We start from the raw sequence: 56518 nt of genomic DNA, 5'->3' as shown, positions 1-56518 counted from the left end.
AGTTAACTCGTTTGGTCGCCGACATCGACACCTTGGCGCAGGCTCAAGCCGGCGGCATGAGTTACCAACGTCGAAGCCTTGCCATTCGCGCGTGGCTTGAGCAGCAGATCGCACAATTCCAACCGCTTGCGCAGCAACAGCAACTCGAACTGCGTTTCACTGCCACAGCTGCGGCTGAGATCACTGTGTTTGCAGACTCGGCACGCTTGCAACAAGCACTGCAGAATTTGCTCCAAAATAGCCTACGTTATACCCAAGCGCCTGGCGTGATTCAGGTGACCCTGACAACAAGTGGCACTGCGGTGCTTATTGAGGTTGAAGACAGCGCCCCAGGTGTTGCTACCGAACATCTTGAACATCTTTTTGAACGCTTCTATCGGACTGAGTCGCATCGCCAACGCAGCACAGGCGGCAGTGGCTTGGGCTTAGCGATTAGCCGTCAAATTTTGCAAGCGCACCAAGGCGACATTCGCGCGGAACCAAGTGCGCTCGGCGGCCTCAAAGTGACCATATCACTGCCACGGGAACGGTCATGAGTAGAATATTAATCGCCGAAGATGAACAGGATATTCGCCAACTGTTGGTTGATTATTTGCAGCAAAGCGGTTTCACCACAGTCGCTGTCGACAATGGCAATGATGCGTTGAGCCAAGCGCGTACAGAACAGCCTGACCTAGTGCTGCTGGATGTCATGATGCCAGGTTTGGACGGTTTAGAAGTCTGCCGGCAATTGCGCGAAGTGTCGCATGTACCCGTGATATTTATTACCGCTCGGCATGACGAAGTGGATCGGATTGTGGGCTTGCGCATGGGCGCTGACGATTACATCGTCAAACCGTTTAGCCCACGTGAGGTGGTTGCCCGGGTTGAGGCTTTGTTGCGACGTGCACGCTGGCGCGCCGAAGCAGAGGTTGTGCAGACGGGTTTGCAGTTGAATACCGAGACTTACGTCGCCCGCTGGCAAGGGCAGGTTTTAGACTTAACACCCGTTGAATTTCGTTTGCTGCACACCCTGAGTAAGCACCCACAGCGCGTTTTTCGCCGCGACGAGCTGATTGGCGCAGCGTACGATGACCACCGGATCGTCAGTGATCGGACAGTCGACAGTCACATCAAGAATTTGCGCCAGAAGCTACAAGCGGTTGGCGCTGCTGACGTGATTCAGGCGGTGTACGGGGTTGGTTACCGTTATACCGAATAAATTTTTCTCCACAATTTCTCCATAATTTCAGCATATTCTCTCCATGGTCAGGGGTTAAAGTCAGTACCGTGTGAAGTGAACTCTCCCAAAGTTTGACTTAAATGTATCTCGTAATGAGAGGAAGTGATGATGAAAAAGATGACTAAACTTGCCAGCCTGATGGCGCTTGTACTCCCAGCACTCGCAGTGACCGGCGCGACGGTTGCAGCTGACGAGCCACAAGAGAAGCGCGAGCGAATTCGTGTGATTACGGTACAGGGTGACGAAGTCACTGTGAATATGGACGAGGCGCGTCGAGCACGTGGTGACATGCGCGGCCAACGAATGATGTGGACCCAGCATTTAACTGACAGTGACGGCGAGCCATTGAGCCGAGAAGAAATTCGTGGTCGCGTGATGATTCATCGTGAAGCTGCTCTCGAAAAGCAGTTCGAGAACTTTGACTTAAACCGTGATGGTTACATTACTCAAGACGAAGTGACTGAGTACATGGTCAAGCAAGCACAAGAAAATGCCGAGCGCATGTTCCAGCGCCTTGACCAAGCGGGCACTGGTCGCATTGACCAAGAAACCTTTGTCGAACGTTTTCAGGCAATGGGTCAAGAACGTCGCGTGGAACAGGGTTCGCGTGTGATTCATATGCGTGACCTGAGTGAAGAAGATCGTGAGCGTATTCGTGAAGCTCGCGAGAAAGCCCGCGAAGCCCGTGAATTAGCCGGTGAAAAAGTGCGAGAAATTCGCATTGAACGTCGCCGAGCACAGCAAGAAAATAACGACTAAGCGTGACAATTGATGACAAAAATAGCGGCTCCGGCCGCTATTTTTTTTACCCGATCGGCACTAATCTGTGTCAATCGAGTCGAACGTTTAAACAATAACAACAAGGAATTCGCATGCGGCACTGGATTTTAGCAGTATTAATTGGCCTCGCGACCGCCTTTGGCGGCACTGCCATGGCACAGCAGAGTATCAACTTCGAACAGTTTGACCCAATTTATCAGCCGCTAGAGGAAGCGTTTCGCAATGGCGACCACAAGGCTGCGCAACGGGTGCTGAAGGGCATGGAGCGACAGCATGGTAAAACCGCCGACTTTGAGTTTCTCAGCGGTATCGTCACGCTCTTGCAAATGAATGACGCGGGCTCACTGCGCTTGCCTTTTCTAGCGCGACGGATGCGCAATCATTGGCTACAAGCCGTAGAGTATGATCCGAATCATGAGTTGGCACATTTTAGCTTGGTGCAATATCTCGCCAACGCACCGGGAATCGTCGGCGGTAGTTTGGACGATGCACTCAAACATCGAGACCGTCTGCACGAGCTCGACAGCGAGCACCGCTTTATGGCGGATATCGTCATTGCCATGGTGCAAGAAGATGAAGCTGCCGAGTTAGCAGCGTGGGACGCGCTGTTTGCATCGCAACCGGAGAATGCCCAAATTCGTGTCAACTATGCGGCACAAAAAATCAATCAAGAGCAGTATGAACGTGCGCTCGAACAGCTACAGGCTGCGCTAACACTGGTTGCTGCAAGTGACGACGAAGCGGATACTCTCGTGTTGACGCAGTTACAGTATCAATGGGGTAAGTTAGCCGCAGTATCGGGGCATGAGCTTGACCAAGGCGCCGATTTTCTCGCTGACTTGCTTGCGGAAGACCGCTTACCCGAAGGCATGAGCCAAGGCTGGGTGCAATTTCGCTTGGCTCAGGTCGAGCAGCATCGGCAAAATAACGATCGTGCGCAGCAGCTTTTCAGTGCTGCTGAACAGTTTGCTAGTGACGATGAGAATTTGCGCCAGGCATTAACCGAACAAGGCCGCTGCCAACGCACTTGCTAACGCTTAGGCCGACTCTGTGATTACAGGTTGGCCCGAAAAAATGCGATCACATCGGTGATAAAATCGTCTTGATAAGGCGCCAGTTGATGGTTGGCATGGGAGTATATTGTCAATTCGTGCTGGCGCCCAGCAGCTTCAAGTGCAGCTGCAAATTGTTCGGACTGAGCACGATCCACTTCCCAATCGCGGCCGCCATGAATAAGTAAAATGGGTAGATTGGCCGGAAGTTCATCGGCCCATTGCAGGGCACTACGGGCACGCATTTGTGCCTCACCATCGGTGGCAAAATTAGGAATATAACGACTGGCCGGATGGTGCTCAGCACCCCAATCGTCGACCCACGCATTCAAGTCGCTAATCGTCACTGCAGAAGCAATGGCTTTGAAGGTGTTCGGTTGTGCTTTGGCGGCGAGGAAACTCATCATTGAGCCACGTACGCGGCCGAGCAGGCCAATACGCTGCTCGTCAATGTCGGCAATTTGGGCGGCAACACTCGGCAAAGCTAAAACGTCTAACACGTCAGCGCCACCATATTCGTCGGTGCCATTGGGCATTTGCGGGAACACGCCACCACCGCCACGATACTGACTACCAATGACCATAAAACCGGCTTCGGCCAGCGGCCGCAGTTCGTTCACGAGCTGATCAAAATTCACGGCGCCCGTCGGTCCGTGACCTGCACGATTATAAATAATGACTGGCAGAGGGCCTTCAATGTTGCGTGGAATGAGGGCAAAGCCACCAACATAAACGCCGTCATGCTGATAAACAATCCAGCGACAATTAATGTCGCGCCGCATAGCATTGAACGTCTCTTCGCTTAAACGCTGCTGAAATTGCTCTGCGGTTCGCCCTGGATTGCGTTGCAAGAACTGGGCTTGCATGGCGGCATAGCTGTCATTCGGTGCTGTATAACAGGTTGCATTGTACTCGACGGAAGCTGCCTGAGCATGAGCATTGGCAAACACAGCAATTATGGCGCAAAGCGCATAAATAGTTCGCAACATGGGCGTCCTGTAACAGATTATGAGATACAAAAAGATTTAGGGCTGCGCCCAAAGGAGCAGCTTAACATGCTCAGGCAGTCGCTGCGACATACGGTTTTGTGCGAGTGCAGCGACTTACAAGAAATTTGCTTACTGACTACCGTTGTTAGACTCGGCAGGGATATTCCGCTCGACCTCTTTCATCGGCGGATTGACCCAAATCACACGGTTACTGCCGGCGGCAGCTGACCGCTCAACTTGGTTGACCTTGTCCCAATCAATTTCGGACTTTGCTGCGGTTTGATAACCTCCGGTGCTAGTGCATCCTGCGAGCATCAGAAGCGCGAAACCTCCAATTACACATGCTTTCATAAACACCTCCGCATCAATTTTACGATGCACCAATAACTATAGATCAAAATGGCGCTGTTTGCTTTGTAGGCAAATTCATGGTTGCGGACGGTAGGGGATTGGGTTATAACAATTATCATGTACAAAAAATGACTCATTTAGAAAGTCATTATATTTCAGAGGGATATTGAGAAAGTGCTGATGTGCAGGGCAGTGGAAATGCACGTTCGGCAAATGTCCCGCCAGCAAACAAGGAGTTGTTTTAATGCTTAACTACCTAAGTCGAACGTTGCTAATTTCAACGCTTGCCCTCACGTCATTTTCGCTCGCGGCTAATGAAGTTCCCCCATGGCAGCCTGCCAGCCCTCAAGATTACAACGTCGCCGAGCAGTTTTTCCTGCAGCATGACTGTAGGCTCATTTTTCCAGCGGTTTACTTTTACGACCCGCAAAATGAAACTTGGCTAAGTTCAACCGCTGCCACTGAAAAATTCCCTGACGCTGCGCCGCTTATTCGAGAAAATAACTGCCAAGAGAATATCCCTCGTACGACTGTTGCCGAAACCTTCCAAATCACCATCGATGACAACGCTGAGTTTATTGTCCTTTTCGTTGGACCGCTTGAAGGGATGCTCGGGGTGATGTATCCACCGGGCTCGCCGCAACGCACAGAATTAGATCAGCAATTAGAGTCCCTCGACAGTTATGCACATTACCCGCGCTTTTGGGTCACGCCCCCGATGACAGGTGTCCGTCCCCAATAAACTGAAGAGAAGTCGCAGTGATGCTAGAGATTCCAAGAAAATCGAGTACCTTACAACGGTTACTTTGGCCGACCCTGATTGGTTTAGGTGTGTTTCTCGCCCTCTTTTTTATGTTGAGAGCGTGGCAAGCATTGACCGGAGGGGCGCCACAAAGTGTGGCGACTGCACAGGTCGAAATGGGCGATGTGACTGCGGCCGTGGCGGGACGGGGTATTTTGCTGCCGCGGCAAAGTTATAGTGTGATGGCGGAAGTTGATGGTGTGATTCAGCAACTCGAGTTGTATCCGGGAACGCGTGTGCAGTCGAGCGATATTATTCTGACGATGCGTAACCCGCTCCTCGAGCGCGAACGTGAGCGTGCGGAACTCGCTGTTCTGGAAGCGACCGCAGCCATGCAGTCAGGGCAGGCACGGCTCGATCGAGAGAGTATTTCACTGGAAAACGAGATTGCGCTTTTGGAAGCAGATATCCGTTTTGCCAAGCAAGAACTTGAAACCCTACAAACCCTGCTGGAACAGCAAATCCTTGCGCGTTTAGACTATTTGCAGGCACAAATTAATTTAGAAAAATCACAGCTGAGATTCGAACTTGCGCGGCGTAACATGGAGGCGTACGAGCAATCACGGCGTGCCGACGCAAGGGCATATGAATACCGTCTCGAGGAAGCGCAAAAACACTTAGCGATGATCGAGCAAGATATTCGTTACCTGCAAGTGCGCGCCGAAAGCGAAGGGATTTTGAATGAGCTGAGTGAACAAATCGAAGTCGGTAAACCGATTCGGCGGGGCGATATTATTGCTCAGATTACTAATCCCGATAGCTTATACGCGGACGTATTGATTGCGGCTAGTGCAGCAAATCGTGTTGTCCCAGGCCATAAGGTTGAAGTGCAAGTTCGTCAACAACAGGTGATCGGCGAAGTCATTCGCGTCCATCCGAGTATTCAACATGGTCAGGTGCGGGTTGAAGTACTCTTACCTGAACAATTACCGGCTGAAGCACGTGCGAATCTCGATGTTCAAGCGCGTATTATCACAGCTGAGTCGCACCATACGATGCGCGTAAATACACCGCTTGGACTTACCGAACAAAGCTACAGTGGTCACGTGTTTGTCGAACAAAACAATGGCTTTGTCCGTCGCGACGTCCAATTTGGGGTAATAGGTAGTGACTTTACCGAAATTCTTGAAGGGCTGCGGGTGGGTGAGCGTATTTTACTCGATGTACCAAGCCGTTTGCGTCACCAGGAGTTCATTGAATGGAAGGAGCTAACGCGTGACTGAGTTGATTCGCTTAGAGAAATTGCAGCGCACATTTGCGCAAGGTGAAACGGAGCTACCGGTACTCAAAGACTTGTCGCTAACCATTCAAGATGGTGAGAGCTTGGCCATTGTTGGCCCATCGGGCAGCGGTAAATCCACCTTGCTGTCTATCCTCGGCTTGCTTGATGACGCCACGGGCGGACACTACTGGCTGCGTGGTGAAGACGTGAATCAGCTTACCCGTCAGCAAAAAAGCTTTGTGCGTAATCGGCATTTGGGTTGGATCTTCCAGAACTTTAACTTAATTGGCGATATGACGGCACTGGAGAATGTTGTGCTACCGATGCGTTATAACAGCGATATTCCGAGCAGTGACTATCAGTCGCGTGCCGAAGCGCTGCTACAACGTGTCGGCTTAGGTCATAAATTGAACGCATTACCTTCTGAATTATCCGGCGGCCAACAACAACGCGTGGCCATCGCTCGCGCCCTAGTCAATAAACCGAGTTTATTGCTTGCCGATGAACCGACAGGTAACTTGGACTCTGGCAGTGGTCAAAGTATCGTTGATTTGTTGCTGGAACTATCCACAGAAGGTGCAACGGTCATCCTCGTCACACACAACCCAGACGTGGCTCAACAGTGTCAGCGAACAATTCATTTGGTCGATGGTGTGATTACTAATGCGAGCCAATAACCCACAATTTTTTCTGACCATGGAGTGGCGGACTTGGCTGGGACAACGCGGCAAGCTGCTGTTTTTACTCGTTGGTTTCGCCCTCATGTGCGCATTGCTAGCACTGTTGCTAAGGCTGGGTGACAAACTCTTCCATGAGCCGCCGGCTTGGGCGAATCCGGGGAGTCATGTCTACACATTCGCACGCGAGCATGCGGATGGTCGTCTGTCGCCAATTCCGAAAATTGCACTTGAACGCATACAAGAAGCCCCCGGTATTCGTGGCCAAACATCCTTTGTGCAGCGAACCATGACGGTTAACTTTCTGGGCCTGCCGGAGGAAGAATTACAAACCCTATTCATTGCCGATAATTTCGCTGCGTTGCTCGGTATCGAAGCGCTGGGCCAGCACCAGCAGGAAGGGGCATGGGTAAGCGCACGTTATTTTCAGGACGTACTGCAAGGTGACGAACAGCGCTTGAACAGCTCGCTGCAACATCGTCGTATCCCGCGCCAAATTCCAATTTTAGGGGTGTTACCCGCAGAGCTTAATCGCATAGGTGGTATTCAACCAGACATTTGGCTCAGTCAACATTACCTTAGCTACCTGACACCTTTCGTCGCCGAATCCACGACGGCCGTTGAACGTTTTCTGCTCGCAGCGCCAGATCATTACGGTCTACTTGTCGCCGATCAGCCGATGTCTGTGGTTGGCTTGAATGAGTACATTGGCCAGCAAGATCTCTCGGTACCGGGAATGAACATGGCCAGTGACGGCTCACAGTTTGTGATTTACCGTGGAATTAATCTCGATCCACCAGCCAAACAGCGTTTGTTGCAGCAATGGCAACTGCTGCTCGTTGTTATTGTGGCGTTTGTCGTGGTTTTAGCATTGAATACCTTTAGTATGTTTACCAGCCGACTCATTCAACAAGCCAATAGTTATCGGATTCAGCGTGTGCTCGGTGCCAATGTTCCGCACCTGATTGTCGGGCCGCTGCTCGCCAGTGCGATTATGATCTTGGTCGTTGCGTTGCTTTCTTTATTGTTCCTTGCCGGCCTAAATAGTTTCGTGTCAGTGCAAAGCGCTTATTTAGAAAGTGTTGGTAATACGCGCTTAGCTATTCATTTTGGCCAGTGGTTGGCAGCACTTGGCTTGGTTGCATTGTTGCTGATTGGTTGCGCTTGTTTGCCCGTATTGCGCTTTAGCCGCCAACCACTATTTGGGCGTCAGACCGGCGAGAGCCGCAGCAAAGGTCAAAAGTGGCTGGCGCAAACGAATCTTGCCAGTCAACTGGTCATCGCACTCATCGCTATTTCGTTTTTAAGTACCTTGGGATATCAACAGTGGCGACTGTTCCAAAGTTATGAATTAAACAGTTCCATCCAAACCTTTTCGGTACGCCAACTGAGTACAGGGTTTGATTTGACGGCAATATCCACGGGTAACCTTGCGCAGTTGGTGGCAGACGACGTGGCTTTCGAGCTGAGTGAGTTTACCAGTCATTTCACCAATGAGCTGAATGACGACCGCCTAGCAGAGGCCGTTGCTGTGCAGCAGCGTATTGTTAGTGGTAATTATTTCAATAAGCTTGGTGTGCCTTTAATCGAGGGTGAAACGGACTGGCAGCAAGGGTTGGTGATTAACCAAACTTTGGCACGCCTGCTGCGCTACAACACATCGACGCCTTTAATTGGTAGTTCATTAAATTTGGGGATGCTCGGTTCTATACCGATTGTTGGGATCGTCGCTGATCTGCCGCATCAAGGGTTTAGCCAGACGTCTACTCCGGCGTTTTACCTGCATTTCACTTCTGCAGGGTTATTCACGCAAAGTGCAAGACAACTTGAGCTTTATTATCATGCAGCCGATGCGGCACGGATCCGGCCAGCTTTGCAGGTCTGGTTCGAGGACACGACTATGCAGCCGCATTTTTCAACCGAGCGGCATCTTGCCAGTGTCGTGGCCGAACGTGACCGCACAAGTCGAGCGCTCTTGCTGTTTTGCGCAGTGATGATTGCCTTAGTGGTAAGCCTCGTGTTTACCAGCTTGCGTTACCAGATTCGCAATCGTATGGTATTAGAACGTCAAGAGTATGGCGTTATGATGGCTCTCGGCGCTCCAGATTGGCGACTATTCCTCAGAGCAGCCGCACAAGCTTTATTCGCGTTAGCCGTAGCAATCCCATTTGGTTTAATATTGCTCAGTTGGCTTCTTCAGGATACGGGCTGGTTGTCTGCGTTTGAACTAACCTTCTCAGCACCATTGTTTATGTTTGGCCTAATGTTGTTGTGCTTACTCACGTTCGTCGCCGCACAACTACCGGTGTGGCAACTCACACGACAACCGATATTTTCATTGCTGCGGACGTATTAAATCGTAGTCTTAAAGTTATCCAGCTAAGGAATTTTTTTGAAAAAATCAGGACTAGTATTCATCATTATTTTGAGTTTGGTGGTCGGCGTTTATGTTTTGTCTAACGTGGATGAAGACGAGCGATCCTCGCCTGTACCATTGAATAACTCGATTCAAACGAATGGCTCAATGAATGAAGGCGATTCACAAGGGTTAAATACGGGTTCAATGGCAAATAACGAAACAATTGGTCGTGATCAGCAGTTGATTACAGCACCAGATAGCGACCTTATCCAATCGTTCTCTCGAAACAATGAGGCTTTTAAAGCAGAAAAATATGACTCGCTTATACATTCAGCGGATTTTATGTCTAAAGCATACGAGTTTATGAGCGCTGATACGACAAGCGAAAGCGTTAATAACCAAATGTACCTATATAACAGCTTTCGTGAATCGATCGCGACGACTCCAGAATTCTCAAGTTTGTCTCTGGAAATGGCAGAGTGTGATGTTGATCTGTGTTTGGTCTCTGTATCAGGCGTAGAGCAACTATCAGACGATGACAGAATGCAGTTACAACGTGAAATGCTTTTTAATAGACAAGGACTGTCGAAAGTCGCGGCACAGGGTGTCGGCGGAACGTTTGGAGTATTTGAAGACGATGATGGACGGACCTACTTTCGAATAATATACGTGACCAATTCTAGATTCTCAGGAGTTAATTAAAAGAACTCCTTCGAACGAGCGCTGGATGACTACTGCAATCCACTAAAATAGCCTCTCTACTAGCCCTGTCAGCGATCGCTGAAATCGATGGTCGATAGGCGTGCTTTGTCGCCGACTCAGGTAGACTACATTTTTTTGCGACATCGGCGGGTGTGCAGTGAATAAGTCGCAAATCATCATCCACATCATTGGAGGTTTACTAATTGTAAACTTATGTCGGCCCTGATATAGTTTACCTATAGTAAACGGAGTTAAGGATGCACGTTATTTCACGAAAGCCATTTGCTGATGCAATTAAAAAATTTCCGAACCATGCAGTAGCAATCGAGTGTACATACAATGTTCTAAGGCGCGGTCATTTTAAAAGTCCGACGGAACTCAAATCTGTATTTAGTTCGTTGGATAACTTTAAGTACAAGGATAAGTGGTGGATTATTGACATAGGTGGCAATAATTTGAGGTTACTTGCCTTTATCGAATTTAGACACAACCGGATTTACGTAAAACATATCCTTACCCACAGTGAGTACGATGCGCTTTGTAAAAAGTATCGAAAATAGGAGGCTTAAATGTTAGTTGTCGCCGAAGTATCCAAGCTGGCCAAGACAATTATGGCGAATGTGCCGCTACTGGCTGGAATTAGCAACGATAAAGAGTATGAGGAGGCGCTTGAGCTAGTCGAGGATCTCTTGGATAACTATGATGCTAACCTTGTCGTGATTGAAGCGCTAAGCAATGTTATTGAGCGCTATGAGGACGAGTCTCTCAGATTTGAGACATTTAACCTCCGGCAGGCAGGGCTAGACCCAGCTGTCGAAACGCTGAAAGTCTTAATGGACCAAAATGGTCTGAACACCACTGATTTTGAAAACGAAATCGGTAAAAAGAGCATGGTTTCACAAGTGTTAACGGGTAAGAAGAATCTGACCAGAGCTCACATCACCAAGCTGGCTGAGCGCTTTGGCGTAGCACCGGCAATATTTTTCTAAATTGAAATAATAATACGCTACTTCCGTCCTCGAAAATCTACGTTTCTTGCAGGACAACACGATGCCCCGGTTACTAACTCTGTCAGCGATCGCTGAAATCCATGGTCGATAGGCGTGCTTTGTCGCCGACTCAGGTAGACTGTTTGTTTTGCAGGATGCAGAGAGGTTGCGATGGGATTAGCAGTGGTGCGGACGCGAGCGCAGTTAGGGATGGAAGCGCCGGCGGTGCGGGTTGAAGTAAATGTGGGTAAACGCGGCGTGCCAACCTTTCAGATTATTGGCATGCCAGAGACGACGGTACGCGAAGCGCGTGATCGGGTAAAAACTGCGATTCTCAACAGTGAATTTGACTTTCCGATCGCCAAAATTGTAGTTAATTTATCGCCCGCCGAGTTGCCGAAGCAGGGTGCACGATTTGATTTAGCAATCGCTCTTGGCATTTTGGTTGCCAGCGAGCAACTCGATGACCAACAGTTGGACGAACTAGAAGTCTATGGCGAACTTGCGCTCGATGGGGCGGTACGCAATATGAGCGGTGCGTTACCGTCTTTGCTTGCCTGTCAACAAGCAGGACGACGCGCACTGATTCCCAAGGGTAATGAGTCTGAAGCGGGTTTGCTTCGCCAACCGGTCGCTTACACCGTGCCTTCTTTAAAGGTTGCTGCCGAGCACTTAGGTGGACAACGTCGGTTGGATGTTGTCCAGCCCACCAAGCTAGCGGTCGCCCCAGTGTTAACGGGTGATATTGCCGACGTGCATGGTCAAGAGCAAGCGAAGCGGGCACTGCTACTTGCCGCGGCGGGCGGGCATCATGTTTTGTTTGTTGGACCACCGGGGACGGGCAAAACGATGTTGGCACAGCGTTTACTCGGTTTGATGCCGCCGCTTGAGGAGGCTGCGGCACTTGAAGTTGCGGCTATCGAGTCATTGGCGGGTATTCCTTTTTCCCCCGAACGTTGGCGTCAGCGCCCCTTCCGTGCTCCTCATCATTCTTGTTCTGCTGCAGCATTGGTGGGTGGTGGTTCGATCCCAAAACCTGGTGAAGTGACGCGCGCGAACCATGGGATTCTATTTTTAGACGAATTAACCGAAACACCTCGACATGTGCTAGATACTTTACGTGAGCCGCTTGAGTCAGGCACAGTTTGTATCAGCCGTGCGCAACAGCAAACCACTTTCCCCGCACGCTTTCAGCTTATTTGTGCATTGAATCCATCACCTTGCGGCACCTTCAATGGCGATATTCGCAGCTCGCGATCGACGCCGGATCAAATCTTAAAGTATTTAAGTAAAGTGTCAGGCCCATTTCTTGACCGCATTGATCTGCAAGTCGATGTGCCACGGCAGCCGGATGCGCTGCGCGATGCACACCAGCAAACTAAATCAGCAAAAATGGCTTCCCAATCACTACAGGAAAAGGTTGTGGCTGCACAACAACGGCAACTCGAGCGGCAAGGATGTTTAAATCGGAATTTGTCCGTTCGCCTCCTGACCGAGGTCGCGGTTCTCAGTGACGAGGACCATGAGTTTTTGGTCTCGGCGATGGAGCGCTTGCAGCTTTCGCATCGCGCTTTTCACCGCACTCTGCGCCTGGCACGCACCATCGCAGACCTCAGCGGCGAAGAAAGGTTACGGCGGGAACATTTGCTTGAAGCCCTCAGCTACCGAGCACTTGATAATCTACTGACACAGCTGCGGGATTTGTGATCTCATTAGAGCCGAACTTTGACCTTCTGCTGCCAATAAAGCAAGATAAGCGGCAAGAGGGCCAACTTCATGGCCATTTCATGCAGCAACATGAATGAAATTCATTTTGTGGAAGACTTACATGAGGGAGATTCATGTCAAAACAGCAGCGCATTTTGTGGGTGAGCATTTCGATTCTATTGCTCACGATTCCGGTTTGGTTTGACGCCGTAACGTTACCCGGTGATTTTGTCTATGTTTGGCGCTGGACCGACAGCCAGATCATCTATGAAAGCTTGATCACGGTGATGTTTCTTGTGGCTGCGATTGTCGCTTACGGACTCTTGCGCAAAGCGGTAGGCGAATTTGCCCAATGGAAGATCTTGCGTATTGGCGTGGCGATCTGGATCGGCATGATCGCGATTCTGGTGCTGTTTAGCTTGGCAATGTATTACGCAGGTAATCAGTCGACCTTGGCAGACTACGACGGTGAAGGCTATAACGTCGTTGCCATGGGCTCGGGCATTGCTGAAGATACCGAAGAAGGTCAAGCAGCCAGCGGGCAAATCTTTGTGGTCATGAGTTGTGACTATCGTGGCCTGTATAAACGTGTCATTCACATCGACCGTTTTGTCGGTGCCGATGATGTCTCATTGCGCCGCGATGGTGAGTACTTACTCGCAAGTTACACTCTACATGGCCGCGAGCTGCGTGAGCAGAGTTATGACCTTGAGGCACTGTATCAACAGTGCCTCACCGGTGAATCACCACGACCTTTCGAGTAAGTTCGACTTATTCGTCGATGTCATGGGCCAGGAAACCGCCTGATTGGCGCTGCCAGAGTTTGGCATACAGACCATTGAGGGCGATGAGCTCGTCGTGGCTGCCTTGTTCAATTACCTGACCTTGGTCCATGACGATCAAACGATCCATTTCGGCAATCGTCGATAAACGATGAGCTATCGCAATCACGGTTTTACCTTCCATCAAGTTATATAAGTTTTCTTGAATGGCGGTTTCAACTTCACTGTCGAGTGCTGACGTTGCTTCGTCGAGGATGAGGATCGGTGCGTCTTTTAACATGACCCGGGCAATTGCGATGCGTTGACGCTGGCCACCGGAAAGTTTGACGCCCCGTTCACCAACATGGGCGTCATAGCCGGTGCGGCCTTGATGGTCGTTTAAATCGCCTATAAAGTCAGCGGCATGGGCGCGTTCTGCGGCACGCTTTAATTCGGCTTCGGTTGCTTGCGGGCGACCGTAGAGAATGTTGTCACGCACCGAACGGTGCAGCAGCGAGGTGTCTTGGGTGACCATGCCGATATGCGCGCGCAAACTATCTTGCTGCACGGCAGCGATGTTTTGGCCGTCGATGCGAATTTCACCTTCCTGAATGTCATAGAAGCGGAGTAACAAATTGACTAATGTCGATTTGCCGGCTCCTGAACGACCGACAATTCCTACTTTCTCACCCGCACCAATGGTCAAATTGAGGTTTTCAATCACGCGCGCTGGGCGGAAACTAGCGCCCTGCGGTTTTTCTTCTGCGCTAGAGTCGTTTGCTTCGTCTCGTTCACCAGCGACGGCACCGTAATAAAAACTGACATTACGGAACTCTATTTCGCCGCGCTTCACTTCAAGGGCAGGTGCATTCGGCTGATCTTCCACGGTTCGCGACACCGCGATGGAATTAATGCCGTCTTGCACGGTACCGATGGCTTCAAACAATTGGGTTAACTGCCACATGACCATTTGGGACATGCCGAATAAACGCAACACCAAGCCAATCACCACGGCGATCGCGCCTAATGATACCGCATCATTGATCCATAGGCTGATGGCCAATGCTGCTGAGGCAAAAAGCAACAAACAGTTAATAATATAAAGAAAGCCGTAGAGCAGCGTTACCAAGCGCATTTGCTTGTGTACGGTCACCAAAAAATCGTCCATGCCGTCGCGGGCAAATTTAATTTCTCTATCGCCATGAGAAAATAGCTTCACGGTTTGGATATTGGTGTAGCTGTCGACAATGCGGCCGGTCATAATCGAACGCGCGTCGGCTTGCGCTTGCGATATGCGACCTAAACGCGGCACGAAGTAATACAGTAACGCGGCATAGGCAATGACCCAACCTGCGAGCGGCAGCACGAGTCGAATATCGGCACTGCCGATAATAAAGAACATGGCAATAAAATAGACGCCAATGTAATTGACGACTTCAATGAAACTAATTACCACTTGGCGCACCGACAGAGCGGTTTGCATCAGTTTCGTTGCGACACGGCCGGGGAATTCGTCTTGGTAATAGCTCATCGACTGCTTCAGTAAGTAGCGATGCACTAACCAACGAATTCGCATGGGGTAATTGCCTAGCAAGGTTTGGTGCAGTATCAACGACTGGAACCAAACTAAGAGCGGCAAGCCAAAGAGTACCACAGCGCTCATAGCGACGAGCTTGAACCATTCGTTGGCTAGGAATTGGTCTCGTTCTTGCACTGACAGCCAGTCGACAATACTACCGAGAAAGCCAAACAACCAAACTTCCGTTATTGCCACCAGCGCCATTAAAATGGCAACGGCGATGAGATATTTTTCCGAGCCTTTGGTGAAGTGATAGCAAAAAGCAAAGAAGCCTTTAGGAGGCTGGCTGGGTTCGGCTGTAGGGAAAGGTGCTAAACGGTCTTCAAACCAACGAAACATGTGTGTGCCTCAACTTCCGACGACGGGCGGCAATAGCCACGGAAGAAATTTGCCGACAGCTTGTATGCAAACTGTCGGCAGGATCATTAGTACTGGTAGTGATCTTCCCAGCCCCATGGGAGAGGAGGGAAATCGTCCGCTGGCAACGGCGAGCTTAGGTCAACATCGACATGAAACTCACGGTTTTCACGTGACAAACGGTAACGCATCGTGTTCTCGTCTGGGAATGACAGCCACCACGTATTGGTAATTGATACCGTGGCGTCCAGCTCGGTAAACAGCTGTTTGCTATACTCGTCAGCTGGGAAAGCTTGCGCAGTCGGCGTGCCTGGGGTCACCGTAGAGCCACCGTACATGGTCATCGGATCGTGGCTACCGTCTTCTAAGCGATGGTCGTGTTTTAATTCAAGGCCACCTTGTGGAAGGCGAGTGATAATCCAAGTGCGTGAGTGGTTATCGCCAACATGCAATGGAATACGAATCCGGTTTTCGGTGCATTCACGAACTTCGATAACAATCCGGTTGTTCATCCACGTGGCATCGGTTTCTGGATTACCCGAGGTGACGCGACCTTCATAAGCGTTACCACAATGCGCGGCAATGGTATTAAAAAATACATCTTGCGGGTCTTCTGCAGCAGGCGTACAGGCAGCAAGCGCAGCTGCAGCACCAACGACAGCTAAGTGCAATTTGGTTAATCGCATCGATAGTTCCTCTTTGTTTTATAGTGTAACGAACCATTCTAACCGCAAAACGCCGTCGACAAAAGGTATGGCTTATGCCGGATTCGCATAGATACTCAGGCACGAGTCGAGTAGAATATGCGCAACTTTATATTTATTTAAGCGAAAGAGGCGAACACATGAAGGTTTTTGCAAATGCCCTGGAAATGATCGGCAACACACCCATGGTCCGAGTGAACCATCTCGACACCGGCCCGTGTGAGTTGTATTTGAAGTTAGAAACGCAAAACCCTGGCGCCTCAATTAAAGACCGCATCGCTGTTTCGATGATTGCCGCCGCTGAAGCCGAAGGCAAAATCAAGCCAGGCGACACCCTTATTGAAGCAACCGCAGGAAATACTGGTTTGGGCTTGGCGCTCGTGGCGGCGCAAAAAGGTTATAAGTTGATTATTGTTCTGCCGGACAAAATGAGCCGGGAGAAGCTGTATAACTTGCGTGCTTTAGGTGCGGAAGTGATTGAAACACGCTCAGACGTGCAAAAAGGCCACCCTGAGTATTATCAGGACATGGCCGAGCGTATTTCGAAAGAGCGTGGTGCATTTTATATCAATCAGTTTGAAAACCCAGCTAACGTGAAAGCGCACTACGAAACGACTGCGCCAGAAATGTGGCAGCAAATGGAAGGTAAGCTGGATGCGTTTGTGTGTGGGGTTGGCTCAGGCGGCACCTTGACCGGTGTTGGCCGTTATTTGCGCGAGCAAAACCCAAATGTGGACTTAGTTCTTGCCGACCCAGACGGGTCAATTTTGGCACCGTTGATCAACGAAGGTAAAGAAGTTGAAGCGGGTAGCTGGCGCATTGAGGGCATTGGCGAAGACTTTATTCCGGTTATTTGCGACATCGCGTTGGCAGGCAAAGCGTATAGCATTAGCGACAAAGAGTCGTTTGCCGTGGCGCGAGAAGTATTGCTAAAAGAGGGCATTATGGTTGGTTCCTCAAGCGGTACCCTCATTGCTGCCGCGCTGCGTTACTGCCGTGAACAAACTGAACCGAAGCGGGTCGTTACTCTCGCTTGCGACACCGGTTGTCGCTACCTTTCGAAGTTTTTCAATGACGAGTGGCTTGCTGCTCAAGATTTAGATTAAGAGGTGGATAACATGCGTAATACCGACCATTTAGGTTTTGCAACCCGGACCATTCACGGTGGTCAGGAGCCGGAGCCAACAACCGGCGCGGTCATGCCACCGATTGTGACCAGCTCGACCTATATTCAGTCAAGCCCAGGTGTGCATGCGGGTTTTGAATATTCGCGTTCACAGAACCCAACCCGGTTCGCGTGGGAGCGTGCGGTGGCCAATTTAGAAAGTGGCACACGGGGCTATGCATTTGCCTCAGGCATGGCGGCAACCTCGACCATTCTTGAATTGCTCGATAGCGGCGACCACGTGGTTGCCATGGACGACTTGTACGGTGGTAGTTTCCGTTTGTTCGACAAAGTTCGTGGTCGTTCAGCAGGTTTGCACTTTAGCTATGTTGATTTAACCGACTTAGCGGCATTAAAAGCTTCGTTCACCCCGAAAACCCGGATGTTGTGGGTGGAAACGCCAAGCAACCCGATGCTGAAATTAGTCGATATTAAAGCGGTTGTTGCCTGTGCGCGTGCACACAACCCCGACATGATTGTGGTGGTCGACAACACGTTTGCAACGCCTTATAACCAGCGGCCACTGGAAATGGGTGTGGACATTGTGATGCACTCGGCGACGAAATATTTGAATGGCCATTCGGATATGGTCGGTGGTATCGCTGTGGTTGGCGAGCGCGAAGATCTGCAAGAACAAATGGCGTTTTTACAGAACTCAATTGGTGCGGTAGCGGGTCCATTCGACTCGTATCTTGCGCTCCGTGGCGTGAAGACTTTAGCGTTGCGAATGAAGCACCATAACGAGGCAGCACTGGAAATCGCCAAATGGCTGGAAGCGCATCCGCGTGTGCGTCAGGTCATTCACCCAGGTCTTGAAAGTCACCCGCAACACGAGTTAGCGAAAGCACAAATGAGTGGTTTCGGTGGCATGATTTCGATTTTCCTCGATGGCGACTTAGAGTCAGCACGTCGCTTCCTTGAGGCCGTGGAAATTTTTGCGTTGGCTGAATCTTTAGGTGGCGTGGAAAGCTTAATCGAGCACCCAGCGATTATGACCCATGCCTCGATTCCGGCAGAAAACCGTCAGAAATTGGGTATTCATGACAATTTCGTTCGCATTTCTGTGGGTATCGAAGACACCCAAGACTTAATTAACGACCTGCAACAAGCGTTGGAGAAAATGTAATGGCGATCCCTCCGTTTCATCTCGCAATTCCAGTGGACGACTTAGCGAAAGCGCGGGCGTTTTATGGTGAGTTGCTCGGTTGTGCAGAGGGTCGCAGTAGTGACCATTGGATTGACTGGAATTTTTACGGTCACCAACTGGTCACTCATGTTGCGCCAGAGCGTTTGCTGCCGCCGGTGACTAATCCGGTGGACGGTCATGACGTTCCGGTGCCGCATTTTGGTGCGGTCTTAGACATGGACAGTTGGCAGGCATTAGCCGACAAGGTGCGTGCTGCGGGTATCGATTTTGTGATCGAGCCCTACGTGCGTTTTCAAGGACAGCCAGGTGAACAAGCCACCATGTTCTTTTATGACCCCGCAGGTAATGCGCTAGAATTCAAAGCCTTTGCGGATCTGGCCAATCTATTTGCCAAATAATTATTCTCGGCAAGTGGCGTTGTGATATCAGGGCGAATGTCGCAGTTTAAATAACCCGACATTCGCCTTTTGCTGCGTCCATGACTAAACAGGAATGCGCCGGTACAATCAGCAGCAAATCGCCCAACTTCAGTTCTTTCATCATGGCGTCGGGTACTTTAACCTTGCCATGCTCTTGCGACAACCCGCGTAATTCTGCTCCGATAACGGGACCAGCCCAGCCGCTTGCGGTCATGTGCATGACTTGGCCATAGCAAGGTTTACCGTCGATGGTGACAAAGTCTTTGCTAAAGTGCACAGCACCACCATGAATGACGACTTCACCACGCTCTGGATATCGCGCGATCACTGGGCAAGCGACGGCCAACGCGATGTCTTGCCAGTCACAAGCGCCAATGCGCTGCATCATCAGATCATAAAATACATAATTACCGGGGCGAATTTCGTCAGCGCCAGGAAATTCACTCATGCGACTGCAGGTTGGTGTGTCACCAACACTGATGCGCAGCTGCTCACGAGGAAACTGCAGACGTTCCACAAGTTCCGCAAGGCGGCTTAAACTTTCGTTGTGAACCTGGGCAATACCACTGTCACCGCGCATTTGATAACTATTCCCTGCATGCAATAACAAACCGACTTGGCGCACGGACGTTAACCCTGAAGCTTGCTGTAACAACGCATCAATGCGTTCGTGCTGGCGCCAGGAAATGCCGGTGCGACCATAACCAGCGTCAACTTCAACATAGACATCGACCGGATGCTGCAGACTGCGAAGCGTTTTTAAAGCATCGTCATGTTCAATGGTTAGCCCGAGCTTTACCTCCTGAGCTAAGCGATTGTAAGCAGGCAGCTGGCGCGGGTTTAAAGGAATCGCAATGAGAATGTCCTGCCAGCCAGCGTCAGCAAATGTCCGCGCCATCGGCACCGACGACACTGCAATCGGGGTGTCAGCCGGAGTCCCAAACCAACGTCCGACCGTGACCGACTGATGCGTTTTAAAATGCGGCCGCAAGGCGACATGGGCGTGCGCAGCCTTAGCGCGCATACGTTCGATATTGCGTTTGCTCTTCTGGCTGTCAACAAGCACTTCGGGGCCGCTAATGGTATTCCAGTTGACCGTTTTTGTTGCCATAACTACCTCTCATTCGCTTCGATTTTAAGCCGTTGTACAGGCCACGGCAGTTGATCGACTGCGACATTGCCACCGCTGAGAATTAAGCCAAGTCGTTGACCGTGAAAGCGTTCGCGATACTTACACACGGCAGCAAAAACGGTGGCTGAGGAAGGTTCAACGACAAGATGCAGGTGTTGCCAAATGAATCGCATGGCGTCGACAACTTCTTGTTCGCTGACCACAAGGATATCGTTCACGCGCTCTTGAATCACCGCAAACGTATGCTCACCTAAGCTGGTTAATAGCCCATCACAGATACTGCGCGGCGGCATTGCTGGCTGAATTCTACCGCTTTGCAAGGACGCTGCGCCGTCGCTCGCCAATTCAGGCTCGACGCCATACACCGCAATACCTTGGCTATGTGCAACCATGGCGCTACCCGACAGCAGACCGCCTCCGCCTAAGGGTGTGAGCAACACGTCTAAATCCGGCTCAACTTTAAGTAGCTCCAGCGCTGCAGTCCCTTGACCAGCGATAATATAGGGATGGTCATAAGGCGGAATGAACAGCAGGCCACTTTCCTCGCGCCACTGCTGCACGATGGCTTCGCGAGCCGCCATACCGGGTTCAATTTCAGTAATTAGCGCACCAGAACGAGCAATGTTTTGTTTTTTGACAGCGGGAGCATTGTTCGGTACGGCTACCCGTACGGCAATACCGAGTTCACGACCGGCGGCCGCTAGTGCAGCACCATGATTGCCGGAAGAAACGGTAAACACGCCGTGGGCACGCTCTTCAGCAGTTAAATGCAGCAGCGCATGCATGGCACCACGGAATTTAAATGCACCGGTGCGCTGCAAGTTTTCACACTTAAAATGCAGTTCCGCGCCTGCAATTTCATTCAGCACCGGGCTGGTTAAAACCGGTGTTTGTACGATATAAGGCGCGATCAACTTATCGGCTCGCTGAATAAAAGCAAGATTCAGAGCGTCACTACCGGCGAGGTTTTGCCATCCCGTCACAATTAAAACTCCGCTTAACTGGCCGTAAAGTATGCTTGTAGAGTACAATAACATACTGTTAGCAGGCCAGTTTTGTTTAAGGAGCACACATGGACACGTTAACCGCTACGATTACGTTGCTGTTAATTATGAACCCACTCGGGAACCTGCCGATTTTTATTTCGGTATTGCGCCATGTGGACCCCAAGCGCCGTCGCAAAGTGCTCATTCGTGAATTACTCTTTGCCTTATTCTTCATGTTGCTATTTTTGTACCTTGGCAGTGCATTGCTTGATGCGTTAGGCCTGCGTCAAGAAGCGGTCACCATTGCCGGTGGTATTATTCTATTCATCATTGCGCTGCGATTAATTTTCCCTCAGCCAGGTGGCGTGTTGGGTTTACCTGCGGGTGACGAACCGTTTATTGTCCCGCTCGCTATTCCACTGATTTCTGGGCCTTCACTGCTCGCAACCTTGATACTTTTAGCGAGTCAGTCACCGGATCGGATGTTTGATTGGACGCTTGCAAGCGTATCTGCTTGGGCTATTTCGGCGACAATTCTATTGTTCAGTAATTTTGTATTGCGCGCTCTAGGTCAACGCGGTTTAAATGCGGTCGAGCGCCTCATGGGTCTTTTACTCGTCATGATTGCGGTGCAAATGTTCCTCGACGGTATCGTTGCCTACATTGAACAAACGGGGCTTCTCAATGGCTAGAAAAACAACCTTCCAGCGTATCCGCGCATTAGATTATCGCCAACAAGCAGCACTGGCGGCCTATTTGTGTGAGCGGATGCTGCCGAACTACGATCGCTTTGTCGAAAGCGCCGATTTTGGTGATAGCAAAGTGTTACGCGGCGCCTTAAATGCCGCATGGGACAAGCTAGCAGTGAATAAAGGTAGTGACTGGCAACGCTGGCAAGACAAGCTGGAAGAAGTCACGCCAAACGAGCAGAACTTCGATGTTCTGGGCATGTACCCGGCGATTGCCGCCTGCACAGCCTTGAGTTCTTTACTGCAAGGTTTAGAGGATCGCGAGCCCGGTCCATGCCTCGATGTAGCTAAAATTTCTCAAGGTTCAGTGGCTCATTACCTTGAGCTTGGCGAATTAGCGGAAATTGAAGACGCTGACGAGCGCGCTGCCCAAATTGAGCAACATCCGCTGATGGCATATGAAGTGGATATTCAACAAGCGATGATTGATTTTCTTGAAGAAATGGGTGACATCGACAAAGAAACGGTGCGCGAAATGCGCACCATAGCTCGAGAAGAAGGCATGTCTAACTTGGGTTTGTAGGCTTGCCGCCAAGTTGATTGCGTTTTTGCAATGCCATCAACCAACCAATCACACCGAACAAGAAAATGGCCAAGTATTCTTTACCGCTGACGGGCAGTCCTTTGTCTTTCAGCGGTTGATGAAACGCTGAGTAGAAGATAAATACTTGCAAGACATGCAGTAAACTCAGAATCATCAATAACAGGGCAAATAGAGCCACTTGGCTCTTGCCGTCGGCGAATACTAGGCCGCCAAGCAAGAACACCCAAATCGCCACAAAAATTACTTGGCCGATGACAATCACATACTTCATAGTTCTTCCTCTTCGATATACAGTCGGCTAAGCACTTGGCCAGCTAATTTCTCCCGGTGTAAGGTCCAATGCGCCGGCGCTGCGTAGTTTAAGTCTTTTTCGGTTTCAATATAGACGAAACTACCGGGTTTAGTTAACTGCCGTTCCTCAATAGTCTGTAAGCACGGTTGCAATAAATTCTGTCCGAATGGCGGATCAAGAAAAATTACGTCGTATTGAGCAGTGCCAGCTTGCAGAGCCTGTAGTGCGTCGGCAGTAATAACTAGGCTGTTTGGCTGTGCCTGTAATAACTCGAGGTTCGCTTGCAGTTGCTTCGCTGCTTGCGGCGACTTTTCGACAAACGTGACATGGCTAGCGCCGCGTGAAAGTGCCTCTAAACCTAAGCTGCCGGTGCCGGCAAAAGCGTCTAGGATGCGGGCTTGTTGGAGGTCGAACTGCAACCAATTGAACAGAGTTTCTTTTACTCGATCGGTTGTTGGTCGTAACCCAGGTAAATCGGCAACGGCCAATTTGCGTCCACGCCAACGACCGCCAATAATACGAATTTGTCCGCTTTTGCTGTTTGTTCGTGCGTTGGTTTTCTTCACGCGAGCCTTTTTAAGTCCAGTTGAAATCGTCGCTATTGTAGCTTGTTGTACGCCAAACTGTCATTTTTCTCTGCGTTTAACCGCTTGCTTAACGTACACATCAGAGTGCGCTCGTGCTAGTATATTTGCTCATCCGGATGAGTAAGAGAAGTAGTTGCACATGGCAAAGAAAGGTTCATTTTTTTCCTCTTTATTTGGTCGTAACAAACGCGACGAACAGCAAACCGAGACGCAGACCACTGACGAGTCGCTTGCAGCTGTGGAGCAAGAGCAGCTAGCTGAGAAAGAGCCTTCAGCTGAGAAAGAGCCTTCAGCTGAGAAAGAGCCTTCAGCTGAGAAAGAGCCTTCAGCTGAGACAGAGCCTTTAGCTGAGCAAGAGCCTTCAGCTCAGGAACAAGAGCCCTCAGCTCAAGAACAAGAGCCCTCAGAAGCTAACAAAGAGCCAGCTGCAGTTGATTTACCATCGGCAGCCGATGACGCCGCCACCGCAATGCAAGAGTCCGCAGCAACTGCCAAACGCCCAGAAAAGAAAAGCTGGTGGCAGCGCCTCCGGGAGGGCTTGCAGAAAACATCAAACTCACTTGGTTCTGGCTTGGCCAGCTTATTCGTGGGTAAAAAGATCGATGACGAACTGTTTGAAGATTTAGAAACGCATTTATTAATGGCGGATGTGGGTGTTGCGACGACTTCAAAGATTATTGAGGATTTAACCGAACATGCGTCACGACAAGAATTAAAAGACGCAGACTTACTCTACACCAAATTAAAGGACGACATGGCGGAGTTACTCGAGCCGGTCTCTCACCCTCTGACCATTGACAAAGGTAACGGCCCGTTTGTGATTTTGATGGTGGGCGTGAATGGGGTTGGTAAAACAACCACGATCGGCAAGCTTGCGCGGCAGTTCCAAAATGAAGGCAAATCGGTGATGCTTGCGGCCGGTGACACGTTCCGCGCAGCGGCGGTCGAGCAGCTGCAAGTGTGGGGCGAACGCAATAATATTCCAGTGGTTGCACAGCATACTGGCGCTGATAGTGCCTCGGTTATTTTTGATGCAGTTCAAGCTGCGAAAGCACGTAAAGTTGATGTCTTGATTGCCGACACAGCAGGGCGCTTGCAGAACAAGGCGAACTTAATGGAAGAGCTGAAGAAAATCACGCGAGTGATGAAAAAGCTCGATGAGAGCATGCCACACGAAGTGCTCTTGACCCTTGATGCCGGCACAGGTCAGAATGCTATTAGCCAAGCGAAATTATTTAATGAAGCGGTTGGGGTCACAGGTTTGGTGATGACAAAGCTGGACGGTACTGCCAAAGGTGGTGTGATTTTCGCGCTTGCGGACCAGTTTAAAATCCCAATTCGTTATATTGGTGTGGGCGAGTCACTGGAGGATTTGCGTCCATTTGTGGCGAGCGAATTTGTCGATGCCTTGTTTAATCAAAACGAAGCGAGTCACGCCAACACAAATTAATCTCAGAAAGGTGCGTTATAAAAGCGCGCCTCACTGCTAAAGCGCAATAACAACAAGAGGCCATGTCGCCAATGATCCGCTTTGAGCAAGTTAGTAAAACTTATCCCGGGGGCTTTCAAGCACTTAAAAAAGTGAGCTTTGAACTGCCACCCGGAGAGCTCGCATTTCTTACTGGCCACTCGGGTGCCGGTAAAAGTACCTTATTGCGTTTGGTCGCCTTGATGGAACGCCCATCATTGGGGCGCGTTCTGATCAATGGCCATGATTTAAATAAAATCAAAAGTCGACAAATTCCGTATTTGCGCCGCGACATCGGCATGATTTTTCAGGATCACCGCTTGCTCATGGACAAGACTGTTTTCGACAATGTCGCGTTGCCTTTATACATTGAAGGTTACACCCAGGCAGAAGCGAAAAAGCGTGTGCAGGCAGCACTCGACAAAGTAGGTTTGCGTGGGCATGAACGCAAATTTCCGATTATGCTGTCGGGTGGTGAACAGCAGCGTGTCGGTATCGCCCGCGCTATTGTGAATAAACCACCGTTGCTACTTGCCGACGAACCGACGGGTAATCTCGACCCCAAACTATCTTTGGAAATCATGCAGCTTTTCGAGTCGCTCCATCAAGTTGGTGTGTCGGTACTCATTGCAACGCATGACTTAGCCTTGGTCGCACGAATGCGCCATCGAAATCTGGTCCTAAAAGACGGTTTTATGATTGATGACGGTTTAGCCGGCAGTCACTTTGACCCGCTTGACGAGGAGTTTTCGTCATGGGATTAATTAGTGGTGGTTCTGGAAAAAAATCAAGCAGTGGTGCGCGCAGCGTCAAAATCTCGATTTGGCGGCGTATTGTGATGTTCTTTGTGACCAACTTACAGCAAGGTATTGGTAGTCTTGGCGAACTGAGTCGGACGCCATGGGCGTCACTGATGACGATTGCCGTCTTAGGATTGAGCTTGACGTTGCCCGCAACCTTATATGTTGTGGTTAAAAATGCCCAGCTTGCGACCGGCGAATGGGATCAGGCTGCAGAGATCAGTTTGTTTTTGCGGAAAGACTTACAAACTCAGGAATTGCAGTCGTTTCGTGAGCGCGTGCGATTAATGAACGAGGTCGAGTCGGTGCAGCTGATTGATCGCGAAACAGGCTTACGTGAATTCCGCGAGAGTTCGGGTTTCGGGAGTGCCATCGATTATTTGCAAACGAATCCATTACCGGATGTGTTGATTGTCGTGCCGGTTAGCGAGTTTCGGAGCTACGAGCGCGCACAGCGATTATTAACCGTGCTTGAACAAGAGCGCGAAGTTTCATCAGCACGGCTTGATTTGCAATGGCTGCAGCGCCTACAGGCCATTGTACGGGTGGTTGAAAACAGTTTAGCGGCATTGGCGATCCTGCTCTCGTTGGCTGTCGTATTGATTGTTGGTAACACCATTCGACTGGCGATTTTGAATCGTCGAGACGAAATTATGATTATGAAACTGGTTGGTGCAACGAACGCTTATATTCAACGGCCGTTTTTGTATACGGGCTTTTGGTATGGTGTGATTGGTGGCGTCATCGCCTGGATTAGCACCACATTGATGGTCTGGTGGATTAGCGCATCGGTGGCGCAACTGACCGCTTTATATGACAGTAGTTTTCGGCTTGCAGGTCTCGGCTTTAACGAGATGATGGTGCTTTGGTTAGTGGCAATCATTCTTGGTTTATTAGGCTCATGGATTGCAGTTCGTCGTCATGTGGCGGCTATTGAACCGACCTAAAAAAGGCCTGTCATCAATTCGTTACATTGTTAATGTATAAGTGGCTTGCAAGGGATATTTTCTTTGTTAGAATGAAGGACTGTTTGACGCACCGGAAGTGCTCTGGAGAGCACATTTTACGGAACTTTTTAGCCTTTTCGCGGTCTTAGTTTTAACTGCAAAATAGCAGGAAAAACAACAGACTAGAGCTGCTTTCTGTAGAATATATAGTCGGTTCGCTTGAAGTGAGGGAAGTAAATGACTGCACATTCTGAATCAATGGCCTTAATGGTTCCTCGTACGGGAAGCCTAGAAGCCTATATTTCATCGGTGAATAGCATCCCGATGCTCAGTGCAGAAGAAGAAAAATCACTGGCTGAGCGTTTGCAACAAAACGGCGATTTACAAGCTGCGAGACAGTTAATCATGTCGCATTTGCGCTTCGTGGTGCACGTCGCGCGCAGCTATCAAGGTTATGGCTTGCCGCAAGCTGACCTTATCCAAGAAGGCAATATTGGTTTGATGAAAGCGGTAAAACGCTTCGACCCAACCGTGGGTGTGCGCCTGGTATCGTTTGCGGTACATTGGATTAAAGCGGAGATTCACGAATATGTGTTGCGTAACTGGCGGATTGTGAAAGTTGCGACAACGAAAGCTCAGCGCAAATTGTTCTTTAATTTGCGTAAAGCGAAAAAGCGTCTTGGCTGGTTCACTCATGATGAAGTGAACACTGTTGCCCGCGAGCTTGGCGTGAGCAGCTCGGAAGTATTGGAAATGGAATCGCGCATGAGCGCGCACGACGCGGCGTTTGACGCGGGTGTCGATGACAATGACGACAACGAAACTGTATTTGCACCGTCTCAGTACTTAGAAGACAAGTCCTCAGACGTAGCCGCAACCGTTGAAGCAGAAGACTGGGAAGCGCAAGCAAACCGTCGACTAAGCCATGCTTTGGCAAGTCTAGACGAGCGTAGCCAAGCGATTATTCGGGCGCGCTGGCTTGACGATGGTAACAAAGCAACGTTACATGACTTAGCTGAAACGTTCCAAGTGTCTGCAGAGCGAATTCGTCAGCTTGAAGCGAATGCGATGAAAAAGCTTCGCAGCGCAATGCAGTAATCAGTCGCGCGACTCGTTTCAATCAATGATCAAGCCAGCCATCGTGCTGGCTTGTTTATTTCTCGCTGCCTTGCAGCATGTCTTAAGGATCGTTCATTTGCAGTGTCGAGTCGGTTGCGGTGCCTGTTGTATTGCACCATCAATTTCCAGCCCTATTCCGGGCATGCCCAATGGCAAGCCCGCTAATACGCGTTGCGTGCAGCTCGACGAGAATAATTTATGTCGGATTTTTGGTCAGCCAGAACGGCCAAAGGTCTGTGACGATTTTACTGCGCAAGAATATGTTTGTGGTGAGTCTCGTGAAGAAGCGCTGATTCTGTTAACCGGTCTTGAGCAAGCGACAGCAACAACGAAACGCTAAAGCGGTTCGCTAATGCTGTTAGCGCCGCATATACGGAGCAGGGTTAATCGGATTGCCTTCATGGCGGATTTCGAAATATAAGCTCGCTTCTCGTTGGCCGCCACTCTGCCCGGCAAGTGCAATCACCTCGCCAGACCGCACCGGCTCACCGACGTTCTTCAGCAGGGCTTGGTTGTAACCATACAAGCTCATGTAATGCTCACCATGGTCGATGACTACGACCATGCCAAAACCACGCAACCAGTCTGAATAAATAACCCGGCCGTCGGCAATTGCCCGCACCGGCGCTTCGAGCTCAGTATTCATGACGACACCGCGCCAACGAATTTGCCCGCTGCGTTGCTGGCCAAACGTATGTCGCATGGTGCCGTTCACTGGCCAAGTTAGTTGCCCACGCAGTTTTGCGAGACCGTCGAGCTGAATGCCTTGCTGAGCTAATACCTGTTGCAGTGCAGCTAACAAGTCGTTGAGTTCTTTCTCATTGCGTAACATAGCCGCTAAGTTCGCTTCGTCCGATTGTTGTTCACGCTGCAAGCGCGCAACTAATTGTTGCTGCTCTTGACGCTGTTTGGCTAGGGTTTCACGTTGCTGACGCTGTTGCTCAAAGGTTCGTGCTAAGGTTTGACGCTGTTGTTCAACTTCAGCTTTGACTTGCTCAAGCTGTGTTTCTAAAGCATGTAACTTTTCTAATTCAGCGAGTCGAGCGTCATTCAAAAACTCGTAATAGGCTAGCATACGCTCGAATTTTGCCGGACTTTGCTGGTTTAGTAGCATCTTCAGAAAGCCTTCGTCACCGTTTCGGTAGGCAGACTCAATTTGGTCGGCGAGCAAATTCGCTTGGGTGGTAACTTCGCCTTGGAGCCGCTCTTGTTCACTCTCAAGCTCATAAATGTGCCCTTCAACTTGGGCGATACGAAGTTCGGTTTGACGCAAGGTTTGGCTAGCTTGCTGAACTTTTGTTTCGAGCTCTCGCAGCTCGCGCTCGGTGCGTGAAAGGCGCTCTTGGCGACGTTCAATGGCTCGTCGTTGTTGTTGGATTTCTTTTTGTAAGGCCGCTAGTTGCTGTTCGGCGCGAGCTTGTTCCGCGCGCGGGTCGTTGGCAAAACTATCGGAAATAGCTAAGACGCCGAAGGCCAGGAACATCGCAACAAGGGCAGAGCGAGCCAGCATGACGCTGGCGCGAATCGGGCTCGCTGTTGCTGTCGTTAGTCGCATGAGTGTCCTTGGCTTCTTATTTTAATTTTTGACGCGCATTAACACTTTACCTGTCATTTCCTTCGGTGTCTCCATTCCAAGTAATGACAACATCGTTGGAGCGATATCGGACAGCGCGCCACCACTGACAGGCTCAGCGTCGCGACCGACGTAAATGAGCGGCACCAGGTTACTCGTATGTGCCGTATGTGACTGGCCAGTTTGGTGGTCATTCATTTGTTCAGCATTGCCGTGATCGGCCGTAATTAAGCACTCGCCGCCATTCCGTCGTAAGGCGTCAACAACGCGGCCAATCGCCAGGTCGACGGCTTCACAGGCTTTCACAGCAGCTTCGAAGTTACCAGTGTGACCGACCATGTCACCATTTGGATAGTTACAGATAATGACATCGAAGCGGCCACTGTCGATTGCCTCGACTAGTGCGTCGGTGAGTTCAACAGAACTCATTTCTGGCTGTAAGTCGTATGTCGCAACCTTCGGCGATGGAATTAACACGCGTTCTTCACCTTCGAAAGTCTCTTCGCGACCACCGCTAAAGAAGAAGGTGACATGGGCGTACTTTTCAGTTTCTGAAATTCGCAGCTGAGTTTTATGGTGTTTCGCTAGCCATTCACCGAGCACGTTATCGAGTGATTCCGGTGGGAATGCAACCGGCGCTTGAATGTCAGCTGCGTATTCAGTCAGCATCACAAATTCGGCTAACTGTGGTTTCGGATCGCGCTTGAAGGCATCAAACTCGGGATCGACAAAAACACGAGTGAGTTCACGCGCTCGGTCAGCGCGGAAGTTCATAAAAAATACTGCGTCGTTGTCCGCGATCGGGGTTTCTGAGCCAATCCAAGTTGGTTGCACAAATTCGTCGCTTTCGTCGCGCTCATAGGCTTGTTCGAGGCCGGCCACGGCAGCATCAGCTTGGAAAGCACCTTTTGCCTGAGTGAGCAACCGCCATGCTTTTTCAATCCGATCCCAACGGTTGTCACGGTCCATTGCAAAGTAACGGCCGCACAAACTAGCGAAACGGGCACCGGAGAGGTTATGAAAGGCTTCTTCAAAACGTTCAATGGAGGCCTTTGCTGACCGAGGTGGGGTGTCACGGCCGTCAAGGAATGCGTGTACGAGGACTTCCTTCGAACCACGTTGTTTGGCGAATTTCACCATCGCTAGTAAATGATCTTCGTGACTATGAACGCCGCCTGGCGAAAGTAGCCCCATAACATGAACACGACCGTTGGCTGCAATGGCTTTGTCGAGAGCACTTAGCAACACAGGGTTTTGTTCGAACTCACCATCTTCAATGGCTTTGGTAATACGGGTGAAGTCTTGGTACACCACACGTCCGGCGCCCAAATTGACATGACCCACTTCCGAGTTACCCATTTGACCGTCAGGTAAGCCAACCGCCATACCGGAACCATCAATTAAAGTGTTGGGTGCTGACTGATACAAGCGGTCGAGATTTGGTGTATGGGCGGCAGCAATTGCATTGTCAGGCGCAGCCTCCCGCGAGCCCCAGCCATCTAAAATAAGCAATGCGAGAGTTTTTTTGCGGGTGTCAGTTGCAGCCATACCAGTTCCTCTTTTACATCAATGCGAAAGGTCACTCAGGAAATGAAAATCATTCTAAAAAATATTCCCCAAGTTTACCGTATTTAGGGGCTAGAAGCACCTCAAAACTGCAGATTTTACTGGCATCTGAGTGCTGAGTCGGTATACTCTTGCGCAAACTTTTGAATGCATTTTACACCATGGCATTCAAAATAAAGTATCACAGGAGAGGTCATGGAACAGTTTTTCCAATTTGCTACCGAACATTACATTCTGAGCACGTTGTGGGTCATCGTTTTTGTCATGCTCGTCATGGACATTGTCAAAAAGCGGTTTTCCTCCGTACAACCTTTGAAGCCGCAAGAAGCTGTTATTAAGGTAAATCGGGGCGGCGTATTTGTTGATATTCGCTCTGAAGATGATTTTGCCAAAGGCAATATTACAGGTTCGAAGCATCTGCCGATGGAAAAAGTTCGGGCCGGTGACTTTAAAACCCTTGAGAAATTTAAAGACGCCCCCATTGTAACCGTATGCAACTATGGAAACACTGCGCGGGCCGCTGCGACTGCCTTGGCTAAAGCAGGATTTTCTCAGGTGTATGTGCTGCAGGGTGGCCTGCAAGCATGGCAAGGAGCGAGCCTACCGGTGAGTAAGGCTCCAGAAAAACAACAAAAAAAGAAGAAATAGAATCGCTCCTCAAGAAGCGCAGCGACATCTAAATTTCATTTCATTACATTAAGTTAAAGCAGGTAAGTACAATGGCTGAAGAGCAAAACAACCAAGCAAATGGCGCAGCACAAAACGAGCAACAAGCAAATGCGCAATTCTCAATTCAACGCATCTATGTAAAAGACGTTTCTTTTGAAGCGCCAAACAGCCCTGCGATCTTCCGCAAAGAGTGGAAGCCAGAGTTAAGCGTTGATATGAACGTAAGCAACACCAAGCTAGAAGAAGGTGTTCACGAAGTCGTACTGACACTGACTGTGAAAAACACAGTTGAAGGCGAAGTTGCTTTCTTATGTGAAGTTGCTCAGGCTGGTATCTTCACCATCCCTGCGGACATCCCAGAGCAAGCCATGGCACACACAGTTGGCGCTTTCTGCCCAACTATTTTGTTCCCATATGCGCGCGAAGCGGTTTCTGCTTTAGTCACTAAGGGCACTTTCCCTCAATTAAACTTAGCGCCAATTAATTTTGACGCCGTGTTTGCTCAGCACATGCAGCAACAGCAGCAAGCGCAAGCACCACAAGCTGACGCATAAGAAGCGGAACTCACTGTGACAGATTTGTCTTCAGTAACCGTGTTAGGGGCGGGGTCGTATGGCACCGCCCTTGCTATCTGTATCGCTCGAAAAGGTCAACGCACCATTCTTTGGGGGCGCGATCACGACCAAGTCGAAGAGATGCAGCAAGCACGGGAAAATACTCGTTATTTGCCAGGCTGCCAGTTCCCTGATTTATTGGAGCTTGAGCCAGACTTGAGCAAAGCAGTACAAGCGTCCGATACCGTTCTGGTGGTGGTGCCAAGTTACGGCTTTGCTGAAGTTCTTCAGCAAATTGCACCTGATCTGCGTCCAGAAGCCGGCGTTGCATGGGCGACCAAAGGCCTCGAGCCAGAAACCGGCCGTTTGCTCAGCGAAGTCGCGACCGACATTCTTGGGCATGACCGTGCGTTAGCCGTATTGTCGGGACCAACCTTTGCTAAGGAAATGGCGCAAGGTATGCCAACAGCAATTGCTGTTGCCGCTAATCAGCCCGACTTCGTCGACAAGCTTTCCAAAGCGCTACATTGTGATCGCTCATTCCGTGTTTATCTGAATGACGATTTCATTGGTATGCAGCTCGGTGGTGCGGTGAAAAACGTTATCGCAATTGGCGCTGGTATGGCCGATGGCCTTGGCTTTGGAGCAAATACTCGCACCGCGTTAATCACTCGCGGTTTGGCGGAAATGACGCGCCTAGGTCTAGCATTAGGTGGAAAAGCGGAAACCTTTACCGGTATGGCGGGTTTGGGTGACCTTATCCTGACTTGCACTGACAACCAATCACGTAACCGTCGCTTTGGCTTGGCTATTGGTCAAGGTAAGAGCGTCGACGACGCGATGAAAGAAATCGGTCAGGCGGTTGAAGGCTATCGCAATACTCGTGAAGTCGTGGCGTTAGCCAAGCGCTTTAACGTCGAGATGCCAATTTCAGAACAGCTCTACAAAGTGTTGTATGAAGGCAAAGCACCAATGCAAGTTGCTCAAGACTTGCTTGCACGAGCGCAAACCAGCGAAAACTCGGGAGCTTAAGCCGTAGCGCTAGCACCGAGGAAATAAAAAAAACCTGCGTATGCAGGTTTTTTTAGAAGCGCTCGTCACGACTGCAATAACTGCTGCTCCAATACTAACCACTGAGCGTCGAATTCTGTGGTCGGTTTCTTCTTGAAGCTCGAACGCACGTACTGACTTAGTTTGCCTTCGGCATAAGCCATAATAATATTCGCTAGCATGCCTTCGTCGTTGTTGAACTGCACGCCTTCGCGCATGCGCCGTTCACGTAGAATCTGTTTGATTTGACTTTCTAAGCGCTCAAATAAGCTGACAACTCGGGCCCGTAAACGCTCATTTTCGCCCATCAGACCGTCGCCAGTCAGTACGCGAGTCATGCCTGGGCTTTGTTCAGCAAAGCGTAGAATCAAGCGCACAATCTGTTCTACCCGAGGCAAGGTCTGTTTCTCGCTCTCTAATACTTTGTTTACCCCGCCGAGCAAAATGTCTTCGACGTAGGTAATCAGATCGTCAAACATTCGTGCTTTGGAAGGGAAGTGGCGATAGAGTGCGGCTTCGGAAACGCCTACTTCAGCGGCCAATTTTGCAGTCGTAATCGGCTGGCCAATCGAGGTGGCCAACATCTGTGCAAGCGTCCCGAGGATTTCCTCGCGACGATTGCTCTTGCGTGTTGTGGTCATGTGCTAATCCCTGATTCAGATTAAGCCGACTTCGAACTCACCGATGTCTCCCGGTGTTAGGCCGCCGCCGGACATTACTTTTTTTTATTTGTTCAACGTTGAGTTTAATGGCGACCTGATGAGCCAAAGCCACCAGCGCCGCGGTCGGTTTCAGTGAACTCGCTGACTAAATGAAAGTCTGCTTGCACCACTGGAATAATCACTAATTGAGCAATGCGTTCGCCGGGTTCAATGGTGAACGCTTGGTTGCTTCGGTTCCATACCGAGACTTTGAGTTCGCCTTGGTAATCCGAGTCAATTAAACCCACTAAATTCCCCAATACAATGCCGTGTTTATGACCTAAGCCGGAGCGCGGTAGGATGGTTGCTGCTAAGCTTGGGTCGTTAATATGAATAGCGATACCAGTACCTATCAAGGCTGACTCGCCAGCGCCTAAGGTAATTGCGCTACTTAAGCAGGCGCGGAGGTCGAGTCCCGCAGAGCCAGTAGTCGCATAAGCTGGTAATGGAAACTCCTTCCCTACGCGCGGGTCGAGAATTTTCAGGTCAATTGATTTTTTCATCGATGTTCCAGAATATTTTTATTAAAAATTATTGTTTTTTAAAGTTTTTATAGTGTTCGGCGATGAGTGTCACCAAGTTTTCAGCTAGAGACTCTTTCGTACTGGTTGCAAACGCTTTTTCGCCTTCTGGCCAATAAACGGTGACCGCATTATTGTCACTGTTAAAACCAATCGTTGCGTCACTCACATCGTTGGCGACAATCAATTGGATACCTTTGCGTTCTAGCTTATCACGCGCATACTTAGCTACTTCATTGGTTTCGGCAGCAAATCCAACCGTGAACGGCGTGGGTGATTGTGTGGCCACCCACGCTAAAATATCTGGGTTTTTCACCAACTCAATGGCCATATGGTCATGGTCTTGTTGCTTTTTCATTTTTTGCTGGGCAACTTGAACAGGCCGAAAGTCGGCGACGGCAGCACAGCCGATAAAAATATCGCAATGGGCTATATGTTCACTAACCGCCTGCTGCATATCCAACGCTGAAACGACATCTACGCGGGTCACATGAGCTGGTGTGGCGAGTTGACACGGTCCTGCGACTAACGTCACGCTTGCGCCGGCTTTTACCGCTGCTGCTGCGAGTGCAAAGCCCATTTTACCGGAGCTGTAATTACTTAAATAGCGAACTGGGTCGATTGCTTCGCGGGTTGGTCCAGCAGTAATCACCACGCTGCGGCCATGCAATACGCCAGTGGCCTGAATACTATGGCCATTTTCGTGAATTGACGTGGTGTTATTGAAAAATGCTTGAACACGCTCGAGAATCTGATTGGGCTCGAGCATGCGCCCGGCTCCGACCTCGCCGCAGGCTTGTGAACCTTCTGCCGGCCCCCAAATTAACTTACCGTCGCCACGTAACAACTCAATATTACGTTGCGTTGCTGGGGCAGACCACATTAAGCGGTTCATTGCCGGCACTAAGGCAATCGGTGCGTCGGTAGCTAAGCAAAGAGTACTAAATAGGTCGTCAGCAAAGCCATGGGCAAGGCGCGCAAGTGAGCTGGCGCTCGCCGGTGCGACAACAATCAAGTCGGCCCAACGCGCTAATTCAATGTGGCCCATTGCGGCCTCAGCGGCTGGGTCGAGAAGATCGTCATGAACCGGATGGCCGGACACAGCTTGCAATGTTAGCGGCGTAATAAAGGCTTTTGCGCCCTGAGTCATAACGACGCGCACCTCGGTGCCGAGGTCACGCAAGCGCCGAACCAATTCGGGTGTTTTATAGGCGGCAATACCGCCGGTAACAATCAGCAATAGCTTACGATTTGAAAGGCTTGCCATAGTTGTTTCCGTGGAAGTAAGTCCTTACCCTTAAAGATAACACGGGCAAGACGCATTTGGCGATCTTTGCGTGTTGATCCTTGCGGTTGATGTCCACAGGAGGTGGCCTATGAGTACGGAAATTAAGAAAGCGGAGAACAACAACGAGCAGCTGCACAGCAAATTAGTGCGTCACTCGATTAAAGACTGGCGAGTTGAAGAAAGACCACGCGAAAAGTTAGCCGCGCACGGTCCAGCAAGTTTAACCGATGCTGAACTATTAGCGGTGATGTTCGGTACGGGGCGGCAAGGGCAAGACGTCCTTGAATGGAGTCGGTCGGTTCTTAAACTCTCCGGCGGTCTCGCCGGACTGTTTGCTTTGCCACAGGAGCAATTATTGGAATTACCGGGGGTAGGTTTAGCGCGCTGTATGCAAGTTCAAGCCATTCTTGAGCTAACTCGGCGCTATCTAGCGACGCCACTACGTGACGGCTCCGGATTTACCCGCCCAGACATGGTGAAAGACTATTTAGCAGCGCAGCTGAGACATCAACCGAGAGAGGTATTTGCGCTTTTATTGCTGGACAGTCAGCACCGTTTGCTGCATTATTGCGAGCTGTTTTACGGCACGATTAATGCTGCCCCGGTGTATCCTCGCGAAATTATCAAATTGGTCATGCGTCATAACGCAGCCGCTGTGATACTAGCGCACAATCATCCCTCTGGTGTGGCCGAGCCTAGCCAAGCCGACCAACGAGTGACGACGAGGATCCAAGAGGCGCTGACAACGATCGATGTGGCCTTGCTTGATCATTTTGTTATCGGCGCCGGAGAAACCGTCTCGTTTGCTGAACGAGGTTGGTTATAGATCAAAAATGATCTGAATTTACGATTAAAGCGCAAAAAATACGCGTTGAAGCTTGTCTTTTGCGGCAAATTTTAGTATAAATTGCGCCCTCGATTTATAGGGCAAGGCCATCAGGGCGATTAGGCGAGCTTGCAAAGCAATTTCGGAGTAACGAACATGTCACGAGTATGTCAAGTAACAGGAAAGCGGCCTGTGGTTGGTAACAACCGCTCACACGCGAACAATGCGACCCGCCGTCGTTTCCTGCCAAACCTACAAAGCCACCGCTTTTGGGTTGAAAGCGAAAAGCGTTGGGTAAAACTGCGCATTTCTACTAAAGGTATGCGGATCATCGACAAAAACGGTATCGACTCGGTACTGGCTGATCTGCGCGCTAAAGGCGTCCGGATTTAATTACCGGCTAGAACGAAAGGAATAATACGATGCGCGATAAAATTCGTCTGGTTTCTTCTGCTGGTACTGGTTTCTTCTATACCACAGACAAGAACAAACGTAACATGCCAGAAAAATTTGAGATCAAAAAGTTTGATCCAGTAGTTCGTAAGCATGTCATGTTTAAAGAAGCTAAAATTAAGTAAGCTTCGTTAAGCTTGAAGAAAAACCCGCTACGTGCGGGTTTTTTTGTGGCTGAAATTCAGGTTGATATCTACATCATTTGTTACATCTATTTCTTTGCCGAAAATTGCCAAGGCGTCTAAACTTACGCCACTCAAAAAAATAATAAGAAACCTTGGAGACTTTCTCATGAGCTCGCTGACAACGGCAACCCCAACCGCGCCGCAAGAGCGGATGCATCTACTCGATATCATTCGCGGCTTTGCCTTGCTGGGTATTCTGTTAATGAACATCGAGTACTTTCAACGGCCACTGGTGGCCATGGCCTATGGGCTAGACACCAGCCAAACGGGGCTTGATTACGCAACAGCTTGGAGCGTGTACACCTTTGTGCAAGGTAAGTTCTATACCATGTTCTCGCTGCTCTTTGGTATGGGCTTTGTGCTGTTCCTCGATCGAGCGCGAGAAAAAGTAAGTTCGCCGCGCTGGTTGTACTTCCGTCGTATCTTCGTACTTGGCTTATTTGGTTTTGTTCATATTGTCTATATTTGGGGCGGTGACATTCTTCTCACCTATGCCATTGCAGGGTTATTTTTGCTACTCTTTGTGAATACACCGGCACGCCGGTTATGGAAATGGGGTGTGGCATTTATTGCCTTAACCATTCTGCTGTACTGGTTCGGTGCATGGGGTATACAAATGGCCATGAACTCACCTGCGGCTCCAGAGATGATGGCGGATTTTGACGAACAACGGGCAGTGATGGCCGAGATGATTGCGAATGCTCACCAGGTCTACGCAACGGGTAGTTTTGCTGAAGTCGTGCAATTTCGGTTGAGTGAAATTGCTCTGATGTACGGCGGCGGTGGCATTATTTTCTTCATGCCAACCATTCTTGGCACCATTCTCATTGGTGCGTCGCTCGCACGTTTGAATATTTTCACTAAGCCCATTGAACATCGGCAAACGATTCGCAAGCTACTTATTTTTGGTTTACTGTTCGGTTTGCCGAGTGCGCTCTTTGTTGGCCTCTTTGGCATTGATATAGAGCTGATGATCCCAGATTATCGTGGCGCTCAGGTTTTTACCCTACAAGCTGTTGCGAACCTTGGTTTGTGTTTGGCTTACATGGCGATTCTTACCGTGCTCTACCTGAGCGGTAAGAAATGGATTCAGTATCTTGCGCCGGCTGGGCGAATGGCGTTAACTAACTACCTGACTCACTCAATCGTATTTACGACCTTGTTCTATGGCTATGGTATCGGTTTATATGGCGAGTATGGCCGTTTTGGTATTACTTTAATGGCACTGGCGTTGTACGGCTTCCAGTTGTGGTTAAGTACCTGGTGGCTGCAGCGATTCCAGTACGGCCCAATGGAATGGGTATGGCGCAGTGCGACCTATCTGAAGTTACAGCCGATGCGCAAAGCAGCGTAGCGGCTAGGTTTGAGGGTCAATGCGGGCTGCGTTCGAGGTATTGTGACGGAACCAGCCCGTGATACTAAACCGCTCGCGATGAGCGGTTTTTACTTCATGAACAAACACCTCACTGAGAAAAACCACTAGGGTATTTTGCTGCGGTAAAATAGTTTCCAGCACTTGTCCTCGACTGCCATAAATAACCAGCTCGCCACCATCATCGGCAGACCACTCTGGGTTTAAATAGAAGACGGTGGTGAGTACGCGGTTACTCCGACCTTTGAATGCGTCGAGGTGTTTTTGATAAAAAGCACCAGCTTGATAGCGAGCAAGGTGACATTCGTAATCAAATAGTCCCATAAATAAACGTCGATTAAGCCGAACACGCAATTCATCCATGGTATTTAAATACACGGCCTCGGCAGCGATTGCGGGCTGCAACCAGCGAATATGGTCACTGCGCACGCGGGTATTCACTGTGTGGTTGTGCTCGCGTCCCACACCGGCTAATGACCAGTCGTTTTCTTCAAGGCTTTGCGTGTAGCGATACAGTGCCGTAACTTCGTCACTCGGAAGAAAGTCTGGAATAATCACATAGCCACGATCGGCAAGTTGGTCGAAGCGGGCTATCCAAGCTTCGTCGGCCATGTCGGTGGTGAGTTGGCCTTGCTCGTCGTGCAAGCTTGTAAGTAATTGAGTCATCGCCTGACGTGTTATTCCTCTGGTACACTAGTATCGGTTTTCTGGGGCGCTAAATATACGCTCAGAGTCGCGCCGAAGGTACAAAAATAGTTCATTAAATTTCAATAGGATAGTCTATGCCAGAGTTGCCAGAAGTGGAAGTCAGCCGGTTAGGTATCGCGCCACACCTCGAACAGCAAACCATTACACATGTGCAAGTTTGGCAGCCGCGTTTGCGCTGGCCAATTTCCGCCGACGTGCAACAGTTAACTGGCGAACAAGTCCTGTCGGTCAAGCGACGAGCTAAGTATTTGTTGTTAGAAACCCGAGTGGGCACCTTAATTCTTCACCTTGGCATGTCTGGCAAGTTGCACGTGGTGCCGACCGGTAGCGACAAGCAAAAGCATGATCACTTTGCCCTTGAGCTCGATAATGGCTTAAGTCTGCGATTAAATGACGCCCGTCGCTTTGGCGCAGTTTTGTGGCAAGGTCCTGGCGAGTTACATGAGGCATTGTCGAAACTTGGGCCGGAACCTCTCACCGACGATTTCACCGGGTTACGCTTATATGAGTTATCGCGCGGCAAGAGTGCGCCTGTGAAGTCATTTATTATGGATAACACCATAGTTGTTGGCGTTGGTAATATCTATGCGAACGAAGCTTTATTTGCGACCGGTATCGACCCACGCCGAGCCGCAGGAAAAATAAGTAAAGCACGCTATCTGGAGCTCGGCGAAGCTATTAAAGTTATTCTTGCCAAAGCGATTGCTCAGGGCGGCACCACCTTGAAAGACTTTCTCAGTGCTGATGGTAAGCCGGGCTACTTTAAACAAGAGCTCCAGGTTTATGGTCGTGCAGGTGAGCCGTGTGTGAACTGTTTGCAACCGATCCGCTCATTGCGAATCGGTCAACGGAACAGCTTCTTTTGTGCTCGCTGTCAAAAGTGAACCAGCGTCTACTCAAGGACAAAGTCGTTTAATGTATCTACAAAGCGGTCTATCTCGGTAATAAACGGCGCGTGCGCACTGGCATCAAATTGAATGCTTGCTGGCATGTGACTCGGCAGGTAGCGGGTAATTGCAGCGCTGGTCGCAATGGGCACAAGGCTGTCGCGACGGCCATATAATCGTACTAAAGGGACTTGTAGAGCGCTTAAATCTTCGCGTAAATCCACTTCAGCCAACCAGCGCAAGCCAGCGACCAGCGCTTCTGGCGCTGGCTCAGGGCAACTTGCCAACAATGCGCGCATCGTTTTGATTTCTTCTTTTGCGGCTGGGCTACCTAGCGCCTGTACCGCCAAAAAGCGTTCTAATGTTTTTTGGAAGTTAGTGCTGAGCTGGTAACGAAAGGCTTCTAGGGTTTCCCGCTTAATACCGGGCCAAGCTTCCGTTTGGCTGCAGGGCGCACTGGCACTTATCGAAACACTTTCGCGCGCCATAAAACAAGGCGAACTAGCAATGGTCATAACTCGTCGCACATACGTTGGGTAATCGAGCGCAATTTGGGTCGCAAACAACCCACCAAGTGACCAGCCCGCTATATAGAATGGTCCATCAAGATGATGGGCTAGGTTGGCCATAAGGCGATGGCAGGCATGATCGAATTGACTGTTTTCAGACTGCCAAGAGGAATGGCCAAAGCCGGGCAGATCAACGGTCACTATATGGGCAAACTCTGCGAGTCGCGGCAGAACCGGTGTCCAAATTTCTTTATTCAGTCCCCAGCCATGCAACAAGACTAAGGTTGGCGCATTGCCAGTCTGTTGGCATTTTTGTACGTGAAGGCTTAATTCTCTGGCTTTATTGGGCATCTAGGCTAGGTTTCCTATCAACGACTGCGTATGGACTTAAATACTATCAAATAAGGAGGTTGGCATGCACCTTTGGCAACGACTCTCAAATACCGGTTTCTGCTGGCTTTGTCGAACGCACAGGTTATTACAGTCAGGTCTTTGCGTCACCTGCTTTGCTGACTTGCCGCGCTTAGCGCCGCGTCCGATTATTGGCGGCCAACAAGCAACACGACTGTGGCTAGCCGCATTTGCGTATCAACAACCCGTAATGCGCTGGATTCATGACTTGAAGTTCAACAACTTTCCGCGTCTTGCGGTTCATATGGCGCCTATGCTGGCAGCGCAAGCAATTAAAGTCTATCAACATGAGCGGGTGTATATGCCGGATGTTTTAGTGCCGGTGCCGTTAAGTAATCGCCGCTGGCTCAGCCGCGGTTATAATCAAGCCCGGCTCTTGGCGGATGAGCTGTCAACTTTGCTTGGTATTCCTATTCAGGAACCGCTGCAACGTCGCCATAGCGTCGCCAACCATTTATCAAATGCTCAGCAACGCTTAGACAACCTAGAACAGGCTTTTGCTTGGCGCGAACCTCTGCGGGGCAAGCGCATTGCCATTATTGACGATGTCATTACCAGTGGTGCGACGGTCGAGGCGGTGGCACAAACGCTTCGTCAAGTTCCATGTGTGGTTGACGCTTGGAGCTTGGCGTATACCTTACCACCAGAATCAGAGTAGGCCTTTTAAGAAGGCAACAACACTGCGACCAAGGGCACTCATATTGTACCCCCCCTCAAGCATGGCAACGAGCCGTCCTTGGCAATGACGATCCGCAAGTTGCGCCAGTTCCAACGCAATCCATTGGTAGTCGTCTTCAACAAGATTAAACTGCGCCATGTCGTCTTCGAGGTGGCCGTCGAAACCTGCTGAGACAAAAATCAGATCCGGAGCGAAATGGTCGATGGCGGGAAACCACCGTTCGGCGACCTTTTCGCGCCACTCAGAGCCACGACAACCGGCCGCTAGAGGGATATTGATGACCTGTGGGCTGATGGTGTCAGCACCGGTATCGGGGTAAAGCGGGTGCTGAAACGATGAACAGAACAAAACTCGTTCGTCACTGATAAAGATATCTTCGGTTCCGTTCCCGTGATGCACATCAAAATCAACAATCGCCACGCGCTCGATCGGATATTCGTGCAAGGCATATGCTGCGGCAATCGCAATATTGTTGAACAAACAAAAACCCATTGCTTGATTGCGAGTTGCGTGATGGCCTGGCGGTCTCACCGCACAAAATGTCCGTTGATTGCCTCCTTGCATGACTTCGTCTACCGCATTTTTGCCTGCACCAGCTGCGTAGAGTGCGGCGCGCAATGTGCCAGGGCCCATGAGGGTGTCAGGGTCGAGCCAGATATGACTCTCGTCAGGTTTCGGTTCGCGCGCGAAGAGGTCATTCACGTAGGCAACGTCATGCACGCGATACAAGTCTTCTCGAGTTGCTGGTGTCGCATCTTTTTGGGTTAAAACATACTCCATACCCGAGCGGATGAGCTGATCGTTAATCGCACCGAGGCGAGCAGGGCGCTCAGGATGCACTTCAGTAACTTTATGTAAGCTGCAGTAGCTATGACTAAATACGGTAATGGCCATTATTGTTTCTCACTGAGCGTGTTGCCTAATTCGAGCGCTAAATACACTTCACCAGGTTCATCAGCCGGTAAGCGTCGAAAACCTGCACGCTCAAAAACCGCAAGCATTTTCTGGTTTTCCGCGCGCACGTAGGCGAGCATTTTCTGTACACCGCGAAGCTTCGCAATGCGGATCATTTCATCCAGTAGCAGTTTCGCCATGCCTTTACCTTGGTGAGTTTCGCGGGTGACAAAGGCGACTTCGCAATTGCTGCCGTCATGGCTTAGGTAATAGCGGCCAACGGCTTGAATTTGTGCTGCTGAACCTTTCTGGCGGACGATACACAAGGCGAGGTCTTTGCTTTGGTCGACACTCACGAGCGTACAGGATTTCTCCCGACTCATCTGTGTCGGTACCGAGTTGTAGCGCATTTGCAGGGTTTCTTTGGTGTGGGAATAAAAGAATTCCTGCAAACGACGTTCGTCGCTTGGATTCAGCGGCCGTAAATCAAATGCTTCGCCACCGATATTTAACTCCTTAAAGCCGACATCGCCGAGTTCTGGAACTTCAACCGGCGTTTGTTTTTGATAGTTCGGTACATAGTAGTGTTTCCGGACCTCAGCAAGCAGCTCAGCACGAAACTTCGGATGGGCGACACGAATAAGCTCGAGTGCGCGTTCGCGAATGCTTTTACCGCGCAGTGACGCAACGCCGAACTCGGTGACGACGTAATGCACGTGAGCACGTGATGTGACCACGCCAGCGCCTTCAGTAATGTGTGGCACAATTCTCGAAATCGTACCGTCTTTGGCGGTCGATGGCAGCGCGATAATGGGTTTACCACCTGTGCTCATGGACGCACCGCGACTGAAATCAACCTGACCGCCAATGCCGGAATAAAACTGATAACCGATGGAGTCGGAAACGACCTGTCCGGTGAGGTCGACTTCAATCGCACTGTTAATCGAGACCATTTGGTCGTTACGCGCAATGTTTGCAGGTGAGTTCACATATTCACTCGGGTAAAAGCCAATGTGCGGGTTGTGATTCACATAGTCATACAGGCGCTGGGTACCAATCGCAAAGCTCGTCACGCACTTATGTTGGTGAAAGGTTTTGAGGCGATTGTTAACCACGCCTTTTAGCATCAGATCCATGATGCCGTCGGTAATCAACTCACTGTGAACGCCAAGATCACGATGATTACTGAGGTAACGCAGCGCTGCCTCACAGACTTTACCAAAACCGATTTGAATGGTTGCGCCGTCTTCAACTAACAAAGCAACGTATTGGCCAACGCGTTCGGTGATAGGGTCGAAGTTCGGTGGTGGTAATTCTAAAAGGGGTTCGTTCGCATAGTAAAACGCGTCTATTTGCCCTTTGTGAATAAACGCTTGGCCAAACGTAACTGGCATTGCCGGGTTCACTTGGGCAATCACGGTTTTGGCAGCTCGCAGGGCAGCCGAGACGACGTCGACACTGACGCCGAGCGAATGGTAGCCGTGCTGATCTGCTGGACTAACCATAATCAGTGCGGCATCGAGCGGGAGAATATCGTCAAGAAATAGCGAAGGCACCGCGGACATAAAGGTTGGTGTGTAGTCGGCACGACCTTCTGCGACGGCGCGTCGAACTTGTTCGCCACCAATGAACAACGAATTTACTTTGAAGTGATTCTGGTAGGTCGTTTCCGCCCAGGCGTTATCACCAAATGCGCCGACTTGAACAATTTCAACATCATGCAAATACTTGCAATGGGCCAGGAGGTTACGAATTAATGCATGGGGCACAGCGGCGTGCGAACCAATAAAAATCCGTTGGCCTGACTTAATGAGCTGCGGCCATTGCACCGGCTTTCCTTGCACCAAAAGCTGACCATCGGGAGCAACTGAGCGTGCAGGGTTGCTACGATATAGGGGCGCCTCGTCCGCCATTATCCACCTCGTTGTTTTATCGTGACTACGCTCAGTATAGCGAGGCGTTGGTGAAAAACGATGGTTTAGGTCAAAGGATCGCAGGGAATTGTCGAGAAATTCGACTAAAGTTGCAGACTTTACCGCCGCTATGGTGCGTGCCAAGTCCAACGCGGGTCAAAAAAAGCCCCGCAGCAAGGTGCGGGGCATACGTATCTAACGTTGTTTTCGCAACTAACTTAAGTTAGTGGGCTTAGTTAGTGGGCATAGTTAGTGGGCATGCGCATCGTCGTCTTCTTCCTCTTCTTCTTCGCCAGCAGCAGTGCCTAATGCATACTGCGACCAGAAAATCGCGTTGGCCATGAGCTTATTCGTGCCCCAGAAGAAACTGCGGAAGTTCACGTTATCAGCAAACCCAACCACGCGACCAGAACCTAGGCGATGAGCGACAATGTTACTGCGCTCACTTAACACCTCACGGTTACCTTGCGAGGTAAAGCCAGCTAACACAGGGTCTTCGGCATAACGTGCAACATCAACAAACGGACTGCTGTTGGTCACGAAAGCCATGGTGCTGTTTTTAAACACAGGTAGCGCTGCACGCGAATAACCGACCGCTAACGGATGGCTAAGGTCGAGATTTGTGCTAAAAATGGCACCGGCTAAACGCTGCTGGCCGAAGTAATGGTCACGATCCGCATAGGTCAGGCCTTCCGTTGGAAACTTAGCTTGGAACTCGTCTTGGCTAACCACTTGAGCGCCTAATAAGTTGTTGCTTGCCATCCAGCGTGCGCCACCTTTCTGACCAATTAAGGTACCACCACGACGCACCCACTGCTGCAGCTGATTGCGGAAACGGTCGCTAATCGTACGGTAATGACCATCCACCAAAATAATGTGGGTGTAGCGGTCAATATCGACGCGATCAAGGCGCTGTGTTTCGATTAATGTCACCGGCAGATTAACGTCACGGTCAAGGTAATACCAAGCTTCACCGGCTTCTTGCAGGTTCACGCCGTCACCAATCACAATCATCACAGCTGGCATCGACGCTGGGTCAATACTGCGACTGCCAATGTCCATACCTGTGGTTGGCGTTAAGCCACTGGTTAAGGTATGTACGCGCACACGGTTACTGTCAGCATGCTCTGCAAGTAACGCTTGTACTTCAGACCATGGACGCGTTTGATAAGCGCGCGTGACAATTACACTACCGTGTTTGAAGGTTTGCTCTCCATTTGGGGTGGTAATTGTCATTTCTTCTGCCGCTAAACGGGCATGAACATCATTTTGTAAAAGGTGGCTGAGCAAGCGCGGAGCGAACTGTGGCTCCCAGCTAAACACGTAGCCAACGCGCGTATCACCGAGTTGGTTTGCTTGGAAGGTTTCCGGCTCTTGCCATGCTTGGTCGCTCACGCGGAAACGACGGTTGTGACGAACTTCGCTGAACTCGACATTAAACGCATGTGGCAAGGTCCAAGCCGATACGTCGTAGAAGGTATTGTCTGGGAAGTCTTGTTGAGTACTGAATACGCCTTTCAATAAGCGGTAATTACGCTGACGAATGGGCACGTAATAGGCTTCACCAGGGCGATAAGTTTGGTTATTAACTGTAAACGTTTCAGTGACCGGATACGCTTTTAAATTGTGCATGCGCATGATGCGTAACAACTCATGCATACGACCTTCGTCACTTTCCCGCAATAAATAGCCGTCAAAATTCTCTTTCGCGGCTAGCTCGAGGTTTTCTTTAAAGAAGCGTTGTTGGAAATCCAGTAACCACTCACGCTCTGCAACTGCACCGCGAATGGTCGACAACGACGTGACAAATTGGTTACGAATGGTGAACGGGAACGACACGTCACCATTGATAGACTCTTGTAAGTGACCGCGCGACGAAGCCTGCTCAAACAGGATCGCAATGGTACCTTGCGCATCTGGGTAGCTTGAGCCTTTGCCATAGTAGAAGTCATCGAATGACTCTTCGGTGTAATACAGGCTGTGAATCTCGTCCAATGCCTCGGCATGGTATTCAGCAAGGCGCTCGGTTAAACGCACGTTCTCGTCTGGAGTTAGCGGGTTTTTCCGCGACGGGATACCCGGCTGGAAGAAGTAGGTCGAATCGGTGCCCATTTCATGGTGGTCCGTTAAGACGTTTGGCATCCAGTCTTGATAAGCTTGAATTCGCGCATGCGACTCAGGGTGTTGGAGCAACAACCAGTCGCGGTTTAAGTCAAACCAATAATGATTCTGACGGCCTCGTAACCAGTCTTGCTGATGTTCACGGTGCTGGCGATCGGCACTTGGTGTCATGCTCTTGTATTGGTTCACCCAAGTTGCAAAGCGTGACAAACCGTCTGGGTTATACATAGGGTCGAGCAAAATAACCGTATTATCGAGCCATTGTTCAATTTCGTCGCCTTGCGCAGCCGCCAAATAATAGGCAGTCAAAATCGCTGCGTTTGAGCCTGATGGTTCGTCGCCGTGCACGCTATAGCCCATGTAAATGACTAAAGGCGCTTCTTTTGCATTGACGTTTTGGCTCGGGTCTGAGACGGCGAGGTGCTGCTGGCGCATCTCTTCTAAGCGGCTTTGATTTTCTGGCGCACTCACTTTCAATAACAGCATCGGGCGGCGCTCGTGAGAATGGCCATTCACGGTGAGGGTCATGCGGTCCGAGCGCTCGGCGAGGATTTCTAAGTAACGATGGATTTGCTCTGGACGTGCATGCCACTCGCCCACTTCATAGCCGAGCACTTCAGCAGGTTTAGGGATGCTTGGGTCGAATGTCACATTGGTCGGTAAATAATAATCGAGGTCAACAGCGACGGCGGCGGATGAAAGCCCAGCCACTGCAACCACAGCCGCTGTAAAGCGACGGACATAGCGAGTGATAGATGTAGACATGCAGTATAACTCCTGTGAATTTGTGGCTTCAAGCTAACAAATTCAACATGATTTACCAAGAGAGTTACTATGCAATGCCATCCAGATGCGATAGAATAAACCCTAGTGAAATACTCAGGTATAAAGGTGAGAGACGTATGATTACCATTTCCGAATCAGCCCAAGCGCATTTTCGTGACTTGTTGAGCAAACAAGAAACAGGCACAAACATTCGAGTGTTCGTGGTTAACCCGGGCCGGCCGAATGCGGAATGTGGTGTGTCTTATTGTCCACCTGATGCTGTTGAAGAAAACGATCAATTATTGCCTTTCGAAGGCTTCTCTGCAGTCGTGGACAATGAGAGCGCGCCGTTTTTGCAAGACGCAGAAATTGACTACATTCAGCAAGAGCTCGGTTCACAGTTGACGCTGAAAGCACCAAACGCAAAAGCGCCAAAAGTAGCCGATGACGCGCCTTTAATCGAGCGCGTTGACTACGTCATTCAGTCGCAAATTAATCCGCAGTTAGCCGGTCATGGCGGCAACGTGATGATTTCAGAAATCACCGACGACGGAGTTGCGATTCTGCAGTTCGGCGGCGGTTGTAACGGCTGTTCGATGGTTGACGTGACCTTGAAGGACGGCATTGAAAAGCAATTGCTAGAGTCGTTTCCGGGCGAACTGAACGGCGTGCGTGATATTACTGATCACATGCGTGGTGAGCACTCTTATTATTAAAGCAAGCTCACGCTTGTTACCGCTAGCTGACTAGCGTTGAGCTGGCGCCTGCATAAAGAGCACAATATGAACAAGATTGTGCTCTTCTTCTTTGAACGGTCGCACTTCCGCACTCTCAATGGGTAGCTGTGGACTAGGTTGAATAAGTTTTTGACTGAATTCAGCTGCTCGTTCTGCGCTATTGGCATAAATTGCTAAATTACAGACGAGGCCAGTACAGACCACCGAAATTGGCTGCACATTCTCTGCTTCTTGAATGAGCTTTAGAATGGCTTGATGATGCTGAAAAGCGGTGTGATGTTCAATCTGACCAATCAGCTGAATATTCTCTTCGATGATCTCGCCTAGTGCTGGCTCGCTTTCAAGTAAAACGAGTATTCGTTCCTTACCGCTTATCAATTCGTCGTTTGCTTCTGCGACTTCGACGACCTCAATCTCTTCTTTTACATCAAAATCAGTCCGCACAACAACTGAATCGCTGAGTGGTGTTTGCATCGACAGGTCTGGATTAAAGGCTTTCTGAATTGGCTCAATAAGACTGAGAACAAGGAGGAGCAGGGCAGCGCCACCAAAAAACAACATCAGTGCCTGTTTCATTGTGACCTCCGTTGTTCACGATGTGAAAATTTTGTGATCCTGTTCTTGAACCCCCTCGTAAAAGATCGTTGCTGACAACCCTAATGAGGAATTTACAATGAACAGAACCACAAAATTAGTAGGCGCTTCCTTAGCAACTCTGCTATTGGCAGCGTGTAATAGTTCTAGTAGTCCAACGCAGCTCGACCCAAATCCACCGAGCCCACCACCACCGCCACCGCCAGTCGGCGAGTTTGAATTACGTGTGCATCACGCTTCTGCTGACGCACCTGCGGTTAATATTACTGTGAATGGCGGTAATTTCCTAGAGAATGTTGACTACCAAGTTTCATCAGGTCTCGCAGTTGTTGACGAAGGTACCTATGAAGTAGGTGTTGACGCGATTCTCGCGGACGGCAGTACGGCAACCGTGATTGGCCCATTATCACTCGACCTAGAAGCAGACACGCGTTATGACGTTTTCGCATTAGGTCGTGTTGACGATGAAACGCTAGAGCCGTTCATTGTTGCGAATCCAATCGCAGACATTGGTAGCGGTAATGCACGTCTGCAAGTGTTGCATGGTGTACCGGTTGACCTCACTGTCGACGTCTATTTGACTGCATTCGATGCTGACCTGAGCGCAGAGCAGCCAGCAGCAACCTTGTCTTATCAAGATTATACCGGCCAAGTTGAAGTGGCTGCAGGCGACTATCAAATCCGTATCACGGTTGCCGGTGATGCCGATGCGGTGGTGTTCGACTCAGGTGAAGTTACCTTCCCAGCGGGCGCTGACTTGTTTGTGACCGCCACGCCAAGTGTTGGTGCGAATAGCGCAAACCGTCCGATTGCCTTATTAGTAGCTGATGGTGAAGGCTCTGCAGTCCTCCACTCGGTTGACGCTGGTGCTGACGCCCGGGTCGTACACGCAGTTGCGGATGCACCAGCGGTCGATGTGTTAGTGAATGACGATGCAGTCTTAACAGAAGTACCGTTCTTAGCATTCTCAGATTACTTGAACGTCCCGGCAGGTGAGTACAACATCAAGGTGAATGCGGCAGGTACTGACGTGACCGTTATTGATGCAGACCTTGAACTTGCTAATGCGGCACAGTACACAGTGCTAGCAGTTGGTGAACTAGGCGGTGACGGAATTTCACCAGCCGTTTTGGTTGATGTAAACCGTCGTATTACCACTGAAGCAATCGTGCGCATTGTTCACGCTTCACCAGCAGCCGGTCCAGTCGACATTTATGTGACTGCAACTGACGATATCAGTGAAGCTGAACCAGCATTTGGTGGTGTCGATTTTGACGCTAGCGATTTACAAGCGACAGGTAACGTTGCTCTGTTGCCTGGTGAGTACTATGTCACTGTGACTTTAGCAGGTACGAAAGATGCGGCTATCGGTCCTATCTTACTGAACTTGCTAGGTGGTGGTATCTACACTGCTGTGGCTGTAGACGCAACCGCGGGTGGCTTACCACCGCAGTTGATTCTTCTAGACGACTTCGTCGTTGAAGAATAAACCACTTTACTCCCTCGACATTTTGCAGTTGTCATCCTCGGCCCCGTCTACATAGACGGGGCTTTTTTTCAGCCACCACCATTGCGCCACACCACGTGCTAATAAAAACGCACTTAACGCCAACCATAAACCATGGTTACCCAGCCAGTAAGTTGAAATCGTCAGCGGGAAGAATACGGCCAAGGCGGCAAAAGCCATGGTATTGCGCATGGCTCTGCTAGCGGTTAAGCCAATAAACACGCCGTCATAAAAATAGCTCCAATGGGCGACTAAGGGCAGGACGATAAGCCAAGGCAAATAGGTCTGAGCGGTTTCTCGCAAGCTTTCAATGTTGGTGATTAAGCCAATGATCTGCTCGCCAAAAAGCCAAAACACGAGGCTGTAGAGAACCGCGAATAAGCCAGACCAAAATAGGCAGGCTCGTAACCAGCGTTGAACCTGCTGCGGCTTCCGAGCGCCTTTGGCTTCGCCAACTAACGCTTCCACAGCATAGGCGATGCCGTCAAGGCCGAGGGAGATGAGAATGAGGAACTGCATCAGAACTGCATTGGCCGCGATAATATCAGCGCCGAGATAACTGCCACCGATAGTCATGGTCGCAATGCAGGCGTGTAGCAGCAGTGAACGAACAAAAATATCCCGATTCATTTTGAAGAGGGGAACAAATTGTTGTGGCCGCAAGCGTTGAAACATAGACCAACGTAGTTTGAATGCGCTCTGCAGCCAATAAAGTCCGAGAAAACAGGTTGCCCACTCGGCGATCAGGGTGGAAATAGCGGCACCGTACACGTGGTAATCGAGAATAAGCACGAGAATAACCGTGCCGATCACGTTCACGACATTGGTGAAAATGACTAGGAACATCGCCTTGCCAGCCTGTTGGCGACCAAGCAAGACGCCAAGCACCACGAGATTTAACAGTGCCGTAGGGGCTCCAAAAATCCTAATCTGGACGTAGGCGGTCGCTAACCTTTGGAATTCTCCTTCCATGGCGACTAAGGTTTGCATCACCCAGACAACGACCGGTTGCAACATAATCATCAGCACGCCGAGAACAGCCGCGAGCGAAGCCGCTTGCAACAGAACTGTGCGCTGATTCACTAGGCTTTTTGCGCCAAAGGCTTGCGCCATGAGGCCCGTTGTCGACATACGCAAAAAGATAGCGAGCAGGTAAAGAAAGCTAATCACCATAGCCCCAGTCGCGACAGCACTGAGGTAGATAGCCTCGGGCAAATGCCCTATGATAGCGGTATCGACCAGCCCCAATAATGGTGCTGCGATGTTCGACACCATCATTGGCAGGGCGATGAGAAAGACCTTGCGATGTTCATGCCAGGTAAGCGGTGCATGATTATTTAACGAGTGCTCGGAGCAAGGCTTAGACATGAAAACAACTCCGGAGGTTTGGATGAAATTAGGCGCGTTAACCCTTGTTGCGGGGCTAATGGCAGCAGCAATGTTGTTTTTTACACCGTCTGTTAGCGAGGCGCAAGAGGACAGTCATGCCTCGATCTTACTGTACCACCATGTCAGTGACCGCACACCGCGGGTTACCAGTGTAACTGCGGATGAACTCCGCGAGCATTTAACGTACTTGCGAGACAACGATTTCACCGTGGTCGATATTCGCGACGCGATTGCGGCCATGCAAGGCAAACAGAGCCTGCCAGAAAAATCGGTTGTGATTACATTCGATGATGCCTACCAAAACATTTACACCAATGGTTGGCCGATCCTGAAAGAATTCGATGTGCCTTGGACCTTGTTTGTTACCACCGATCCGATTGGACAAACACCCGGCCAGTACATGAGTTGGGAGCAAATTCGTGAGTTGCACGAGGACGGAGTGGTGATTGCGAATCACTCGCTCGATCACGCACATATGCCGCGGCGCGCGGACTTTGCTTCCGAAGAAGCCTGGCTAGCGCGAGCACGCGAAAATATTCTCGCTGCTGAAGCAAAAATTAAAGAAGAAGTCGGTGTCAGCTATAAGCTGTTTGCCTATCCGTATGGCGAATATGACAATATTCTTGCGGACTTAGTGGCTGAACTAGGGTTTATTGGCTTTGGTCAACATTCGGGTGGTTTCAGTAAACATAGTGACTTTCGAGCGATTCCTCGCTTTGCTGCTGCTGGTATGTACGCAAACTTACGGACACTGGGTACGAAAATGGCGGCCTTAGGGATGCCAGTGCTCGAAACGCACATCAATGACACCCTGCTAGCACATGATGAAACCCAGCCAGTGTTGAAGCTCACGCTTGATATGTCCGACATTCGTCGGCAACAGCTCAATTGCTTTATTCGCAGTCAACCCCATGCACCTGAATGGCATGACGAGCAAACCTTTTCAGTGCAGGCCGACGAGCCGATTGGGATTGGCCGACAACGCTACAACTGCACCGTGCCAAGCATGAGTAAGCCCGGCCGTTTCTATTGGTATTCAGTGCAGTGGATTCGCCCTGACGAAAATGGCAGTTGGCCGGATTAATTGCGGTAAGTTATTGGCGCTATCAGCGACTTAAACTATAGTGAGTCATCGTCTATATGGAGCTTGACCGATGACTCACTTAATACGCCTATTTAGTACTACCCTCTTAACGTTAATTTTAATCGTCGGCTGCGGTTGGGGGCCACGACCAGAACCATCTCATACAACCTTGCAGCCACCGGTGGCAAAACGAGTGGATTATCTCGTTGAATCACCACACGGCAATCGCAACGACCCTTATTATTGGCTGCGTGATGATGATCGTGCTGCACCTGAGGTATTGGCGTATCTCGAAGCTGAGAATGCGTACTATCGCGCTTATGCGAATCAGTACGAAAACCTGATTGACGATCTCGAGGGTGAAATGCTCAGTCGGATCAATCAAGACGACTCCAGCACGCCGCTGCATCGCGGTGATTATTGGTATTACAGTCGTTTCGCTGAAGGCAAGCAGTATCCGATTTTCGTACGTGAAGACGACGAAGGCACTGTCGAAACGATTCTGGATGTCAACGAACTCGCTGAGGGCCATGCGTTTATGTCGGTGACTAACCTGACGTATAGTCCAGATTATCGTTACGTCGCTTACTTTGTTGATACCACAGGTCGACGTCAGTACGAGTTGCGAATTCGTGACTTGCATAGCGGCGAAGATCTTCCCGATCGCTTAACCGGTTTGTCACAGTCAGTCGCTTGGGCGCAAGACAACAAAACTCTGTTTGTGGTTGAAAATGACCCGGTGACTTTACTTTCCACTCGTGTCCTCAAACACCGTTTGGGTCAGCCCGCGGAGCAGGCCGAAGTGGTCTACGAAGAACTAGATAACACGTTTTATTTGTACGTTGGTAATAGTACCGACCTACAGTTCGTACAAATTTATCTATCGGCAACAGTAAGCAGTGAACGATGGGTGTTAGACGCTCACAACCCGGATGGTGAGTTTCAAGTCATCGCCCCACGTGAGCGTGGACTACTTTATGGCGCCGAGCATATTGATGGGCGATGGATTATTCGTACCGATTATGAAGCTCCTAATTTTCAGTTGATGCAAGTTGCGCACGAGCACATTGGCGACAAGGCGCGTTGGCAACCGCTGGTGCCACATGACGACGATGTGTTTATCAATAGCTACTTAGTTTTCTCGAACTATTTGGCGATTAACGAGCGCAGTAATGGCCTTTTGCGCATTCGGTTATTGCCATGGGATGATTTCGAAAACCCTCGTTTTATTGCGGCAAATGAAGACGCATATATGATGCGGTTTGAATGGAATATCGACCAATTCACTAACACCTTACGCTACATGTATAGTTCATTAACCACGCCGATGGTGACCTACGCGTACGATATGACCACCGGCGAGCAGTCGATCTTAAAGGCGACTGAAGTACCTAACTATGATGCTAGCCAGTATGTCACCAAGCGCACTTGGGCAACGGCGCGCGATGGTAGCCAAATTCCGGTAACGCTATTGCATCACCGTGACTTCGTCGCTAATGGCCAAGCGCCTTTGTATCAATATGCTTATGGTAGCTACGGCAGTAGCATGGACCCGTTCTTCAATAGCTCGGTGTTGTCTTTGGTGGACCGCGGCTTCGTTTATGCCATCGCGCACATTCGTGGTGGCCAAGAGATGGGACGGCACTGGTACGAAGACGGTAAGTTGCTGAATAAAAAGAATACCTTCACAGACTTTATCGATGTGACTGACCACCTTGTGAATGAAGGCTATGCGCATGCAGACAAAGTGATTGCGGGCGGTGGCAGTGCCGGTGGGTTGCTGATTGGTGCGGTAGCGAATATGGCGCCCGAACGCTATTTGGGTTTGCACGCAGCAGTGCCGTTTGTCGATGTTGTCACGACTATGTTGGACGAGAGTATTCCGCTGACGACCAACGAGTTTGACGAGTGGGGCAACCCCAAAGAACAAGAGTATTACGACTATATGTTGTCATATTCACCTTATGACAATGTCGCTGCGATGGACTATCCAGCGATATTAGTCACGACCGGTTTACATGATTCGCAAGTGCAATATTTCGAACCGGCGAAATGGGTGGCTCGTTTACGGCACCTAAAGACCGACGATAATGTGCTGCTATTTCGCACCAATATGACAGCAGGGCATGGTGGCAGCTCAGGTCGTTTCTCGGCCTTACGTGAACGCGCTGAAGAGTACGCGTTTATGTTGTCGCTGCTCGATTAATGCCTGATTAATGTCTGATTAATGCTTGGTAGTAACCGCGTTGGTTACAAGAGATAACATGAACGGCACGTGTATCGCTTATCAATAGCGATACACGTGTTCTAAGTAGCGCACGATTTTGCTGAAATCACTGGCGAGGTCATTGGGATTAACCACCGCTAATTCACCGATTTCATGCGACGGACGGAAAATGGCGTGTTGATGACCATTCGGGTCGACGAGAATAACCGCTGCACTGTGATTGACCAGATAGTTGGTTTCGCCTTCATCGGGAATCGAATACATCAGGCCGATATTGCGCACAAATGGATACAAGTCACGATGTTCAGCGCGCACCCCGTAGAAGCCCTCACCAAAGAAGTTTACGTACATATTTAGCCGGTCCACGTCATCCCGTTGCGGGTCGACACTAATCATCCAAACCTGCACTGGAAAATCCGTTGCACTGCTTAGCTGTTCCCATCGCGCCTTTAAGTTAGCCATGGTAGTAGGACAAATGTCCGGGCAAAATGTGTAACCGGTGAACAGCAATGTCCACTGACCTTGCAAAGCGGTATTCGTAACGTCAGCGCCGTCGCTACCTTGCAGCTGAAAAGGCTCAATGGTTCGCGGTTGGTCGTAAATACGGCTTGATGATAATTCCGGCTCGCCTACATGAGTCACGGCTAGGTAAGCAACGACACCAAGGACGGCAACTGCAGCTAGGGCTAAAATGGTACGCATATTCATTGGTAAACAACTCCCATGATTCGGTAACAGCCCCGCATTAGAGCATGTAGTGATCGGCCAATAATAAAATAAATAACAACATTAAATGCCAAATGGAAAACTTAAACATCTTCCAAGCAGTCAGTTTTTCTGGGCGATATTTCAGTTTCCAAGCGTAGCCGAGGAAAATGAGATTCAAAACGCTGACGCCGGCAAGATACAACCAGCCGCTCATGCCTACTAAGTAGGGCAGAACACACACTGCCGTCAAGAGAATCGTGTATAGCAAAATACAGGTTTTGGTAAATGCTATACCATGGGTGACGGGTAACATTGGAATCTCTGCTTTCGCGTAGTCCTTGGCACGATGCACAGCCAGTGCCCAAAAATGCGGTGGCGTCCATGTAAAAACAATCATGACTAACAGCAAGGGGAAGGCATGAATCTCGCCAGTAACGGCCGTCCACCCCAATAAAGGTGGTGCTGCACCTGCTAGGCCACCAATCACGATATTTTGTGGTGTTGCTCGCTTCAGATACATAGTGTAGATCACCGCATAGCCCACTAAACTTGCAAGTGTGAGTACTGCCGTAATTCGGTTGACGAAGAGCTCAAGGACAATGTAGCCAAGAATTCCAATGACCATGGCGAAGGTCAGTACTTTGCGCGGAGAAAGCGCACCTGTGGGCAATGGACGGCGCAAAGTACGCGCCATTTTCGCATCGATATGGCGGTCGACAAGATGATTCACAGCAGCTGCCGAAGACGCCATTAATCCAATCCCGACCATGGCAGGAATAAGAATTTCCGCTGCCACCCAAGTAGGTGTTGCGAGTGCCATACCGACCAGGGCAGTAAGGAGTAATAAAGCAACCACACGCGGTTTGGTTAGCTCGAGATATTCACGCCAGCTGGCGCGTTGGGTTAGCGCGACTTGATTAGCCATGGCTGACCTCCTTTCTTTTTATTTTGAATAAAGCATAGTTGAGTGCAACCAATCCGACGAGCATCAGTGCCCCGACCGCGTTATGAGCGACGGC

At 50.0% G+C, this 56518-nt stretch carries 59 protein-coding genes (2 of these 59 only partly in view); 36 read left to right on the top strand and 23 right to left on the bottom strand.

Going from position 1 to position 56518, the window contains the following annotated elements:
* From CWE06_RS04880 to CWE06_RS04865, 4 genes are all read left to right on the top strand, one after another.
* On the top strand, nt 1-536 hold the 3' portion of the coding sequence (locus CWE06_RS04880; RefSeq protein ID WP_126791757.1) for an ATP-binding protein. It extends 877 nt beyond the left edge of the window; 536 of the gene's 1413 nt are visible here — the last part of the coding sequence; its start codon lies off the left edge, out of view; its stop codon occupies nt 534-536.
* On the top strand, nt 533-1201 hold the full coding sequence (locus tag CWE06_RS04875; protein ID WP_126791754.1) for a response regulator: 669 nt from the start codon (nt 533-535) through the stop codon (nt 1199-1201). The genes CWE06_RS04880 and CWE06_RS04875 overlap by 4 nt, the downstream gene beginning before the upstream one ends.
* 129 nt (nt 1202-1330) lie before the next feature.
* Nucleotides 1331-1981 (top strand): EF-hand domain-containing protein, encoded by a 651-nt coding sequence (locus CWE06_RS04870; protein ID WP_157981137.1) that lies wholly within the window; start codon nt 1331-1333, stop codon nt 1979-1981.
* A gap of 113 nt (nt 1982-2094) precedes the next feature.
* Nucleotides 2095-3036: a tetratricopeptide repeat protein gene (locus CWE06_RS04865; RefSeq protein ID WP_126791750.1), complete on the top strand. Its 942-nt coding sequence runs from the start codon at nt 2095-2097 to the stop codon at nt 3034-3036.
* A 20-nt stretch (nt 3037-3056) separates the two neighbouring features.
* On the opposite strand, the gene CWE06_RS04860 is transcribed toward CWE06_RS04865, so the two are convergent.
* Nucleotides 3057-4043 carry an alpha/beta hydrolase family protein gene (locus CWE06_RS04860; RefSeq protein WP_126791748.1) on the bottom strand — a complete coding sequence of 329 codons (987 nt, stop codon included), beginning with the start codon at nt 4041-4043 and terminating at the stop codon, nt 3057-3059.
* Between the two features lie 129 nt (nt 4044-4172).
* Complete coding sequence (locus CWE06_RS04855; RefSeq protein WP_126791746.1) at nt 4173-4394, bottom strand: hypothetical protein; 222 nt, start codon at nt 4392-4394, stop codon at nt 4173-4175.
* 244 nt (nt 4395-4638) lie between these two features.
* Between CWE06_RS04855 and CWE06_RS04850 the strand changes: the two genes are divergently transcribed.
* From CWE06_RS04850 to CWE06_RS04810, 9 genes are all read left to right on the top strand, one after another.
* Entirely contained in the window at nt 4639-5136 is a 498-nt protein-coding gene (locus CWE06_RS04850) for a hypothetical protein (RefSeq protein ID WP_126791744.1), read from the top strand.
* 17 nt (nt 5137-5153) lie between these two features.
* Nucleotides 5154-6419 carry an RND family efflux transporter gene (locus tag CWE06_RS04845; protein WP_126791742.1) on the top strand — a complete coding sequence of 422 codons (1266 nt, stop codon included), beginning with the start codon at nt 5154-5156 and terminating at the stop codon, nt 6417-6419.
* Nucleotides 6412-7095, top strand: coding sequence for an ABC transporter ATP-binding protein (locus tag CWE06_RS04840; protein WP_126791740.1), 684 nt, complete (start codon nt 6412-6414; stop codon nt 7093-7095). The genes CWE06_RS04845 and CWE06_RS04840 overlap by 8 nt, the downstream gene beginning before the upstream one ends.
* Nucleotides 7082-9451, top strand: coding sequence for an ABC transporter permease (locus CWE06_RS04835; protein ID WP_126791738.1), 2370 nt, complete (start codon nt 7082-7084; stop codon nt 9449-9451). The genes CWE06_RS04840 and CWE06_RS04835 overlap by 14 nt, the downstream gene beginning before the upstream one ends.
* Nucleotides 9452-9487: 36 nt before the next feature.
* Nucleotides 9488-10156 carry a hypothetical protein gene (locus CWE06_RS04830; RefSeq protein ID WP_126791736.1) on the top strand — a complete coding sequence of 223 codons (669 nt, stop codon included), beginning with the start codon at nt 9488-9490 and terminating at the stop codon, nt 10154-10156.
* Between the two features lie 257 nt (nt 10157-10413).
* Nucleotides 10414-10716, top strand: coding sequence for a type II toxin-antitoxin system HigB family toxin (locus CWE06_RS04825; protein WP_126791734.1), 303 nt, complete (start codon nt 10414-10416; stop codon nt 10714-10716).
* Between the two features lie 9 nt (nt 10717-10725).
* On the top strand, nt 10726-11145 hold the full coding sequence (locus CWE06_RS04820; protein WP_126791733.1) for a helix-turn-helix domain-containing protein: 420 nt from the start codon (nt 10726-10728) through the stop codon (nt 11143-11145).
* 171 nt (nt 11146-11316) lie between these two features.
* Complete coding sequence (locus CWE06_RS04815) at nt 11317-12852, top strand: YifB family Mg chelatase-like AAA ATPase (RefSeq protein WP_126791731.1); 1536 nt, start codon at nt 11317-11319, stop codon at nt 12850-12852.
* A 134-nt stretch (nt 12853-12986) separates the two neighbouring features.
* Nucleotides 12987-13616 (top strand): hypothetical protein, encoded by a 630-nt coding sequence (locus CWE06_RS04810; RefSeq protein WP_126791729.1) that lies wholly within the window; start codon nt 12987-12989, stop codon nt 13614-13616.
* A gap of 7 nt (nt 13617-13623) precedes the next feature.
* Here CWE06_RS04810 and CWE06_RS04805 read toward each other — a convergent pair whose 3' ends face one another.
* A complete protein-coding gene (locus CWE06_RS04805) occupies nt 13624-15531 on the bottom strand; it encodes an ABC transporter ATP-binding protein (RefSeq protein WP_126791727.1) in 1908 nt (635 codons plus the stop codon).
* 86 nt (nt 15532-15617) lie between these two features.
* Complete coding sequence (locus CWE06_RS04800; RefSeq protein WP_126791725.1) at nt 15618-16235, bottom strand: hypothetical protein; 618 nt, start codon at nt 16233-16235, stop codon at nt 15618-15620.
* Between the two features lie 158 nt (nt 16236-16393).
* Here CWE06_RS04800 and CWE06_RS04795 point away from each other — a divergent pair, with 158 nt between their 5' ends.
* The 3 genes from CWE06_RS04795 to CWE06_RS04785 are packed head-to-tail and all read left to right on the top strand — an operon-like array spanning nt 16394 to nt 18963.
* Nucleotides 16394-17359 (top strand): PLP-dependent cysteine synthase family protein, encoded by a 966-nt coding sequence (locus CWE06_RS04795; RefSeq protein WP_126791723.1) that lies wholly within the window; start codon nt 16394-16396, stop codon nt 17357-17359.
* Between the two features lie 12 nt (nt 17360-17371).
* Nucleotides 17372-18544, top strand: coding sequence for a trans-sulfuration enzyme family protein (locus CWE06_RS04790; protein WP_126791721.1), 1173 nt, complete (start codon nt 17372-17374; stop codon nt 18542-18544).
* Nucleotides 18544-18963, top strand: a complete 420-nt coding sequence (locus tag CWE06_RS04785) for a VOC family protein (RefSeq protein WP_126791719.1) — start codon at nt 18544-18546, stop codon at nt 18961-18963. The genes CWE06_RS04790 and CWE06_RS04785 overlap by 1 nt, the downstream gene beginning before the upstream one ends.
* Nucleotides 18964-19009: 46 nt before the next feature.
* Here the strand turns inward: CWE06_RS04785 and CWE06_RS04780 are convergent, their stop codons facing one another.
* Together CWE06_RS04780 and CWE06_RS04775 are read right to left on the bottom strand one after the other, a co-directional pair.
* Nucleotides 19010-20095, bottom strand: a complete 1086-nt coding sequence (locus CWE06_RS04780; RefSeq protein WP_126791717.1) for an alanine racemase — start codon at nt 20093-20095, stop codon at nt 19010-19012.
* Nucleotides 20096-20097: 2 nt separating this feature from the next.
* Nucleotides 20098-21099 (bottom strand): threonine ammonia-lyase, encoded by a 1002-nt coding sequence (locus tag CWE06_RS04775; RefSeq protein ID WP_241972481.1) that lies wholly within the window; start codon nt 21097-21099, stop codon nt 20098-20100.
* Between the two features lie 89 nt (nt 21100-21188).
* Here CWE06_RS04775 and CWE06_RS04770 point away from each other — a divergent pair, with 89 nt between their 5' ends.
* Both CWE06_RS04770 and CWE06_RS04765 read left to right on the top strand, forming a co-directional pair.
* Nucleotides 21189-21794, top strand: coding sequence for a YhgN family NAAT transporter (locus CWE06_RS04770; RefSeq protein WP_126791713.1), 606 nt, complete (start codon nt 21189-21191; stop codon nt 21792-21794).
* Nucleotides 21787-22374 carry a YjaG family protein gene (locus CWE06_RS04765; RefSeq protein ID WP_126791711.1) on the top strand — a complete coding sequence of 196 codons (588 nt, stop codon included), beginning with the start codon at nt 21787-21789 and terminating at the stop codon, nt 22372-22374. The genes CWE06_RS04770 and CWE06_RS04765 overlap by 8 nt, the downstream gene beginning before the upstream one ends.
* Here the strand turns inward: CWE06_RS04765 and CWE06_RS04760 are convergent.
* Nucleotides 22358-22666 (bottom strand): DUF1145 domain-containing protein, encoded by a 309-nt coding sequence (locus CWE06_RS04760; protein WP_126791709.1) that lies wholly within the window; start codon nt 22664-22666, stop codon nt 22358-22360. The genes CWE06_RS04765 and CWE06_RS04760 overlap by 17 nt on opposite strands.
* Nucleotides 22663-23253 (bottom strand): 16S rRNA (guanine(966)-N(2))-methyltransferase RsmD, encoded by a 591-nt coding sequence (gene rsmD, locus CWE06_RS04755; protein ID WP_126791707.1) that lies wholly within the window; start codon nt 23251-23253, stop codon nt 22663-22665. The genes CWE06_RS04760 and rsmD overlap by 4 nt, the downstream gene beginning before the upstream one ends.
* Before the next feature lie 160 nt (nt 23254-23413).
* Here rsmD and ftsY point away from each other — a divergent pair, with 160 nt between their 5' ends.
* The 5 genes from ftsY to CWE06_RS04730 all read left to right on the top strand — a co-directional run bounded on the left by ftsY (nt 23414) and on the right by CWE06_RS04730 (nt 27948).
* Nucleotides 23414-24724 carry a signal recognition particle-docking protein FtsY gene (ftsY, locus tag CWE06_RS04750; protein WP_126791705.1) on the top strand — a complete coding sequence of 437 codons (1311 nt, stop codon included), beginning with the start codon at nt 23414-23416 and terminating at the stop codon, nt 24722-24724.
* 71 nt (nt 24725-24795) lie between these two features.
* The gene (gene ftsE, locus CWE06_RS04745; protein ID WP_126792031.1) at nt 24796-25506 is read left to right on the top strand and encodes a cell division ATP-binding protein FtsE; all 711 of its coding nucleotides are present in this window, start codon (nt 24796-24798) and stop codon (nt 25504-25506) included.
* Nucleotides 25497-26489, top strand: a complete 993-nt coding sequence (ftsX, locus tag CWE06_RS04740; RefSeq protein WP_126791703.1) for a permease-like cell division protein FtsX — start codon at nt 25497-25499, stop codon at nt 26487-26489. The genes ftsE and ftsX overlap by 10 nt, the downstream gene beginning before the upstream one ends.
* 237 nt (nt 26490-26726) lie before the next feature.
* Nucleotides 26727-27587 carry an RNA polymerase sigma factor RpoH gene (rpoH, locus tag CWE06_RS04735; RefSeq protein WP_126791701.1) on the top strand — a complete coding sequence of 287 codons (861 nt, stop codon included), beginning with the start codon at nt 26727-26729 and terminating at the stop codon, nt 27585-27587.
* Between the two features lie 97 nt (nt 27588-27684).
* Entirely contained in the window at nt 27685-27948 is a 264-nt protein-coding gene (locus CWE06_RS04730; protein ID WP_126792029.1) for a YkgJ family cysteine cluster protein, read from the top strand.
* An 18-nt stretch (nt 27949-27966) separates the two neighbouring features.
* Here the strand turns inward: CWE06_RS04730 and CWE06_RS04725 are convergent, their stop codons facing one another.
* Together CWE06_RS04725 and gpmI are read right to left on the bottom strand one after the other, a co-directional pair.
* The gene (locus CWE06_RS04725) at nt 27967-29163 is read right to left on the bottom strand and encodes a murein hydrolase activator EnvC family protein (RefSeq protein WP_126791699.1); all 1197 of its coding nucleotides are present in this window, start codon (nt 29161-29163) and stop codon (nt 27967-27969) included.
* A 21-nt stretch (nt 29164-29184) separates the two neighbouring features.
* Nucleotides 29185-30729 carry a 2,3-bisphosphoglycerate-independent phosphoglycerate mutase gene (gene gpmI, locus CWE06_RS04720; protein ID WP_126791697.1) on the bottom strand — a complete coding sequence of 515 codons (1545 nt, stop codon included), beginning with the start codon at nt 30727-30729 and terminating at the stop codon, nt 29185-29187.
* Between the two features lie 213 nt (nt 30730-30942).
* Between gpmI and CWE06_RS04715 the strand changes: the two genes are divergently transcribed.
* The 3 genes from CWE06_RS04715 to gpsA all read left to right on the top strand — a co-directional run bounded on the left by CWE06_RS04715 (nt 30943) and on the right by gpsA (nt 33002).
* Complete coding sequence (locus CWE06_RS04715; RefSeq protein WP_126791695.1) at nt 30943-31395, top strand: rhodanese-like domain-containing protein; 453 nt, start codon at nt 30943-30945, stop codon at nt 31393-31395.
* A gap of 71 nt (nt 31396-31466) precedes the next feature.
* Nucleotides 31467-31970 (top strand): protein-export chaperone SecB, encoded by a 504-nt coding sequence (gene secB / locus CWE06_RS04710; protein ID WP_126791693.1) that lies wholly within the window; start codon nt 31467-31469, stop codon nt 31968-31970.
* Nucleotides 31971-31985: 15 nt separating this feature from the next.
* Nucleotides 31986-33002: an NAD(P)H-dependent glycerol-3-phosphate dehydrogenase gene (gene gpsA, locus CWE06_RS04705; RefSeq protein ID WP_126791691.1), complete on the top strand. Its 1017-nt coding sequence runs from the start codon at nt 31986-31988 to the stop codon at nt 33000-33002.
* A gap of 65 nt (nt 33003-33067) precedes the next feature.
* Here gpsA and slmA read toward each other — a convergent pair whose 3' ends face one another.
* The 3 genes from slmA to coaBC form a co-directional block, all read right to left on the bottom strand.
* Nucleotides 33068-33661, bottom strand: coding sequence for a nucleoid occlusion factor SlmA (slmA, locus tag CWE06_RS04700; protein ID WP_126791689.1), 594 nt, complete (start codon nt 33659-33661; stop codon nt 33068-33070).
* Between the two features lie 104 nt (nt 33662-33765).
* Entirely contained in the window at nt 33766-34224 is a 459-nt protein-coding gene (gene dut / locus CWE06_RS04695; RefSeq protein ID WP_126791687.1) for a dUTP diphosphatase, read from the bottom strand.
* 28 nt (nt 34225-34252) lie between these two features.
* Entirely contained in the window at nt 34253-35509 is a 1257-nt protein-coding gene (coaBC, locus tag CWE06_RS04690; protein ID WP_126791685.1) for a bifunctional phosphopantothenoylcysteine decarboxylase/phosphopantothenate--cysteine ligase CoaBC, read from the bottom strand.
* Between the two features lie 109 nt (nt 35510-35618).
* On the opposite strand from coaBC, the gene radC reads away from it, so the two are divergent.
* The 4 genes from radC (at nt 35619) to CWE06_RS04670 (ending at nt 38348) form a co-directional block, all read left to right on the top strand.
* Entirely contained in the window at nt 35619-36356 is a 738-nt protein-coding gene (gene radC / locus CWE06_RS04685) for a RadC family protein (protein ID WP_126791683.1), read from the top strand.
* A gap of 156 nt (nt 36357-36512) precedes the next feature.
* The gene (gene rpmB / locus CWE06_RS04680; protein WP_126791681.1) at nt 36513-36749 is read left to right on the top strand and encodes a 50S ribosomal protein L28; all 237 of its coding nucleotides are present in this window, start codon (nt 36513-36515) and stop codon (nt 36747-36749) included.
* Between the two features lie 29 nt (nt 36750-36778).
* On the top strand, nt 36779-36934 hold the full coding sequence (gene rpmG / locus CWE06_RS04675; protein WP_007420939.1) for a 50S ribosomal protein L33: 156 nt from the start codon (nt 36779-36781) through the stop codon (nt 36932-36934).
* 166 nt (nt 36935-37100) lie between these two features.
* Nucleotides 37101-38348, top strand: a complete 1248-nt coding sequence (locus CWE06_RS04670; protein WP_126791679.1) for a DUF418 domain-containing protein — start codon at nt 37101-37103, stop codon at nt 38346-38348.
* A 3-nt stretch (nt 38349-38351) separates the two neighbouring features.
* Here CWE06_RS04670 and CWE06_RS04665 read toward each other — a convergent pair whose 3' ends face one another.
* Nucleotides 38352-39032, bottom strand: coding sequence for a 2OG-Fe(II) oxygenase (locus tag CWE06_RS04665; protein ID WP_126791677.1), 681 nt, complete (start codon nt 39030-39032; stop codon nt 38352-38354).
* Between the two features lie 116 nt (nt 39033-39148).
* On the opposite strand from CWE06_RS04665, the gene mutM reads away from it, so the two are divergent.
* Nucleotides 39149-39958: a bifunctional DNA-formamidopyrimidine glycosylase/DNA-(apurinic or apyrimidinic site) lyase gene (gene mutM / locus CWE06_RS04660; RefSeq protein WP_126791676.1), complete on the top strand. Its 810-nt coding sequence runs from the start codon at nt 39149-39151 to the stop codon at nt 39956-39958.
* A gap of 8 nt (nt 39959-39966) precedes the next feature.
* Here the strand turns inward: mutM and bioH are convergent, their stop codons facing one another.
* Entirely contained in the window at nt 39967-40821 is an 855-nt protein-coding gene (gene bioH, locus CWE06_RS04655) for a pimeloyl-ACP methyl ester esterase BioH (RefSeq protein WP_126791674.1), read from the bottom strand.
* A 64-nt stretch (nt 40822-40885) separates the two neighbouring features.
* On the opposite strand from bioH, the gene CWE06_RS04650 reads away from it, so the two are divergent.
* Nucleotides 40886-41539, top strand: a complete 654-nt coding sequence (locus CWE06_RS04650; protein WP_126791672.1) for a ComF family protein — start codon at nt 40886-40888, stop codon at nt 41537-41539.
* Here the strand turns inward: CWE06_RS04650 and CWE06_RS04645 are convergent.
* The 3 genes from CWE06_RS04645 to CWE06_RS04635 form a co-directional block, all read right to left on the bottom strand.
* Entirely contained in the window at nt 41531-42454 is a 924-nt protein-coding gene (locus CWE06_RS04645) for a histone deacetylase family protein (RefSeq protein ID WP_126791670.1), read from the bottom strand. The two genes, CWE06_RS04650 and CWE06_RS04645, sit on opposite strands and share 9 nt — an antisense overlap.
* Nucleotides 42454-44367: a GNAT family N-acetyltransferase gene (locus CWE06_RS04640; protein WP_126791668.1), complete on the bottom strand. Its 1914-nt coding sequence runs from the start codon at nt 44365-44367 to the stop codon at nt 42454-42456. The genes CWE06_RS04645 and CWE06_RS04640 overlap by 1 nt, the downstream gene beginning before the upstream one ends.
* Nucleotides 44368-44616: 249 nt before the next feature.
* Nucleotides 44617-47253, bottom strand: coding sequence for a M14 family metallopeptidase (locus tag CWE06_RS04635; RefSeq protein WP_126791666.1), 2637 nt, complete (start codon nt 47251-47253; stop codon nt 44617-44619).
* Between the two features lie 137 nt (nt 47254-47390).
* Here CWE06_RS04635 and nfuA point away from each other — a divergent pair, with 137 nt between their 5' ends.
* Nucleotides 47391-47969, top strand: coding sequence for a Fe-S biogenesis protein NfuA (gene nfuA, locus CWE06_RS04630; RefSeq protein WP_126791664.1), 579 nt, complete (start codon nt 47391-47393; stop codon nt 47967-47969).
* Between the two features lie 30 nt (nt 47970-47999).
* Here nfuA and CWE06_RS04625 read toward each other — a convergent pair whose 3' ends face one another.
* Nucleotides 48000-48566, bottom strand: a complete 567-nt coding sequence (locus CWE06_RS04625; protein WP_126791663.1) for a hypothetical protein — start codon at nt 48564-48566, stop codon at nt 48000-48002.
* A gap of 97 nt (nt 48567-48663) precedes the next feature.
* On the opposite strand from CWE06_RS04625, the gene CWE06_RS04620 reads away from it, so the two are divergent.
* Complete coding sequence (locus CWE06_RS04620; protein ID WP_126791661.1) at nt 48664-50073, top strand: DUF4397 domain-containing protein; 1410 nt, start codon at nt 48664-48666, stop codon at nt 50071-50073.
* 6 nt (nt 50074-50079) lie between these two features.
* Here CWE06_RS04620 and CWE06_RS04615 read toward each other — a convergent pair whose 3' ends face one another.
* The gene (locus CWE06_RS04615; protein ID WP_126791659.1) at nt 50080-51459 is read right to left on the bottom strand and encodes an MATE family efflux transporter; all 1380 of its coding nucleotides are present in this window, start codon (nt 51457-51459) and stop codon (nt 50080-50082) included.
* On the opposite strand from CWE06_RS04615, the gene CWE06_RS04610 reads away from it, so the two are divergent.
* Nucleotides 51458-52564: a polysaccharide deacetylase family protein gene (locus CWE06_RS04610; protein ID WP_126791657.1), complete on the top strand. Its 1107-nt coding sequence runs from the start codon at nt 51458-51460 to the stop codon at nt 52562-52564. The two genes, CWE06_RS04615 and CWE06_RS04610, sit on opposite strands and share 2 nt — an antisense overlap.
* A gap of 70 nt (nt 52565-52634) precedes the next feature.
* Complete coding sequence (locus CWE06_RS04605; RefSeq protein ID WP_126791655.1) at nt 52635-54770, top strand: S9 family peptidase; 2136 nt, start codon at nt 52635-52637, stop codon at nt 54768-54770.
* 81 nt (nt 54771-54851) lie between these two features.
* On the opposite strand, the gene CWE06_RS04600 is transcribed toward CWE06_RS04605, so the two are convergent.
* The 3 genes in view from CWE06_RS04600 to CWE06_RS04590 are tightly spaced (at most 37 nt apart) and all read right to left on the bottom strand, a layout consistent with a single transcriptional unit that may run on beyond the window.
* The gene (locus CWE06_RS04600; protein WP_241972480.1) at nt 54852-55499 is read right to left on the bottom strand and encodes an SCO family protein; all 648 of its coding nucleotides are present in this window, start codon (nt 55497-55499) and stop codon (nt 54852-54854) included.
* 37 nt (nt 55500-55536) lie between these two features.
* Nucleotides 55537-56424, bottom strand: a complete 888-nt coding sequence (gene cyoE, locus CWE06_RS04595; protein WP_126791653.1) for a heme o synthase — start codon at nt 56422-56424, stop codon at nt 55537-55539.
* A protein-coding gene (locus CWE06_RS04590) for a COX15/CtaA family protein (RefSeq protein WP_126792026.1) crosses the window boundary here: on the bottom strand, nt 56417-56518 show its 3' portion. It continues 903 nt past the right edge of the window; only the last 102 of its 1005 coding nucleotides appear in the window; its start codon lies beyond the right edge, outside the window; its stop codon occupies nt 56417-56419. The genes cyoE and CWE06_RS04590 overlap by 8 nt, the downstream gene beginning before the upstream one ends.

This window comes from Aliidiomarina haloalkalitolerans (genome assembly GCF_003987315.1).
GTDB classification, from domain to species: domain Bacteria; phylum Pseudomonadota; class Gammaproteobacteria; order Enterobacterales; family Alteromonadaceae; genus Aliidiomarina; species Aliidiomarina haloalkalitolerans.
Note: the sequence above shows the minus strand (reverse complement) of the source record. Positions and strands in the feature narration are given on the sequence as shown.

Bases quoted from the DNA above. Each gene is read 5' to 3' on its own strand.
- radC (WP_126791683.1), top strand. From the start codon at position 35,619: ATGAGTACGGAAATTAAGAAAGCGGAGAACAACAACGAGCAGCTGCAC.
- coaBC (WP_126791685.1), bottom strand. From the start codon at position 35,509: ATGGCAAGCCTTTCAAATCGTAAGCTATTGCTGATTGTTACCGGCGGT.
- CWE06_RS04785 (WP_126791719.1), top strand. From the start codon at position 18,544: ATGGCGATCCCTCCGTTTCATCTCGCAATTCCAGTGGACGACTTAGCG.
- bioH (WP_126791674.1), bottom strand. From the start codon at position 40,821: ATGCCCAATAAAGCCAGAGAATTAAGCCTTCACGTACAAAAATGCCAA.
- CWE06_RS04610 (WP_126791657.1), top strand. From the start codon at position 51,458: ATGAAAACAACTCCGGAGGTTTGGATGAAATTAGGCGCGTTAACCCTT.
- CWE06_RS04820 (WP_126791733.1), top strand. From the start codon at position 10,726: ATGTTAGTTGTCGCCGAAGTATCCAAGCTGGCCAAGACAATTATGGCG.
- CWE06_RS04765 (WP_126791711.1), top strand. From the start codon at position 21,787: ATGGCTAGAAAAACAACCTTCCAGCGTATCCGCGCATTAGATTATCGC.
- nfuA (WP_126791664.1), top strand. From the start codon at position 47,391: ATGATTACCATTTCCGAATCAGCCCAAGCGCATTTTCGTGACTTGTTG.
- CWE06_RS04615 (WP_126791659.1), bottom strand. From the start codon at position 51,459: ATGTCTAAGCCTTGCTCCGAGCACTCGTTAAATAATCATGCACCGCTT.
- CWE06_RS04780 (WP_126791717.1), bottom strand. From the start codon at position 20,095: ATGGCAACAAAAACGGTCAACTGGAATACCATTAGCGGCCCCGAAGTG.
- CWE06_RS04875 (WP_126791754.1), top strand. From the start codon at position 533: ATGAGTAGAATATTAATCGCCGAAGATGAACAGGATATTCGCCAACTG.
- CWE06_RS04760 (WP_126791709.1), bottom strand. From the start codon at position 22,666: ATGAAGTATGTGATTGTCATCGGCCAAGTAATTTTTGTGGCGATTTGG.
- CWE06_RS04605 (WP_126791655.1), top strand. From the start codon at position 52,635: ATGACTCACTTAATACGCCTATTTAGTACTACCCTCTTAACGTTAATT.
- secB (WP_126791693.1), top strand. From the start codon at position 31,467: ATGGCTGAAGAGCAAAACAACCAAGCAAATGGCGCAGCACAAAACGAG.
- CWE06_RS04645 (WP_126791670.1), bottom strand. From the start codon at position 42,454: ATGGCCATTACCGTATTTAGTCATAGCTACTGCAGCTTACATAAAGTT.
- CWE06_RS04855 (WP_126791746.1), bottom strand. From the start codon at position 4,394: ATGAAAGCATGTGTAATTGGAGGTTTCGCGCTTCTGATGCTCGCAGGA.
- CWE06_RS04860 (WP_126791748.1), bottom strand. From the start codon at position 4,043: ATGTTGCGAACTATTTATGCGCTTTGCGCCATAATTGCTGTGTTTGCC.
- CWE06_RS04805 (WP_126791727.1), bottom strand. From the start codon at position 15,531: ATGTTTCGTTGGTTTGAAGACCGTTTAGCACCTTTCCCTACAGCCGAA.
- CWE06_RS04600 (WP_241972480.1), bottom strand. From the start codon at position 55,499: ATGAATATGCGTACCATTTTAGCCCTAGCTGCAGTTGCCGTCCTTGGT.
- CWE06_RS04665 (WP_126791677.1), bottom strand. From the start codon at position 39,032: ATGACTCAATTACTTACAAGCTTGCACGACGAGCAAGGCCAACTCACC.
- CWE06_RS04625 (WP_126791663.1), bottom strand. From the start codon at position 48,566: ATGAAACAGGCACTGATGTTGTTTTTTGGTGGCGCTGCCCTGCTCCTC.
- CWE06_RS04635 (WP_126791666.1), bottom strand. From the start codon at position 47,253: ATGTCTACATCTATCACTCGCTATGTCCGTCGCTTTACAGCGGCTGTG.
- rpmB (WP_126791681.1), top strand. From the start codon at position 36,513: ATGTCACGAGTATGTCAAGTAACAGGAAAGCGGCCTGTGGTTGGTAAC.
- cyoE (WP_126791653.1), bottom strand. From the start codon at position 56,424: ATGGCTAATCAAGTCGCGCTAACCCAACGCGCCAGCTGGCGTGAATAT.
- ftsX (WP_126791703.1), top strand. From the start codon at position 25,497: ATGGGATTAATTAGTGGTGGTTCTGGAAAAAAATCAAGCAGTGGTGCG.
- dut (WP_126791687.1), bottom strand. From the start codon at position 34,224: ATGAAAAAATCAATTGACCTGAAAATTCTCGACCCGCGCGTAGGGAAG.
- ftsE (WP_126792031.1), top strand. From the start codon at position 24,796: ATGATCCGCTTTGAGCAAGTTAGTAAAACTTATCCCGGGGGCTTTCAA.
- rpoH (WP_126791701.1), top strand. From the start codon at position 26,727: ATGACTGCACATTCTGAATCAATGGCCTTAATGGTTCCTCGTACGGGA.
- CWE06_RS04800 (WP_126791725.1), bottom strand. From the start codon at position 16,235: ATGCGATTAACCAAATTGCACTTAGCTGTCGTTGGTGCTGCAGCTGCG.
- slmA (WP_126791689.1), bottom strand. From the start codon at position 33,661: ATGACCACAACACGCAAGAGCAATCGTCGCGAGGAAATCCTCGGGACG.
- CWE06_RS04770 (WP_126791713.1), top strand. From the start codon at position 21,189: ATGGACACGTTAACCGCTACGATTACGTTGCTGTTAATTATGAACCCA.
- CWE06_RS04810 (WP_126791729.1), top strand. From the start codon at position 12,987: ATGTCAAAACAGCAGCGCATTTTGTGGGTGAGCATTTCGATTCTATTG.
- CWE06_RS04670 (WP_126791679.1), top strand. From the start codon at position 37,101: ATGAGCTCGCTGACAACGGCAACCCCAACCGCGCCGCAAGAGCGGATG.
- ftsY (WP_126791705.1), top strand. From the start codon at position 23,414: ATGGCAAAGAAAGGTTCATTTTTTTCCTCTTTATTTGGTCGTAACAAA.
- CWE06_RS04640 (WP_126791668.1), bottom strand. From the start codon at position 44,367: ATGGCGGACGAGGCGCCCCTATATCGTAGCAACCCTGCACGCTCAGTT.
- CWE06_RS04715 (WP_126791695.1), top strand. From the start codon at position 30,943: ATGGAACAGTTTTTCCAATTTGCTACCGAACATTACATTCTGAGCACG.
- CWE06_RS04850 (WP_126791744.1), top strand. From the start codon at position 4,639: ATGCTTAACTACCTAAGTCGAACGTTGCTAATTTCAACGCTTGCCCTC.
- mutM (WP_126791676.1), top strand. From the start codon at position 39,149: ATGCCAGAGTTGCCAGAAGTGGAAGTCAGCCGGTTAGGTATCGCGCCA.
- CWE06_RS04725 (WP_126791699.1), bottom strand. From the start codon at position 29,163: ATGCGACTAACGACAGCAACAGCGAGCCCGATTCGCGCCAGCGTCATG.
- CWE06_RS04795 (WP_126791723.1), top strand. From the start codon at position 16,394: ATGAAGGTTTTTGCAAATGCCCTGGAAATGATCGGCAACACACCCATG.
- CWE06_RS04790 (WP_126791721.1), top strand. From the start codon at position 17,372: ATGCGTAATACCGACCATTTAGGTTTTGCAACCCGGACCATTCACGGT.
- gpmI (WP_126791697.1), bottom strand. From the start codon at position 30,729: ATGGCTGCAACTGACACCCGCAAAAAAACTCTCGCATTGCTTATTTTA.
- CWE06_RS04650 (WP_126791672.1), top strand. From the start codon at position 40,886: ATGCACCTTTGGCAACGACTCTCAAATACCGGTTTCTGCTGGCTTTGT.
- rpmG (WP_007420939.1), top strand. From the start codon at position 36,779: ATGCGCGATAAAATTCGTCTGGTTTCTTCTGCTGGTACTGGTTTCTTC.
- CWE06_RS04865 (WP_126791750.1), top strand. From the start codon at position 2,095: ATGCGGCACTGGATTTTAGCAGTATTAATTGGCCTCGCGACCGCCTTT.
- CWE06_RS04815 (WP_126791731.1), top strand. From the start codon at position 11,317: ATGGGATTAGCAGTGGTGCGGACGCGAGCGCAGTTAGGGATGGAAGCG.
- CWE06_RS04825 (WP_126791734.1), top strand. From the start codon at position 10,414: ATGCACGTTATTTCACGAAAGCCATTTGCTGATGCAATTAAAAAATTT.
- CWE06_RS04620 (WP_126791661.1), top strand. From the start codon at position 48,664: ATGAACAGAACCACAAAATTAGTAGGCGCTTCCTTAGCAACTCTGCTA.
- CWE06_RS04870 (WP_157981137.1), top strand. From the start codon at position 1,331: ATGAAAAAGATGACTAAACTTGCCAGCCTGATGGCGCTTGTACTCCCA.
- CWE06_RS04835 (WP_126791738.1), top strand. From the start codon at position 7,082: ATGCGAGCCAATAACCCACAATTTTTTCTGACCATGGAGTGGCGGACT.